Here is a 57,671-nt window from a genome sequence, read left to right as displayed (position 1 = left end):
TAGATTTCGCGGTCAGGTTTCAGCATATGAATGTCGCCCGATACGGTGACGCCCCGACTTTCGGCCAGAAAGGGAAAGCGAATCTGTGCTTCTCGGAAAGTGTCTAAAGCAAAATTCGTCAGCATGGTGACGTCATTGCCATGGCTGATCAGACCGCGCAGAATTTCGACGCTGTCCTCGTACGCATGGGGAACCATGCGGTTCCAGTTTTGCCGGAACGCACGAATATGATCGCGTTTCTCGGGATATGTATCGATCAGAAGTGATTCTGCTTCCTGCCAGCTTCTGCCGCGATCCTGTTCGATATTCCATGCGCTGGTGCAGATGTTTTCCAGAAACCACCGCCGTTCCGAAGCATCGGGAATGACATCGAGATAAGCAAGTTCAGGATCATAGTGGATCAGAACTCGGCCAATATCGAAGACGACATGCTTGACGGGACTGTTCAATGGTTTCTCCTCCCTCGTTTGAATGCTTCTGGTATGGCGGCGATGATCGCCTTTTTCATGACGGTGGGCAGCGCCTCATCGGAAAGGTCGTCTGGCTGTGACCACCATCCATCCGTAGACGCACTCTTGCTGACATTCTCGGAGCGATAGACCGACAATCTCAGTTCGAAATGTGTAAAAACATGCGTGATTGAACCGGAAGCGTTCCATTGTGCCGGGAACGGTGCTGCAGCGATTGTTGCATCTCCGTCGATACGCGCCGTCCAGTGGCTGCCTGGAACTTCGGTCATTCCGGCAAGCAGGCCTTCACCTTTCCGCTTGCGCAGGAGAATTGAACCATCCTCCGCAATGGCGATGAATGCCGCCCCGGTGCGAATTGGCTTTTCTGCTTTGGGGGCCTTTACCGGAAACTCCTCCGGATCGCGTGATTTGAGAGCCAAGCAATCATCGTTGAGCGGGCAGATCGCACAGGCTGGCCGTCGTGGCGTGCATATGGTTGCGCCCAGATCCATCATGGCCTGAGCAAAGTCTCCCGGTCTGTCGATGGGCGTCATTTGACCCATGAGTGCGCGGATTTCAGCTTTTGCAGCGGGCAGGGGCGTGTCGATTGTGTAGAGCCGCGAAATTACACGCTCCACATTGCCGTCGACCACGGCAGTCGCCTCGCCAAACGCGATTGCGGCGATTGCCGCCGAAGTGTAATCGCCGATGCCCGGCAGTTCCTTCAGTGCAATGGCATTGTCCGGAAACTTGCCGTTGTGCCGTAAGGCCACGGCGTCGGCACATTTTTTCAAGTTACGTGCACGCGAATAATAACCGAGCCCGGCCCATGCACGCAGAATATCGTCTTCACTCGCCTTTGCCATGGCCTGGACGGTGGGCCAGCGTTTTACGAATTTCATGAAGTAGGACTTGACCGCTTCCACCGTCGTCTGCTGAAGCATAATCTCGGAGAGCCAGACGCGATAGGGATCGGGCTTGACGCCGGAGGTCTGTTCGGACGGGCTCACGCGCCACGGCAGAATGCGATGGTGCCGGTCATACCAGCGCAAGAGCTTTGTGGATTGATCGGAATTGGTAGAATTCAGCATGAGAAGGACATCGGTTAACAGTTGGGCAGCATTCTGATTAATGCCTTATTTTTACAATTGATAGAAACAACGCTGTGCATAATAAATCCTAGCGCATAGAAGTCTCATTGTGGGCCTTCTGATGTGCTCGGTTGGAAAGAGAATAAGTGGACCATTCTATACCTGTCTATGTCATCAATCTTGCGCGGTCACGGGATCGCTGGGACAGGCTGAAGTCCAATGCGGATGCGCTTTCGATCGATCTGAGGCGCGTGGAAGCCGTTGAGGGAAAACTGCTGTCTCCGGAAGAACTGACGGATTTCGATGATGCAGGCTTTCGCCGTTGGCACGGTAAAACTGTACTGCCCGCGGAAATCGGTTGTTATTTCAGCCATATCCAAGTGCTGGAAATGATAGCCGCAGCACCTGAATCTTTTGCGGTCATTGTGGAAGATGACGTAGTTTTCACTCCTGCTTTTCAACCGTTCCTGACGTATTTGACAAAGGTGACGGGTTGGGATGCGGTTAAACTCGTGAATCACAGGACGTCTGCCTTTCGCCCGTTTCAAAAAGCCGACGATCAGTTTTCCATAGGTCGCTGTCTGCATGGCCCGCTGGGCAGTTCAGCAGCATATGTCGTAACCAGGGAAGGCGCGTCGAAAATGCTGAAGGCGCTCCGGCCCATGCGACTGCCTTATGATGTTGCATTGGAACGTGGGTGGGCTGGTGCATATCAGGTTTTTACGACCGACAAGCCGGTCGTCGAGTTTTCGGATATTGCGATTTCTACGATCGCTCAGGGGCGTTCTGCCTACGCCAAGAAGCGTTTACCCGTATACAAAAGGATAACTACCCTTCTGTTTCGAGCGACTGACTATGTCCGACGAATCGCCTACGCTCTTGATAAGAAACGCTTAAGAGAGGGCAGAGATTGAGTTATTTTAAAAAGTCTTTTCTCCTGCGGCGCCGGATAGATTCCTGGGTGCTCGGGATAGCGTCGGCCGCGATGCCCATTCGCATCGGTTTTGGACCGCTGATACTTTTCGTCTTTTCATGCATCGGCATTTATCTTGCCTGCGGACGTCACGCGACGACACGTATGTTCGCTAAAAAATTCTATCTTTTCATCGTCTTATATGCTGTATGGTCGTTGGGCTTGATCCTGTTTCGAGGCGAGCCCTTCCACGATAACCGGCAGATCGGCTATACTCTGCTAATTGCCATTTTCGCTTTTGCTGGTTCGGGGATGGTGCTCGTTCGCGATCCGTTGCGAGCTTATGTTCTCGGCGCGCGGGTTGGAACGTTGCTTGCCGTGGTCATCGCGCTTTATCTTGCTGTGACCAATGGCGGCCGTATTGGTGTCGGCGGCAATCAGGCAGTCTTTGCATTCGTTGCAGCAGTGGCGGCGATCTCGGCTGCAGTCCCCCTGCGCAATGCCTCCCGATATTTGCCGAACGGCCCACATTGGCTGGTGTTGGGGTTCACTGCGGTTTTAACTTCTGAAACACGAGCAGTCATTGTGGTCTTGCCGATATTTGCGGCCATAGAAATTCTTATTTTCCTAAGGCGTTTCAGCATCCGGCAACAGGGAGCGGCTTATGCGATACTGTTCGCAGCAATAGCGGCTCTCGTCGTTGTCGGACCGGTTGGCGATATTATCTCCAAACGGTTCGCGGGTATGGTGGAATATTATGACAGCGGCAACAGTTCCAACTGGAACGATAAAGTGTCTGCCGATATCCGTGAGGTCATGTGGACGAGCGCGTCCCATGTCATCAAAACTCACCCTTTCACAGGAGTCGGCTCCTATTCGAAGATGGATTTCGTGAAGGCTGAGGCTGGTGACAAGGCTCCAATGTTGGAAGGCTTCCGTCATGTCCATAACACGATTCTTGATGAGTTGCTGAACGACGGGATTGTCGGCCTTATCTTTATGGCGTGTGCATTTATCTCGATCTTTGTCTATCTGTGGCGTACAGCCGATAGCTGGGCGATGCGACGAGCATTGATTTACTTCGCGGCGGTGTGCGGCAGCTACGGAATGTTGCACAATCCGCTTTTGCACGAGGTGACCATCGCCTCGACTATGTTCTTCCTCGCAGCACTGAATGCGGCTGCATCGCGGCGAATGATGGCCGCGCGCCGCGCAGGTCTCACCTCGTATATTTTTGGAAAGAAATCAGCCGCATGAAAGCCATTGTAACGGGCGCAGCCGGGTTTATCGGGTTCCACACGGCGCAACGACTGCTAGATGAAGGCTGGCAGGTCATTGGCATAGACAATGTGAATGACTATTATTCGGTTGCCCTGAAAGAAACCCGGCTCTCCAAACTTCATATGAGGGAAGGCTTCCGGTTCGCAAAGGCGGATATTTCCGATGCAGAAGCGATCAATGCGGCGATCGGCGCTGATCGGGATGCAGATATCATCGTGCATCTGGCAGCACAGGCGGGTGTGCGATACTCCATTGAGAACCCCACCGTCTATATCTCCGCTAATGTGCAGGGACAGGTCACGGTCTTCGAAACCGCGCTGAGACTGGATAAGCGACCGCCTGTCGTTTATGCCAGCTCATCGTCGGTCTATGGCGCGAATGAAAAGGTGCCTTTCTCCGAAAGCGATCCTGTCGATCATCCCGTCTCGATCTATGCCGCGACAAAGCGTTCGGGCGAACTACTGGCCTACTCCTACCGTCACGTGCACAAGCTCCACTCTGCGGGCTTGCGCTTCTTTACCGTCTACGGTCCTTACGGGCGGCCTGACATGGCGCCATGGCTGTTCACGTCCGCGATCCTCAAGGGTGAGCCGATCCGGGTGTTCAATAATGGTGAGATGCAGCGGGACTTCACCTTCGTGGACGATATCGTCAGCGGTGTAGTCGGTGCGGTACGGCGCATACTCGACAAGCCGGAAGATACCGCACCTGTTTATAATCTTGGCAACAACCGGCCCGTAATGCTGAACGATTTCATTGCTGCAATCGAGAAAGCGACGGGCAAGGAGGCAATCCGTAAGCTGGAACCTATGCCAGCCGCCGACGTGCCGCGCACCTATGCCGACATCACGCTTGCTGCTGGCGATCTTGGCTTTAGCCCGAAAACGACACTCGATCAGGGGATTCCTTTGTTTGTCGAGTGGTTTCGCGGCTATAATGGAGCGCGATGAGCGAACCAACATCCAGACGCGGCTTCAGGCCGCTGGCAGACATGGCTTCGGGTCTGGTGGACCCGATGCTGCAAAAGCGTGCCGGTATCAATCTCGCCTTGCTTCAGTCGTGGGAAGATATTGTCGGGCCTGCCATCGGTGCAACGTCACGTCCGCTGCGCATTATCTGGCCGCGCCGTCTGCATGAGGACGATCCGTTTTCACCAGCAACGCTGATTATCGCCTGCGAAGGCTTCGCTGCCTTGCAAGTCCAGCATGAAACAGGGGAAATTATCAGTCGTATTAATGGCTTTCTCGGCTTCTCCGCAGTCGGGCGCATTCGCATCGAACAGAAGCCACCAGTCATTCCAGCCAAGCGTCGGATAAAGAGGCTGGCGCCGCTTGGGCCTGCCGAAGAACGCCGCATCGACAAGGCCACGGACGGTATCGAAGATGACGCGCTTCGCGCAGCACTGGCACGTCTTGGCAAGAACATTCTCGCAGAGAAGCGGACAATCGGTCGAAAAGACGGTAAGGACAGCTGAATTCGGCCTGCTGCCATAAAATTGATGCAAGCTTTCAGCAGTTTGAACTTGGCACCCCAATTGATTGTCGCAAATATGAAGACAAAAAACGCAAGGCGCTGACTTTCATGTGAACGCTGCGGGTCTAGCGAAGTGCGATCTGCCGCTTTAGATTGTATGTCGAAGTCAACTATTGAAACAGGACTGGATGATTCGGATGCCTGCAGCGTTTAATCGCAGACACGTTATTTCTCTTGCCGGAGCAGCGGCTGCCGGGCTGGCGTTTGCCGGTGGCGCGAATGCGCAGCAGCGCGATCCTGAAGGCACCGTTGATGCGGCCAAGATTGCCGAACCCGGCAAGCTCAAGGATATGGTCTATGGCAAGGCTGACGCGCCGGTCACCATCGTTGAATATGCATCGCTGACCTGCCCACATTGCGCAGATTTTACGATCAACACATTCCCGAAAATCAAGGAAAAATATATCGATACGGGCAAAGCACGGCTCATCTTCCGTGAGTTCCCGTTCGATCCGCGCGCGACTGCCGCTTTCATGCTGGCGCGCTGCGCACCGGAAGACCGTTATTTCCCGATGGTCGACGTTTTCTTCAAGCAGCAGCAGCAGTGGGCAACCGCCGAAGACGGTGAGGCAGCTCTCCTGCAAATTGCAAAACTTGCCGGTTTTACACAGGAGTCCTTCAAGGCTTGCTTGACGAACCAGCAAGTTCTCGATGATGTGAGAGCAACGATGGAGCGTGGGTCGAAGGATTTCGGTGTGAATGCAACGCCGACTTTCTTCATTAACGGACAAAAATACGCTGGAGCGCTTTCGGTTGACGAAATGTCGGCAATCATCGACAAGCTTCTCTGATCCGTTTTTCAGATCGAAAAGCGGGCGCTTCTCTGCGCCCGCTTTTTGCGTTTTTGAGATAGGGCATTTCCAGCAAAATTGCGAAGCGGTTTTGCGTGGGATAATGCGTACAAACAATGAGCAGGAGCGGTTCCAGTACCCAGTTTTAACAGGCACCGCTCTCGCTGCAGGAGGGGCATTCTGATGCGCTTCTCCAAGCTGCGCCTTGTTGGTTTCAAATCCTTCGTCGAGCCCATGGAGTTCGTCATCGAAGGCGGGCTGACCGGCGTTGTCGGCCCAAATGGCTGCGGCAAATCCAATCTGGTCGAAGCGTTGCGCTGGGTGATGGGTGAAAACTCATACAAGAACATGCGCGCCTCCGGCATGGACGATGTGATCTTTTCCGGCTCGGCCACGCGGCCCGCGCGCAATACTGCGGAAGTCACGCTTTTTCTCGACAATTCCGACCGCACTGCGCCTGCCGCTTACAATGATGCGGACGAATTGCAGGTCTCTCGCCGTATCGAACGGGAATCCGGGTCGGTCTATCGCATCAATGGCAAGGAAGCGCGTGCCAAGGATGTGCAGCTTCTCTTTGCGGACCAGTCCACCGGCGCACGTTCGCCCTCCATGGTCGGGCAGGGGCGCATTGGCGAGCTTATTCAGGCAAAGCCGCAAGCCCGTCGTGCGCTTCTGGAAGAAGCGGCTGGCATCTCCGGCCTGCATACGCGCCGTCATGAGGCCGAGCTGCGCTTGCGTGCTGCTGAAACCAATCTCGAGCGTTTGGACGATGTGGTTGGCGAGCTTGGAAGCCAGATCGAAAGTCTGAAACGTCAGGCGCGTCAGGCAAACCGCTTCAAGGCACTTTCCGCAGATATTCGCCGGGCGGAAGCCGCACTTCTGCATTTGCGCTGGTCGCAGGCAAAGATGCAGGAAGGCGAGGCGCAAAGCGCCCTGGCGCAGGCAACCTCGGCTGTCGGTGACATGGCGCAAGCCCAGATGAACGCGGCGAAAGTACAGGCGGTCGGCGCACACAAACTGCCCGAACTGCGTGAGGCTGAAGCGAAAGCCGCGGCTGCATTGCAGCGCCTTTCCATTGCCAGAACGCAGCTTGATGAGGAAGGCGAACGTCTTCGTGCCCGTCGGGCAGAGTTGATAAAGCGTCTTGAGCAGCTTTCCGCCGACATCGCGCGCGAAGAAGAAATGATGCGTGAGAACGCCGACATTCTGGCGCGTCTCGATGACGAAGAACAGGAACTGATCGCTTCCGCTGAAGAATCCGGCGAGCGCGATCAGGAACTGCATGCACTGTTTGAGGAAGCGGAAGTTCAATTGCAGGACAGCGAGAGCGCTTTGTCCCGCGTGACGGCCGAACGTGCCGAAGCTGCCGCAGAGCGTGTGCAGATCGAACGTGTATTGAAGGAAACACGTGATCGTCGTGACCGTCTTTCTGTCCAGATGGAAGCGATCGAGCGCGACATCGCTGCTGTCGCGGAACAGATCGGTGGCCTGTTCGATCCGGCGGAAAAGCGCATCGTAGTCGATCGCTGTGCGGAAGAACTGGCATCCGCTGAGGAACTGGTCGCAAGCGCGGAAGAGCTCGTTGCAAGCGCGCGCGAAGCGGAAGCCGCCAGCCGCCAACCTTTGAGCGAGGCGCGTACCGAACTGAATCGCATCGAAACGGAAGCGCAGACGTTGGCCCGCATTCTGAATGCTGGTGAAACAGGGCAATTCCCGCCAGTGGTGGAAGAACTGCGTGTTGAGAAAGGCTATGAAGTAGCACTTGGTGCGGCACTCGGTGAAGATCTTGACGCGGCCAGCGATGAACATGCACCGGTCTACTGGGCTTACAATCCCGCAGCCAATGCCGATCCCGCTCTGCCCGACGGCGTGACACCCTTGGATCGGCTGGTAGAAGGGCCGCAGCAATTACGCCGTAGGCTGGCACAGGTCGGCGTTGTCTCGGAAAGTGAAGGCAAGCGCCTGCAGGCCATGTTGCGGCCCGGCCAGCGGCTCGTCAGCAAGACCGGAGCGCTCTGGCGCTGGGATGGCTATACGGCAAGCGCTGATGCGCCGACCCCGACAGCTCAGCGACTGGCACAAAAAAACCGGTTGGTGGAACTCGAACAGGAAGCGATTGCCGCGCGCAAACGTGCCGAGCAGGCTGAGCAGGATGTGCAGCGAACCGAAGCAGGCGTCCGCAAGGCCGTCGAACAGGAACGTGTCGCGCGCGATCAATGGCGTGCCAACCAGCGCAAGCTTGATGAAGCGCGTGAGGCTCTCGCGGCTGCGGAGCGTGCAGCAGGCCAATTGGCAACACGCCGTGCCGGTCTGGAAGACAGCAAGGCGCATCTGGAAGAAAATCTCGAAGAAGCGCAGATCCGTGTCACGGAAGCCGAAGAGCGGCTTGGCGAAATGCCGGATATCGATGCGATTGGCGAACGCCTTGCCGCATTGAGCAGCGAAGTCATGTCGGACCGCACGGCTTTGGCAGAAGCGCGCGCCGCCTATGAGGGGCTGCGGCGCGAGGCTGATGCTCGCAAACGGCGGCTGGAAATGATTGCGCTGGAGCGTCGCAACTGGAAATCCCGCGCCGAAAATGCTGACCGACATATTGCTGCTTTGAATGATCGCCGTGCGGAAACGGCGGATGAGGCCGAGGCCCTTGCGGAAGCGCCTGACGAAATCGAGAACCGCCGCCGGGCACTGTTGAACGAGCTTTCGCAGGCCGATGCCCTTCGGAAACAGGCTGGCGATATTCTGGCCGAGGCTGAGGCTGCGCAGGCGGAACTCGATAAGACGGCGACCCTTGCCATCCAGCAACTGGCTGCAAGTCGCGAACAGCGTGCGCGTGCCGAAGAACGTCTTGCAGCGGCAGAAGAACGACGCAAGGATGCTGAAGCCCGGATCGCCGAAGCACTGAACTGCCCACCGCACGAGGCTATTCGCCAGACGGGTTTAAGGCCGGATGAGGCTTTGCCCGATCCCGATCAGCTTGAACGCCAGTTGGAGCGGTTGAAGATTGAGCGGGAGCGGCTCGGTGCAGTCAATCTGCGCGCCGATGAGGAACAGGAAGAACTGTCTGGCCGCCTCGATACCATCGTCTCCGAGCGCGAAGACGTGATCGAGGCGATCAAGAAATTGCGTCAGGCGATCCAGAGCCTCAACCGCGAGGGACGCGAACGCCTGCTGGCTGCGTTCGACGTGGTGAATGTGCAGTTCCAGCGCCTGTTCACGCATCTCTTTGGCGGCGGCACGGCTGAACTGCAACTGATCGAAAGCGACGATCCGCTGGAAGCCGGTCTGGAAATCCTAGCCCGTCCGCCCGGCAAGAAGCCGCAGACCATGACGCTGCTTTCCGGCGGCGAGCAGGCGCTGACGGCCATGGCGCTCATTTTTGCAGTGTTCCTCACCAATCCGGCACCGATTTGCGTGCTGGACGAAGTGGATGCACCGCTCGACGATCATAACGTCGAGCGCTACTGCAATCTGATGGATGAAATGGCGGCTTCGACCGAAACGCGCTTCGTGGTCATCACGCATAATCCGATCACTATGGCACGCATGAACCGTCTCTTCGGCGTGACGATGGGTGAACAGGGCGTGAGTCAGCTCGTTTCTGTGGACTTGCAGACGGCTGAACGGCTGCGCGAAACGGGATGACGATCATAAATCTTCAGAGCTAACAGCAGGGGCGACAATTTCGGTCGCGTAAATCACTGGATCGTGTAACGTCCTAGCGCCACTTATATCCACCGGGATGCCTGCCATTGCTGACGAAAACGTTTATCCGTCGCGACGGCACGGGCCGGAGGCATCATCAGCTCGGCAATCTGAGCCTGAATGTTGGGAAATGGCGCGCGCGCGAGGGCGATGTCGGTGCGGCGCAGAACGGCGTCGTTGCTTGGCGTTTCTGGAACAGCGCTTCGGGGAAGGTTACAAGGATGGCGGTGGCCTACCACTCTTGCCGACGCGGCTGATGGCAGGACTTGCAATCCTCCCGCCTATCTGCGCGATCTCTTCATCAGCCTCGCCAACGGTCATCTGGCCAAAGACATCGACGCCCTGATGCCATGGGCATATGCCGTCCACATCAATGCCTCTCAATGAGCTCATCCGGCACTATACGGCGAGCTCATTGCATCATTCACCGCATTTCAACGCAAAAGCGTGCCAACCAAGGACCAACGGTCGTTTGTTATGGGGGTTGCTGTGCCGTTTTGGAATTTGCCTGCCAACGGTCATATGAAGACCGATGACAGGCTGGCGATACAATCTATGCGCTGCTAAGGGCTACAGGGCAAAGTTAGCTGTTAATGATGAGAACTTACTTAGTCATTTCATCGACCGTCTTCACGAGCATGGGAAGGGCATCTTCAGGGGTAAGGTCGCCCCGCATAACCTTGGCAATGATGTCGCGTTCCGCACGCCAGATGCGCACCGACGATCCGGTCGGATAGCCCTCCCACGGGCGCGCCAGCTCGATTTGGGATGCCACTGTTTTGAAGCGCGGTTCCTTTTGGTAAAAAGGAGCAAGATAATCAGCGCCGTCAGCCAGTTTGTTCGTCGGCAGATACCCTGTCGTTTCTACCACGATACTCTGTCCTTTCGGGCCGGTAGCGAATTTCAGATATTCCCATGCAGCTTTCTGCACGGCTTCATCTTGTGAAAGAATGATGCCTGCGGCGCCACCCGTTGGGAGGCCGCCATTCTCCTTATCGTCAATCGGTACTCTTATCGTGTTTAGTTTGAAGCGGTCTCCTACAAGGCCGATAATCTGTGCAAGGCGGGCGGGTGTATCGATGAAATAGGCGGTTTGTCCGGCTGCGAATTGCTGGCGCGCCTGTTCAAATTCCAGCAAATTTTCGCCACCCTCAGTCACGATACGACGGAGAATTTTGAGGGCTGCCAGACCTTTTTCATTGTTGAATCCGGCTTTTCCCGTTTCAGGATCGACGAGCTGCGTTCCTTCCTGCCGCAAAATGGTCTGCCAGAGCCAATCGTCGGGCCAATCGTAAATTGTATAACCGATACCCGTCATCTTCGGGTCTGCGTCATGGATTTTCTTGGCGCGCGCCAGAAGGTCGTCCCAAGTCGCAGGTACCTCCTTGGGGTCCAAACCTGCTTTCTCGACGGCGCTTTCATTGACGTAAAGAATTGGAAGCGACGCGTTGAAAGCCATACCGTATTTGACACCATCTACAACGCCAATATCGAGCATGGACTGTGAATAATTCTGCGTTATCCAGTCTTTTGGTTCGGCATCCAGAAACGGCTTGAGGTTTACGATCTGGTTGCGCTTGGCCAAAGTGCGCGCAAGCTCGGGCAAAAGATGGTAGCCGGGAAAGTAGAGGTCTGGAAGCTGATTGGTGACGGCCAGCCGCTGCATCAGGAGATGGCCTTCGTCGTAGTCCTTGGCAGGAGCCCGGAATTTTATCTTGATATCCGGGTGTTCCTTCATGAAGGCTTGCGAAATTGGGTCATGGAACTTCGCAAAGCCGGATTGTGCGTAGAGCACGTCCAGTGTCACCTCGGCGGCGGGTGCCGTTCCCGCCATACAAAGCGTAAAGGTTCCGGCGGCGATGAATTTTACTATGTGTTTCATATGTTCCTCCCTGGATTCAGACGTTTATTTATTGAGGCTTCTTATTTGACACCGGTCATGGTGATGCCCTGAATGAAGCGCTTGCGCGCAATCAGGAAGCAGATCACGAGCGGGGCGGTGAGCATGGTGGCGGCCGCCGTCAGCGCTCCATAATTCGAGCCAGTTTCCGCGTCAGCGAAGAGCAGCATGCCAAGCGGCGGCGGTGCGAGCTGGTTGTCGGAAATGACGATGAGCGGCCAGTAAAGGTCGTTCCAATGCGCGACAATCGAGAACACCGCGAAAGCGGCGATTGCCGGCATGGCACTCGGCGTGACGATGCGCCAGATGATTTCAAGCTCGCCCATGCCGTCAAGTCGTGCGGCATTGATGATATCGTCAGGGAAACTCCTGAAAAACTGCCGGAACAGGAATATTGCGAAGGCTGACAGGAAAAACGGCAGCATCATCGAAAAATAGCTATTGAGCTGACCAGCCCAGGCCAGAGCGATATAGAGGGGAAGCGCTGGCACCTGGATGGGGATCGCCAGTGCCAGCAGGATCAGAACGAAGAAAAGGTTGCGGCCGGTAAATTTCAGCTTGGCCAGTGCGTAGGCACACGGGATCGCGACGATCAACTGGACCAGAAGGATACCGCTGCACACAATGACGCCGTTCAGTGCAAAGCGCAGCAAAGGTGCGCTTTCAAGCGCGAAGCTGTAATTTTCCACGCCATAAAACTGCGTTGGCCATAGCCGCAGCTGAGCGCTGAATATCTCATTTGGCGGTTTGATTGATGTGACCAGCATCCAGACGAAGGGCATGACGATGAAGATTGCACCCAAGATCAAGATGGCGTGGACCGCGATGAAGCAAAGTCCCCGTTTTAGCTCTGAGAGGCTGCGTGCAGGCGGGCTGGCGATTTGTGCCTGTTCGTCCGATAGCGGTGTCAATAGTGCACCCTCCTGTCGATGAAAAAGGTCTGGATGCCCGAAAAGATCAGGATGAATGCCAAAAACACCAGCGTCAGCGCTGCGGCATAGGCGGTCGAAAAATACTGGAAGCCTTCCAGATAGATCGCATAGAGAATCACATTGGTGGAATCTTGTGGGCCGCCCCGCGTGATCGCGACTACCGTGTCAAAGACCTTGAAGGCGGTGATGGATGTGGTGATGAGGACGAACATGGTCGTCGGCCCAAGCATCGGCCAGGTCACGGTCAGGAAGCGGTCGATCACGCCAGCTGCACCATCAATATCAGCGGCTTCATAGAGGTCTTTGGGGATCGCCGAGAGACCGGCCAAAAACAGCACCATGTTGAACCCGACAAGTTGCCAGATTCCAATGACCGCCAACGTCGGCAGCGCATAGGCAGGGTCGCTGAGGAAATTGACCGGCTGGAAGCCCAGGGCAACAATAATCGCGTTGATTGGTCCAAGGCTTGGATGAAGCAGGAATTTCCATACCGACGCCATGGCAATAAGCGTTGCCGTGACCGGCAGGAAGAAGATGACCTCATAGATTGCGCGGCTACGCGTTCGGCCATGGATGAGAAGGGCGAACAGGAGGCCGAGCCCCACTGATCCGGGAACCACGAAGGCCACGTAGATGAACGTGTTGAAGAGCGATCGACGGAAGGTTTCGTCGTGCAAGGCATTGGAAAAATTCTTGAGGCCGGCAAATGACAGCGTCAGGTCGCCAAGCTGATAATCGGTGAGACTGAGCACCACCAAGACAATCAGCGGCACGATATGGAGCAGCACGAGCAGTATGAATGCGGGTGCCGCCAGGCCAAGCCCTGTCAGCTTCTCAACGAATTCTCGCCGCCCGAGCCTTTGTCCAAGAGCCGGTTCAACGGGTTGAGCCATGTTTTGCCCTCCCGGAATCGTCGCCTGACAAGAGCACATGCGTTTTTTCCGCCCGCCGTCCGTCGGGGCCGAAAATATGGCAAAGCGTGGGGTCGAAGGTCAGTCGCACAGCATCGCCTTCGTGGATGTCTTCATGCGGCGAAGTCGTGCGCATGATGAAACTGGTCGCTTCCGTGCCGGTCAGGTCGAGGTGATGGAGAAATTCGGCGCCGAGATTTTCCGTGCGGCGCAGGCGTGCGTCGATGATTGGTTGACCTGTGGCCGTCTGCTTAAGCGAAAGAAGGTCGAGCGCCTCCGGCCTGATGCCGATGGTCACACTCTCGCCCTGCGGCAGGTTGACGGCGATGCCAAGTGGCCTGCCTTGTATTTCCACCCGACCAGCCGGTCCAATCGATGCGGGCATAGTATTGATTGTTGGGCTACCGATGAAGCGGGCCACTTCCAGATTGGTCGGATGCTCATAAAGTTCCGTCGGCGTCCCGAGCTGCTGCACCTTGCCGCCGTCCATCATTGCGACACGGTCCGACATGGTCATGGCTTCGATCTGGTCGTGCGTGACATAGATGAAGGTCGCGCCCATGCGCTTGTGCAGTTCGGTCAGTTCTGTGCGCATGTGGACGCGCAGTTTCGCGTCCAGATTGGATAGCGGTTCGTCCATCAAGAAGGCGCGCGGCTGGCGGACCATCGCCCGGCCGAGCGCCACACGCTGGCGCTGCCCGCCAGAAAGCTGCGCGGGTTTGCGGCCAAGCAGCGCCTCGATCTTCAATTGGCCGGCCACGGCTTCGACCTGTTGTGCAATCTCTTGTGTTAGCCTTTTGCGGCGTGGCGAGAGATGTTTGAACAGCGGGATGCGCTCCAACAGGCTGAGTTTTTCTACGGTGAGGGGAACAGCGATGTTGTCGAAAGCCGTCATATGCGGATAAAGCGCGTAACTTTGAAACACCATCGACAGCTTGCGCTCATGCGGGCGCAGGTGATTCACCGATGCGCCGTCCACGCTGATCGTACCTGCCGACTGGCTTTCCAGGCCGGCGATGATGCGCACGAGCGTCGACTTGCCGCAGCCCGAAGGTCCAACGAGGGTAAGAAATTCCCCGTCGCGGATCGAAATATTAATGTCGTCCAGTACCTTGAAGCTTCCGAACGATTTAGTGATGTTTTGTATATCGACCTGGGACAAAAGTTCTCCTCCAGCATTCGTCGCCCGCTCCAACTATCGCGGGGGGTAAACTTCGTGCACGACGTCGTCGATCCACATCATCGTCAGCTCCGGCAGATGGATGCGCTCGAATGTGAAACCCGCATCCGAGAATTCATAACGCACGGCGCCAAGCTGCTTTTCACCGCCCAGCGGCGGCTGCATGTCTGGACCGACTGCGAACGCGGCCGACGGACACCAGACAAACTGGACCCCGTCGAGAACAAAATCATGTGACAGATGAAGATGACCATTGGCGATAAGATCGACACCGAAGCGCTGCGTGAGGCGCTGCAGCCGGGTGCGCGGTTCCGGCCTTACTGACCAATAGCCGTTGTCGATATCGTCCCAGCCATTGATAAACAGAGGTTGGTGGGTAAACCATGCGATGCGGCGGCCGTCCGCGCTCTCCATTTGTCGTTCCAGCCAGTGAAACTGCGCTTCTTCCGCCGCAAGACCGGAACTCAGGATCATGGAATCGAACCCGAGAAGGCGCCATGCTCCCACATCCTTTGCCCAGAAATCTGCGCCATACTGTCGGTTCCAGCGTTCCAGACGATGTTCGTTGGTCGGCTGATGTGCGCTTTGCGGTTCGCCGACATCGTGGTTTCCAGGAACAACCAGCATCGGGGCGGGCAGGCCGACCATCACTTCGCGGCAGAAGGCAAAATCGTCCTCGACATCCGCGCCGTCGACGCTGATATCACCTGAATGGATGATCAGATTGGGATTTTCACTGGCGAGCCAGTTTTTCAAAGGCTGCCAATTTTCCACGAAATGCGCCCTATGGCGCCCAAGATGCGTGTCTGAAATCTGTATGACGCGGACCATTCTTTCATTCCCCTGATTGCAAACTGATCAGATCAATTCACCGCATCGAAAAAAGCTTACAACTGTTGGTGTGGACTTGCAAATGTAACGTTGCGGTCAGTCGGCCGGTCATGTTCACCGATGAGGATATTGGCAGCGGCTATCGCAGCCGGTAATTCTGCTGCTCCGTTGACAACGAAAGCAGCGCCGCTGGCCTTGAGAAGCGAAGCCCGGTCGGGACGCGGATCTGCTGGATCGACAAATCCGATTGCAGTCATGCCTGCTGCATTGGCGGCGAGGACGCCGTGCGAACTGTCGTCGATCATCACGCAATGCTCCGGCTTGACGTGGAATTGTTCAGCGCAATGCAAAAGAAGGTCTGGGGCAGGCTTGGGTCTTGCCACCATCTGGGCGCTGAACACTGCGGGATGGAAATGCTCCCACAAATCAAGCTTGCCCAAACTGCTTTTGAGGCGCTCGATGGAACTGTTCGAGGCAACGCATTTGGGCCGCCTCACGCTTTTGACCACCGCATCAATGCCCGGCATCGATGTGAGCGAACACCCAAATTCCTCATAAAGACGCGTGTGCCAGGCGGAGAAATGGGCATCTATGTCGACCATGCCCAGTTCTTCCGCACAGATCCGGCGGATAGACGGTTCTGAATGGCCGGTGAACCTGACATGCGCCTCCTCGTCCGTGATGGACATGCCGGCATTGCGCAGCATTTCGGCAAGTGTTCGGCTGGCAATCGGCTCGCTGTCAATCAGCACCCCGTCACAGTCAAAAATGATGAGAGCAATATTTTCAAGAGCATCCAAGCCTGCTGATGTTATGTCGGTCATGGCAATCATCCCTGCACGCAGGGCATTGGATGGACGGCAGGAAAGCCAGCCCGCATATCGTACGGGATAGGTCGGTGTCGTTTTGCCCTTTTGATTTCCGGCGGCATCGCTCTTTCCTCCCGGTAGTACTTCAACTTTGACGACATTCAGTCTAGGTAGGTTAAAACAGTTGTCAATAGATAATTACAGATGTAAATACATTAGATATTGAAACAGTGGAATCAGCGATTTGTGCCGTAAATTCGGAGGGTCGGTATCTTTCCGTGCAGGAGAAGCGCTTCTATACCAAAGCAGACAGGCAGAGGGTCCGCCTGGCGGGGCCCAGTTGGCAAATGAGGTTCTGATGATGAACGGAAAGCTGTTGTTGAACGGTCCAGCTGCGCTCGCCGAAGAACAGATGCAGATGCGCGTCGTCTGGCAATATTTCATGGAAGGTCGGACACAGGGGGAAATCGCGCAGGCCTTCTCCACCAATCGCCTGCGCATCAACAAGATTATCGCCGAGGCGCGCCGGTCGGGGCTGGTGACGATCACGTTGAACTCGCGATTGGTGTCATGCGTAGAATTGGAGCGACAGCTCGTCGCCGATTTTTCGTTGCGCCACGCCAGTATCGTACCGACGCCCGAAAATCCTGCGCTGGTGCCGGCGCTGGTGGGACAGGCGACCGCCGATTTTCTCGTAGACCAGCTGAACACCACTGATATATCGGGGATCGGTGTGGGGTGGGGCGCGACATTGCGCGAGATGGTGCGTCACATGCCTAAGCTGAAACGGCCCGATGTTTCCGTCAATTCCGTCCTCGGCGGTCTCACGCACGGCATCGAGATCAATACATTCGATATTGCGAGTGATCTGGCGCGCCAACTCAATGCGCAATGCGCTTATCTCGCCGCGCCGATTTACGCAGGTAGCCCCCAATCTCGCGACGCCATCGTCAGTCAGGACGTGTTCGAAAGCGCTTTTGAGCGGATCAGGAAGAACGACATTATCCTTGTCAGTATCGGCGACTTGACGATGCGTTCGCTGCTAATCCGCTACGGATTGCCGAGTGACGTTTCGTTGGATGAACTGATTGCAGCTGGTGCCTGCGGCGATATCGTCGCGCAGTTTATTGACCGGAATGGTAAGCCCATCGACCATCCGATCAACCGGCGCGCCATAGCGCCGTCATTCGAGACCCTAAAAAGCGTGCCGACTGTGGTGTTCGCGTCGGGCGGGCTTAACAAGGCAGAAGCGCTTGCTGCCGCGCTGCTCTCCGGCACCGGCAATGTACTCATTTGCGACGAGGAAACCGCGCGCCGTGCACGCCAGATTGCGCTTGATGCATTAGGTGTTTCAGGCGGGTAGCCAGATCATCTACGTTCCAAACTGCGCCGCTGGACGCTATCATCTTTAGCGATAAATAGCTCTCCTCATTGCGGGCCACTTTCCTCCAATCAGCGGAAACCTTCAATCCAGCTTGGAAATCGCCAAATGCGAGCGATTGTTGGACACTAAGGGGAAAAATAACTACCGCATCAAGCTCCAAAAGCCATGCTTTCGACCATGCACCTTTTTCAGATCCGCAACGTAGTCATCATGCGTTTTGAACTCTGCCAACTCTTCTATCTGATGTGCCAGAGACGCACATTCCATGAGATGTCGCGCGGCGTGCTTGTAACGACTGGAGCGAGCATAATTAAGCGTAAAGTCGATCATGGCACGCAGAAGGAGGGTCGCTGCCAGTGGATATTTCGCGCTTAGCACTTCTGCTGCAGGAGAGAGCAGTTCGTAACGATCGCCATCTAGTCCGGCGGCTCGGTGCCTTACCAATTTGGCCGCTTCGGCAGGAGAAGGATAGTTCAAAAAGAGTATCAATGCCTGCTGTACATCGGGATGGGTCTGAGCGTATGCAAATGCCTTTTCCTCAGCCTCCACATCGTCAAAATCCGGTAATCGGCGCACAAATTCCTTCAGCATGCCGTCATTGAGAGACTGTTCAAAGCACTGCCAGCGAAACTGTTGTGCTTCTTCACCACGACCGAGCATTTCAAGAGCGTCGGCTCGTGTCGCCTGCCAATCGTAGGGAACTTGATACCGCTCACCGATTTGTGCCTTGTCAAGGATTCTCAAAGCTTCCTCGGCTCGCCCTGCCGAAACCATCCTCCTGCCGATCTCTGTCGCTACTGTGGGGATAATATGCGTGTGCTCGGCATGCTGAGCGATATACAGGTCCACGTCACCTAACGCGTCAGCGATTTGCTGCAAGGACACTTTTGCTGTGAAGAATGCGCTACTCGCATAGACATCGTCCCGATAAACAGGCTCGTTTGAGCTCAAACCTATCAGTTGTCTGCTTTCGTTGGTTCGTTTCGTGTCGCGTGTCTTCGTTCCGCCTTCGAATAGCTGCTGCAATTGCCGCAGCCCTTCTTCGCCAAGGGCTGGTACCATGGATGGGATCAATCTGTCGAATTGACTGTAGCCATTGTTATTCTGGAGTGCTGCATAAATTCGCCCGACAAGGCTCTCCGTGGAAATCTTGACCTGTCCAGCTATCCGTCCTGCGTCATCAATTGCCTGATGAAAGCTTTCGGTGAGCGTTCCGCTACCGTCATGTGTGCGTTCGTAAATAGAATCTCCTAACAACAAAAACTGCCATATGAGTTCGAAAGCCTCATCGGGATTCGTCGGTGCTATTTTTTCGACGATTGTTTTACGCTGGGTTTCCAGATCGGATTTGACCGTCTTGACTTTCTGCCAGTCGATCCAACTCTTGGCACGAGCGATACTGCTGAGACGTTTGCGAACCTCCCTGGCCAATTCTTCCCCGCTAGAGTTACCAGCAAGTTCCATTCGAAGACGTCGTTTGTGGTTGGCATTTCCGGTACTGATTTCGATCAGCAGTTCAGCCAGTTTCTCTACGCCGAGCGCTTCGAGATTTTTTGCATTGAGCGTCGTTTTGGATGCCATGAAATAAGCCATTCGATTAATGCATAGCTGAAATCTGAATAGCGGACTGAACAGGTTTTCACCAGCATGATTAATCTCTTCTACGGACGGGTTTCCCTCGATTGAACTTTCAACGAACTCATTCTGGCACATCGCGATGCCGTTGGGAGCCGTCCACACCAACATGGAAGAAAAGTTGGTCATCGGGTTACATTTGTTTCACAAGATTCTCGCATCGTCTCAATGTGTATCGTTGGGGCGATTGTTGAAGGGTTGCTCCGACCATTGAGCACCGCGATCCAGCCTGAAGAAGAGGCGGAGCTAAAAGCCTGTCTCGTTCAGGTTTGTTTGAGATTTGCCGGTCAGTTTGCCAGATGAGCAGCCATGGCACCTATCGCTTAGTTTGCCACGAAGGGTCATGACAGGGGGAGCATGGCCCCGAACAAAAATGAAGATCACGCTTTGTGTCATTGCGATTCGTCGCTTTAACCCGACGGGAGGAAACTTTAAATGAAGCGCAGTTTTGCGGTCTTTATCGTTTGACGAACCGGTTGACTTCTGCAGCCTCGTCCATTTCCTTTCGTCGGAAATAGATGGCGCGCCCGCAGCGGATCGGACTGTGTCCCTGTACAATGATGATCTGCTCATCCTTGCGCATGCTTTGAGTGATTTCGTGTGGCATGATCAGCGGGCGACGTTGGAAATTGAGGTTTTCGGATTTTCGCGAGGCGGTGTTTTTCGTATCCCAGCCGGTATTTCGTGAACTGCTTTTTACCTCCACCGTCATTTCCCCGCATTGGGCCGAGACGTTTCGCGCGGTATCGAGTGCCTTGATCGCCGCATAGCTTGTAAAGGCGCATCCATCGAGCCATGACAATGCACCGTCTTTGCCAAAATGGCGTTCCAACTGGCCGACGGATTGGTACATCAGCATCATGCTGATCCCGTATTTGCGACCGCGATCACGCGCTTCTTCAAGAACGCGCATATAGCCAAGCAGGTCAACCTCATCGAGCATGAACAAGGCACGGCGCTGGAATGCACCATCCGCCTCAATCATTGCATTGATCAGCGAGCCGATGATTACACGCCCGATCCCCGGATAGGAACGCAGGATCGATGCAGGGATATTTAGAAACACATCCTTTTTGCCTGTCGCGATCTCTGCGGATTTGAAGCTATCGCCACAGACGAGGGCAGCGTAATTGTCGAGAGATAGCCATTGTGTATCCTTCGATGCAGTCGAATAGACACCTGAAAACGTCTGCTCGGTCATATTGACGAAGACGCCAAGTGTTTCACGAATGAAGGCAGATTCTGAATGCTCCTGAACCTCTCGCAGCATGGCGAGCACGGATGTCTCGGGTTCGGAAACGATCTGTCGCAGGCTGCGCAAATTGCGTCGGCCGGAAAACTCCGGCGACAGCGTGACATGTGCGAGAAGCCCAGTGAGAAGATTATGGGCCTGATCTTGAAAGTAAGAGCCGGTCGAGCTTTCGAAGCGCACACTTTCCGACAGCAACATATGAGCGATACCGACAATATCCTCTTCTTTGCTGGTTGATGTCTCAATTGCGTCAAGCACATTGAAACCTGTGACAGGGTTTGTCGGGTCAAGGATCATGGCTTCTCGCCGCAGTTTCTTCCGGCGATGTTCGATGACCATTGGTGCCACTTCGGTCGAGGGATCAAGACAGATGATCGGACCGGTGTAGCGCAGCGCTGTTGGCACGACATTACTCGTCGTCTTGTAGCCGCCTGATCCGGCAAAGAAGAGCATGTGGGTGGAATCGAAATCCTGCTTGTAGGTAAGAAGCGGTGCCTTGCCGCCGCGTCCCCATGTGGCTGGGTCGTTTGGATCGAATGGTAGTTTATGAACGAGCTCCTTGTCGACGCGATAACGTTCGCCAACGACGATTTCGCCATCTTCCGGGAATAGTCGTGCTGCAGCACGCATTGGCAGCCAGTCTGCATCGCCGAAGGTTGCACGCCGGGCGCGCATTACCTGTTCAGGCACGACACTGGAAATGCGTGCTGATACAGCAATGGCAATAAAGCCGATGACAGCGCTGACGACCGCGATCATATCAAGGTATGACAGCGTCTGGTCCCAACTCAATGCCCGGCCTTCCACGAAGGGGGAAAGACGGGTAATTTCGCGCAATGCGTAGAAGCCAGTTATGAGCAGGAAGCAGGCAAGGCTTGCCAGAGCGATCGGTTTCCGCCGATGTAATGGCAACATCCAGACAGTCAGGAGCCCGGCAAGCGGGCCGAATACAAGGGCTGGTACAGGAGACGCCCGTAAAATCCAGTATTGCGGTTTCCCTGATAAGCCAGCGGCCAATTCCGGCCAACGCCAGTTGGTAATATAGAATGCTAAACTGGAAACAGCGACTGGCACCAGGACGAGCAATTGGCTTGGATGCGGTTTTGCGCCAGTCGTCATTGCACAGCATCCGGCTTTTCTTGCCAATGAGGATCCGATGCTTTTGCGCGGAAAGCCATTTCACCGCGATTGCGCAAGCGCTGAAACTCATCCGTATCCGGTAAAAGTCGCGCCAGTTCCAGTAAGCCACCGAGCAGGAATGCCCGGTCTGCCGTCGACAGACCGGCACGAACGACAATTTCGCCGAGTAGGTATTTTTTGCGAAGGTCTTTCTTGCGTTTAACTGACACGAGTAACCTCCGTCGACGTGCCAGTCCCACCATTTGTCTTTCTATGCGACGCAACGGATGCGCCACCGATGTTCCTTTTTTTCCTTTCGCGAAATCGTGTCGTAATTTCACTAATGATTTGATCGATCTCCGTATCGGCGATGTCCATTTCCGCCAAACCGGATTTCGTGGCTGCACGCGCAAAGCGCTCGGCGGATTTTACCAGCAGTTCTTTTCTGCGTTCGTGCAGCTTCTCGATTTGCATGTCGATATCAAGAATAGAATTTTTGCCTGCCATCTATCGCGTTCCTTCCCATTTCACCGTTTTGCCTCTTGTTAATTTAACTATATATAAAAAGATAGTTAAATATGTTATAAAGCGCAAATCCATACCAATTGATGCGATAAACACCGGTTTTACTGTCTATAAAATTGATGTCGATCAAAGCTCGTGTGCCGAGATACGACGTTCTTTGAAGGTCTGGAGGAGTGTCATGGCGATCATGTTCGTCAGAGCGCAGGTGATCAGCAGAGGGGCGGGGCGCAGTATTGTCTCGGCTGCTGCCTATCGCCATCGTGCACGGATGATGGACGAGCAGGCGGGAACTTCATTTAGCTATCGTAGCGGGGCTGATGAACTCAAGCATGAGGAACTGGCGCTTCCCGATGAGATCCCTAACTGGCTGACGACAGCCATTGAAGGAAAGACGGTCGCCGCGGCAAGCGAAGTTTTATGGAATGCGGTCGACGCTTTTGAGAAGCGGGTGGATGCACAGCTTGCCCGTGAACTCGTTATTGCGCTGCCGGAGGAACTGACACGTGCAGAAAACATTGCGCTCGTCCGCGAATTTATCAGGGAAAATCTGACCGCAAAGGGCATGGTTGCCGACTGGGTCTATCACGACAGGGACAGCAATCCGCATATCCATCTGATGATGACGTTGAGACCGCTGACGGAACAAGGGTTTGGCAGCAAGATGGTGGCTGTATCTGGCCCCGACGGCAAGCCGTTGCGGGTGATCAAGCCCGATCGTCCGAATGGTGCTATCGTTTACTCGCGCTGGGCCGGTGACAAGGAGACGATGAAGGAGTGGAAGATTGCCTGGGCGGAAACGACCAATCGGCATTTGGCGCTTGCTGGCCATGACATTCGTCTTGACGGACGCTCATATGCCGAACAGGGGTTCGATGGAATCGCGCAAAAGCATCTTGGACCGGAGAAGGCTGCTTTGGCGCGCAAGAATATGGAGATGTATTTCGCGCCGGTCGAGCTTGTTCGCCGCCAGGAAATGGCAGATCGGCTTCTTGTGGAGCCTGAACTTCTGTTAAAGCAGCTTGAACGCGAACGTTCCACTTTCAACGAACGCGACATCGCCAGAACGTTACATCGTTATGTTGATGATCCAGCCGATTTTGCCAGTATCCGCACACGGGTGATGGCGTCCAATAATCTGGTGTTGTTAAGGCCTCAGCAAGTTGACCGGCAAACTGGTAAGGTGGCGGAACCGGCTGTCTTTACGTCGCAAGAGATCTTGCGCATAGAATTTGACATGGTTGGTTCGGCGGAGGTTTTGTCCAAGCGAACTGGATTCAGGATCACTGACAAACGAAGAGCGGCGGCGTTGGTGGCCATCGAAACGGCTGATCCTGAAAAGCCCTTCAGACTTGAGCAGGAGCAGATTGACGCTGTCCATCATGTCACCAGTGACAGCGCTATTGCCGCCATTGTTGGTCTTGCCGGAGCGGGCAAATCGACGCTTCTTTCCGCTGCACGTATTGCGTGGGAAAGCGGGCATCATCGCGTTTTGGGTGCAGCACTTGCTGGCAAGGCAGCCGAGGGATTGGAGGAAAGTTCGGGTATCAAATCGCGAACTCTTGCCGCATGGGAACTTGCCTGGGCGAACGAACGCGATCTGCTGAAACGCGGCGATGTTTTTGTCATAGAAGAGGCCGGAATGGTGCCGTCGCAGCAGATGGCCCGTGTGTTGGAGGCAGCAAAGGATGCCGGAGCAAAAGTCGTCCTTGTCGGTGACGCGATGCAGCTTCAACCAATTCAGGCCGGGGCAGCGTTCCGCGCTATTGTTGAGCGGATAGGTTCTGCAGAACTTGCTGGTGTTCGTCGCCAGCGCGAAGGATGGGCACGCGACGCCTCACATCTGTTTGCACGTGGTGAAGTCGAAAAAGGTCTTGATGCATATTTAAAGCATGGGCACCTTGTCGAGGCGCGAACCCACGACGAGATTATCGGCCGTCTGGTTTCGGATTGGGCAGATGCACGCCGCTCGTTTCTCCAGCAATCAAGGGGAGAGGAAAGTGCATTTTCATATTGTGACAAATTGCTCGTGCTTGCCCATACCAACAAGGATGTAAGGCTCCTCAACGAATCTCTTCGTGAAGAAATGAAGAAGGAAAGCGCGTTGACCGTGCCGCGGGAATTCCGAACTGATCGTGGTATGCGGGAATTTGCTGTTGGTGATCGCATCATTTTCCTTGAAAATTCCAGGTTTATTGAGACGCGAGCAACCGGGCTCGGCCCACAATATGTCAAGAATGGTCTGCTTGGTACCGTCGTTTCCACGGGCAACAGACATGATGTTCCGCTGCTTTCCGTCCGTCTCGACAACGGTCGCGACGTTATTATAAGCGAGGATAGCTATCGAAATATTGATTATGGCTATGCTGCAACCATCCATAAAGCGCAAGGAACGACTGTCGAGCGGACCTTCGTGCTTGCCACTGGCATGATGGATCAGCATCTGACCTATGTGGCGATGACGCGACATCGGGATAGGACAGATCTTTATGCAGCACGTGAGGATTTTGAGCCGAAAGCGGAATGGGGTGGGAAATCGCGTAATGACCATGCGGCTGGCGTTACTGGGGAGCTGGTTGAGGCCGGCATGGCAAAGTTCCGACCGCAGGACGATGATGTTGACGAAAGCCCTTATGCCGACGTGAAGACTGATGACGGAACTGTGCATCGGCTTTGGGGCGTCAGCTTGCCCAAGGCGTTGTCCGACGCAGGCGTATCGGAAGGCGATACTGTTCTTTTGAAAAAAGACGGTGTCGAAATCGTCAAGGTCACAATTCCTGTCCTCAACACGGAAACGGGAAAGAATACTTACGAGGAAAGGCAGGTGGAGCGAAACGTCTGGACGGCAAAGCAGATTGAAACCGCAGCCATGCGTCTTGAGCGCATTGAGCGCGAAAGCCATCGCCCGGAACTCTTTGGACAGTTGGTTGAACGTCTTGGCCGTTCAGGCGCAAAAACCACAACACTCGATTTCGAGAACGAGGCCGACTATCAGGCGCATGTTCGCGACTTTGCCCGCAGGCGCGGTATCAACACAATTTCCGGGATGGCTGCAGACATAGAAGATAAGGTGACGCGCCAGTGGTCATGGATTGTGGAAAAGCGTGAGCAGGTGGCAAAACTTTGGGAGCGAGCAAATGTCGCGCTTGGCTTTACGATCGAGCATGAGAAAAATGTCTCCTATAATGAAGAGCGATCTGAAAAGCGTGCGGCCGACAATCCCATCGAGCGGGTCTATCTTATTCCACCGACAACCCGATTTGTCCGTAGCATAGAGGAAGATGCCAGGCTTGCTCAACTCAGTTCGGATCGCTGGAAGAAGCGGGAGGTAGTCCTCCGGTCGTTTTTGGAAAAGATCTATCGTGATCCCGATAGCGCTTTGGCCACATTGAATGGACTTGCATCGGATGCCAGCGTCGAGCCGCGTCGGGTTGCCGAAAATCTGCAGCATCTTGGCCATCTGCGTGGATCGGGTCGCCTGATCGACGATCATATTGCCCGAAATGACCGCAAGGCTGCACTCAACGCACTGTCGCAACTCGCTCCCTTGGTGCGAGCCCATGCGACAGAATTCCGACGTCAGGCCGAGCGCTTCAAAAATCGCGAAGAAAAACGTCGTTCATATATGGCCTTATCAATCCCGGCACTCTCGAAGCCGGCAATGGCCCGCCTCACCGAGATTGAAAGCGTGCGAGAACACGGTGGACCGGATGCCTACAAGATTGCTTTTGCTTATGCCGTCGAGGATCGTTTGCTGGTTCAGGAGGTAAAGGCAGTCAATGAGGCGCTGACGGCTCGCTTCGGCCGGAGTGCTTTTACTAAAAACGTCGATGCCGTCGGCGAACGCAACATGATTGAACGCATGCCGGAGGATCTTGATTCCGATAGACGCGATAAACTGATCGATCTGTTTGGAGCCATACGCCGATTTTGCGACGAACAGAAACTTGCTGAACGGCAAGGCCGTTCGCAGGTGGTTGCCGCCGCTAGCGTGGAGCCGGGGAAGAAAACGAGAGCCTTGTTGCCCATGCTTGCTGCTGTGACGGAGTTCCGGATACCAGTTGAAGATGAGGCTCGGGCGAGGGCGCGCGATGTTGCCCACTATCGTCATGATCGAGCAGCCTTGGTGGAAATAGCCAAACGCATCTGGCGTGACCCGGCTGGCGCTGTCGACCAGATCGAGGCTCTTATCTTGAAGGGGTTTCCTGGCGAGCGGATTGCTAGAGCCATCGCGAATGAACCCTCAGCCTATGGTGCAATTCGTGGATCTGATCGTATCATGGATAGACTGTTGGCAATCGGTCGCGAGCGACGAAACGCCCATAAGGCCTTGAGTGATGCGCAAAGTCAGATCCGGTCACTTGGTTCGTCCTATAGGACAGCGCTTGAAAACCAGGTCAAATCAATCACCGAGGAACGTCGACGTATGGCTATCGTCATCCCGGGCATGTCGCCAGCCGCCGAAAATGCATTGCGTAAGCTTGCAGATGTCACGAAGACGAAGGGTGCCAAACCCAATGTTGCCGCCAACTCGCTTGATGCCGTCATCTGTCAAGAGTTTGAACGGGTTAGCCGGGCGCTTGACCTTAGATTTGGACGTGATGCGATTTTGCGTGGGGAGAAAACGGTCATCAACCATGTCTCGTTAGCACAGCGTCCAGATTTTGAGGCAATGCGGTTCAGGTTAAAAATTCTCCAGCAAACCGTTCGCAAGCAGGCGCGCGATAAGGTAATTGTTCAGCGCCGACAGCGCAGCGTCAATCAGGTACAGAGCATCGACCGATAAACTCGACTCAAATGAGCTGGAACAAGAATGCTTAAAAACCGTGATAGTTCCTTCAGTCATATGTTTATAATGGACGCATGCGCTCAAAACTGGAGGACTATGTCGCTTGTACCTGGTATTGTTGACGAATGGAGATAGACGAGGACAAAATCGATGACGTGGTTCTGGCCCTGTTGTGGCTGACGGTCCACAACGAGCGTTGCGCCTGGAAGGGTTTTGACTGGTCAACGACGGATCGGTTGCATGACAAAGGCCTGATCTGTGATCCGGTGAACAAGTCGAAGTCATTGATTTTGACGGATGAAGGTCTGCGCCGTTCAGAAGAACTGTTTCGCCAGCTTTTTACGCGGTAAACATTGGCTTTTTGCCATCGTATTCAACCGACATTCAGGATTTGCGTCGTATTCTTCAGCCCCATTTGCAGCTGGATCGTCAATGGCTTTGCTAAGCTAAGAGAAGTTGACGGCGGCTTGATCATGATGGGCGCTACCGCACCATTCAAGGGTTTGGTATGTCGCTTAGATCGTGTCCCGTCGAGTGGTTGTCTAATCGCATTCCAGTCGTCAAGGTGGTTTAGGCATTCAACGACCTTGCCAGGTTGCGTGTAAGCAACGCGGAGTAAATTGATTGGTGTATCGGCCCTCAGCGGCCATGTCCTTGGGAGCTATCCGGTGCTGGGAGCAGGGTTGTCTTCGCGGGCGACAAATGTCGCCGCACAATGGGCTTCGCAGGCAGGACCTTCCTATGTGTAGCGCGCAGTCTCAACGAGCTGCAGCCACTCGTAGCGGAATGATCCAGCCGACGTCCGCAGCAGGGACGCTCAGTGCCTCAAATCAGGTTTGACGCGCTGAGGGAAGATGGCTGGCGGTTGCTTATAAGGGGGCGCCAGCCGATGCGTTGAAGACTTCTCCTGTCCTGAGCATGCTGTGCATGATGACTGCAAGCTTGCGAGCGACGGCCACCGCAGCGCGCTTGAAGCCCAACCGCTCAAGCAACTTAAGCCCCCAGCTCTTGAGACTGCTCTCGGTCCTGGCACTGGCGCTCGTGAGAAGTACTGTCGCCGCTTCATAAAGCAGCCCCCCGCAGATGGTTGTCACCCCTTCGCGAGATACGGCCGTTATAGTCGACCTCACCTGACTGGTAGCGCCGCGTTGTTACGCTGGCGAAAAGTTGGCAACGGCTGTGGCGCATATCGAGGCGCTGGCGATCGAAATCGTCAAGCGCTCCGATCAGGCCAAAGGCTTTGTGGTTCTGCCCAGGCGGTGGATCGTTGAACGAACCTTTGCCTGGCTCAACCGTTGCCGTGGGCTGGGAAAAGATTGGGGGGCATCCAGTGCATCGTCAGAGGCCTGGATGTTCATCTCGTCAATCAGGCGAATGACGCGCCGTATCGCAAGGCTCGAATTTTGAGGCGGGCTCTAACGTTTTTTCGGTCGCATCTGGCTCATCCAACATTCAAGCAGATGTGCTTCTTTAAACAACGAGTGCGTAAGTGAGTGCCTGGGAAATGCCGGGAGATTCTGAAAAGGCCGTCTGACGGCTATGGGATATGCCTGAACTACACTGGACGACATAGACCAGAATCTGCCTGTCAAGTTAAATATATTCCTTCAAAAAGAGGAAAGACATCAGAAAATCTGCTCCGCATAATATTCAATTCATAAGATGTCGGAGGAAATTCAATGCATTCTTCGCAATCATTCGCTTACGATAGGATTTTTTCTCCTTTGCTCGGTGCTTCCCGATTGACAACTGTTGGAACCGGGAGCGCGATAGCTCATCATGGCGAGATATTGCAGGGAGTTTTCCCTGATGAAGCTGGACATCTCCATAGGGGATTGATCACATTACCATGTTCAGCGTTCGAATCCGTTATAACTTATTGGCCCGATGATAGTGGCGAGCTCCGCACTCGCCCCACAGGCATGAATAAAGCTGCTCGTGCGGCGCGACTGACATTCGAGTTATTGGGGCAGAAAAAATGCGGAGGGTGCCTTACGATTGAAACGAATGTTCCGGTCAGTCTAGGGTTTGGATCATCAACTGCAGATGTTGTTGCGACGATTCGAGCAGTTGCTGCTGCTATGGGCGTGGAACTGCGCCGAGCAGTTATATGCCGCCTGGCGGTTGCAGCCGAAACAGCCAGCGACTCTATCGTATTCGGCGAACAGGCTGTACTTTTCGCCCACAGGGAAGGCCGCGTGATAGAATACCTTCCCGGTGAGTTTCCATCTCTGATCATTGTGGGGTTCATATCGTCGAATGATAAGCCCGTCGACACGCTTACATATGTGCCGGCTCACTATGATAGATCTGAAATTGAAAGTTTTCGCGTCTTGCGTGGCCTTGCTAGGAAGGCAATTCTTGAACAGAATGTCGTTCTACTCGGCCACGTCGCAACAGCAAGTGCCCGAATAAATCAACGTTATCTTCCAAAGCGCCATTTCGAGGAACTCCTCCAAATAGCGGCCTATTGCGACGCTCTTGGTGTACAAGTCGCTCATAGCGGTAATCTAATGGGGCTCTTGCTCGATGCCAGCGATCCGAACGTAACGGAAAAGGTCGCTGCCGCGTTTAAAAAAGCTGCAGAGCAGGGGTTTATGAGTATTCATCAGTTTGCAGTGAACGTCGATGTGCAGCCGCTCCGGGTGGCGTTATGAACTCAACGTCTTTTCTTCACGGTTACGAGACGCCTCAAATAATCGAGCTGAGCCCGAATTTCTATGCGGCCCAGTTTCGCTTGATGAAGCTGTTACCGGCCCACTACATCTTGGATCGCGCAGAAGAAAACAAGCTAATAAAGGCTGGCGGAGATATCGTGGAGACAAGCTCGGGAACCTTCGCGCTCGCATTGGCTATGTTGTCCGCAGTTCGTGGTTATCATCTTACAATTGTCAGTGCTACAAGCCTTATGGATCGTGGTTTTAAAACCCGATTGGAACAACTCGGCACTGCAGTGAGGCTGGTTGAGGACCCGGAGCGAACAGGCAACCAGGATGGTCGTCTTTCAGAACTACACCGTGTGCTTAAAGACAAGCCGGATGCGTTCTGGCCAAAACAATACGACAATCCTGATAATCCTGCAGCCTATTCGCGTCTGGCGGAAGTCATTGCGGATCGTCTGGGGCAAGTTGATTGTCTGGTCGGTTGTGTTGGGTCTGGGGGATCGCTCTGTGGCGCAACACGATATCTTCGTCGAGTTTATCCTCAATTGCGTGCGATAGCGGTTGATACGAACAATAGCGTTTTGTTTGGGCAGAAAGCTGGCCCGCGTCTATTGAGGGGGCTCGGAAACAGTATTGTGCCGGAGAACCTCGATCACTGTTTGATTGATGAGGTTCATTGGGTGGGGGCTCTACAAGCTTTTGCTGAAACTCGGCGATTGTATCGTAAATGTGCCCTCTATGTTGGTCCTACCAGCGGTGCTGCCGCTCTTGTGGGAAGTTGGCACGCAAAAAAAACTCCCAATAAGAAAATTGTCGCCATCATGGCTGATGAGGGCTATCGCTACCAGCCGACAGTCTATGCCGATAAATGGCTGAAAGACCTGCCGGGATGGCCCACGGTTGTAAAGCTAGAGCCTACGCAGCTTACGGAAGTTAAGTCAGATGGCGAGGAAGCCTGGACTTACATGAACTGGGCGCGACGAAAAATGCATAGCTGAAACTTCCTCCCTTTTCAAAGGCGCGAACGGAAACGACACTAATCGAGAGGCGACGCGCCAGTTCGGCTTGTGTCCGATTTAATAAGCCTCTCGCGGCGCGGCATTGTGCATTTGTGATGAACACTGTTGGTGCTGATTCTATTGATTGAACGCGATTGATGCTCGTCGATGAGCGATGTAGTTGGCAAAAAAAGAGAGACAACGGATGGCGGTTATATTAGAGTGAACATAAGGCAGTGACGCGCTGCCTTGGGGCGTGCAAACCTCTGTTAGCGGTTGGTGTTGGCCGTTACAACACCACACTCCTTGACCTTCTGGTCGGGGAGCCTGTGGCGTATGCAACAGGCCTCCGGCTAAAGGCCATAGGGCCGCCTAACACGGTTTGCAACTCCCCGATCACCAAGGGGTCAATGAGCATTGAGCGGGGGCGTACCGCAAATGCTTCAATTGGAAATCGTGACAATGGCTAATATCGAACATGAAATCGAATATAGCTTCGCCCTTTATACGTACACCTACGGTGATGATCCTAGTCAATCTGCGGGACAGTTCTACAGTTCGCAGGCAGAAGCGCGAGAGGATCTGGTAACCTTCCGCGCGTCGTTGATCAGAGACGATGATCGAGATCAACTGTTGCCGGATATGAAGATCATTGAGCTACGTACGTGCCCAATAAACCAAAGGGCACTCGTAGAACTTTTCAATGGAATGAATGGAGATTTGGGTGGCTTCATTCGGTCTCGCAGGATTGTAGAAGTTATCACCGAGCCGCAACTTGAACATGAGTAAACGATTTCGTTACGCAGCTTACGAATGGATACGGTCTCGAATTCTGACCAGTAGTTTTTTATTTTGAAGTGACTCAACCGTGAAGCGCCTTAAGCAGTAGAAGTTTGGCGCTTCGGTCAAGTCATACATTGCAATAGCAGGTCGTCTCAGGCAGCTGCACCCAGTAAGGGTTTACCATGGGTGAGGCCATTCACCTTATCAACGATCCCACGCGCGTCGATACCAAAATGGCTGTAAAGGTCGCCAATCGTTCCTGTCTGACCGAAATGCTCGACCCCGAGCGGAATCGTCTTATGACCGGTAACCGAACCGAGCCAGGACAGGGTCGCGGGATGCCCATCGATGACGGTAACGAATTTGCAGTGCGGGGGGACATCGTTCATCAGTTTTTCGACGTGGCACTCGGCTTGCGTGAGACCCCGGGCACGTGCGCGTTGTGCGGCGGTCCAGCCCGCATGAAGCCGGTCGGCAGATGTAACTGCCAACACGCCGATATCGCGCCGCCCTTCACCGATGATGCCAGCGGCCTTGATAGCCTCGGACGCGATCACACCCTGGTAGGCGATGACCACCTCGCAATTCGGTCCAGGTTCACGCAGCCAATAGGCTCCGTCAACCGCGCCTTGTCGGAATCGATCATTGAGCCGCTTGGTCGGCTGCTCGATCGGATTGGTTGAAAGGCGCAGATAGACCGACCCACCGGTTTCGTCTCTAAGCCAGGTCCTTTCATCGGGATCGCCGCTTCCGTCCCGCTGCACATAGTCGAATGCCCAGTTCATAATAACAGCAAGTTCGTCGGCGAATGCTGGCTCGAAAGCAGCAAGCCCATCCTGCGACATCCCGATGAGCGGAGATCCAATCGATTGGTGTGCGCCACCTTCAGGCGCCAATGTCACACCGGAAGGCGTTCCCACGATGATGAATCGTGCATCCTGATAGCAGGCGTAATTCAAGGCATCCAAGCCGCGCCCTACGAATGGGTCGTAGACAGTTCCGATCGGTAGAAGGCGCTTGCCGAAAAGAGAGTGTGAAAGGCCAGCCGCGCCCAACAGCAGGAAGAGATTCATTTCCGCAATGCCGAGTTCAATATGCTGGCCAGCCGGGGTGAATTCCCATTTTGCGGTTGAAGGTATCTTATGATCGATGAAAGTGTCGGGGCGTTTTTCGCGGGCAAACAGTTTGCGCCGGTTGACCCATGGCCCAAGATTGGTCGTTCCTGTAACATCGGGCGACATCGTTACAATGCGCGCGGCTAGTTCCGAGTCTGTTTTCGACAATTCGTCCAGGATTTTACCAAAAGCCATCTGTGTCGAGATTTCTCGCTCGGCGCTTGTCGGGATCGCTGGTACCACAATGGGAGCGTCGTGGTGACGTCGTCGGCCATTGGCAAAAAATGGCACTGTGTCGAGAAGCGTCTGCAACTGCTGCGGATCCTCGACCGTTGCCCATCGATCCCATTCCTGCCCTTCAGGAACGCCCATATGCGTTTGCCATTCAGCCATCTGGGCCTTTGTCATAAGGCCGCCGTGATTGTCCTTATGTCCGGCGATCGGGGTGCCCCATCCTTTAATAGTATATGCTAGAAAGCACACCGGTCGGTCATGATCGATCTCGGCAAATGTCCCGGCCATGGTGCTCACGCAATTGCCGCCGAGATTTTCCATAAGTTCGGCGAGTTCGACGTCGTTACGCTTTTCGATCAGAGCGGTGACATCGCCCTGATCGCCGAGATCGTTCATGAGACGCTTGCGCCAGACGGCTCCGCCCATGAAGGTCAGCGCCGAATAAAGCTGATTTGGACAATTGTCGATCCATTCCCGGAGCCGCTCCCCACCGGGTTCCTCGAAGGCCGCGCGTTGCAATGCGCCATATTTGATCCTGATAACGTCCCAGCCGAAAGCGTTGAAAATGTCTTCGATCCGTCGAAACAAGCCTTCCTGAACGATGCCGTCGAGTGATTGCCGGTTGTAGTCGATGATCCACCAAGTGTTGCGCAAGCCGTGTTTCCAACCCTCCTGCAGGCATTCATAGACATTGCCTTCATCGAGTTCGGCATCCCCGACCAATGCGATCATCCGGCCAAGGCATAAGTCTTTGCTCCAATTCTTCGATGTAATGTAGTCCTGAATCATGGAAGCAAAGGACGTGATCGCGACACCGAGGCCGACAGAGCCAGTCGAGAAATCAACGTCATCGATGTCTTTGGTGCGGCTGGGATAGCTTTGTGCCCCATGGAAACCCCGAAAGTTTTCCATTTTCTCTCGCGTCTGGTTGCCCATCAGATACTGGATGGCATGAAAAACAGGTGAGGCGTGGGGTTTGACGGCAACGCGGTCCTGCGGCCGCAGTGCGGAGAAATAAAGCGCCGTCATAATTGATACCAGAGAAGCGGACGACGCCTGATGCCCGCCAACCTTTATCCCGTCCTCCTTTGGACGGATGTGGTTGGCATGATGAATCATCCAGTGTGACAGCCATAGAAGCCGTTGTTCGATCGTCTTGAGATGTTCATGCTGCATATTGGGCCTCTCGCGTTGTAGTCGCATATGATTGGCTCGCAGAATTCGGGCCGCGTCAATATGCTGTTAAAGTAATTGAGCGTTCGGAGATTGATGGCGGCGCGACGCTTTGATGTCGTAGCTCCTTTTTTCACGAGGGCCGGCGGACGAACCAGACGCCAATGTTCTTGATCATTGGAATGATCAGAATGGCCAGCGTGAACAGGATCAGGCAGATGCTGATCGGGCTTTCGGTGAAAATCATAGGGCTACCGTCGCCGAGAATAAGGCTCTGACGCAGATTTTCCTCAAGTAGGGAGCCGAGCAGAAAGGCTAGCAGGAGAGGGGCCATGTCGAAGCCGGCCTTACGCAACCCGTAGGCTACAAATCCGCATCCGATCACGACACCGACGTCGAACATGCTGTTCTTCAGGCTAAACGCGCCTATGACACAAAACAGAACGATCAGCGGTGCCAGAACGGCCTGAGGAACCTTCAGCAAAAGGACAAAAACGCGGATCATAGGAACGTTGAGAACGACGAGCATGGCGTTGCCGATCAACATGCTGGCGACGATCCCCCAGAAGAGTTGCGGATGTTCCGAGATAATCTGGGGTCCTGGAACGACATTTTGCATCAGAAGCGCTCCCATGATGATGCCGATCACCGCATTTGCCGGGATACCGAGGCAAAGCATGGGAATAAAGCTCGCCTGTGCCGCAGCGTTGTTGGCACTTTCAGGTCCCGCGACACCTTCGATCGCCCCTTTGCCGAACCGCTCAGGTGAGCGAGAGAGTTTCTTCTCCATGAGGTAACTCGCAAAGCCGGCGACGAGCGCACCGCCGCCCGGCAAAAGCCCCAGGAAAAAGCCGAGAACCGTACCACGCGCAATCGGCCCGCCCGAGGCTTTCCAGTCTTTCCGGTTAGGCAGAAGGTCGCGCAACCGATAAGAAGGCATTCTCGTGGTTTCGTGCGCTTCTTTCTGTTGGATCAGCATCAGGACCTCGCTCATGCCAAACAGGCCCATGGCCAGTATGGCGATGTTGAAGCCATCGCGCAGGTAGCTGACTTCAAAAGTGAAACGTTCCGCTCCGGAAATCAGATCGACGCCAACGGTTGAGAGAAGCAGACCGAGCGCCACCATAGTCCACGCGCGGATACGCGGCCCCTCGCCAACGTTTGCCGCTAGCACAAGGCCCAACAGGACGATCGATGACTTCTCGACCGGCCCGAAAGCAAGTGCAACCTTGGTAAAGGCAGGCCCAACAATCGCAATCGCGAGAGTCGCGGAAATGCCTGCGATAAAGCTTCCAAATGCGCTGATGCCGAGAGCGGCGCCGGCCCGGCCCTGTTTGGCCATGGGATAGCCGTCGAAGCACGTCATCACGCTTGAGGCTTCTCCGGGGACCCGCATCAGAACGGAGGTTATCGAACCACCATATTGCGATCCATAGTAGATGCCGGCGAGCAGGATAATAGCGCTTGTTTGATCCAGCACCATGGTAATGGGCAACAATAAGCTAACCGTCGCGGAAGGCCCTAGACCAGGTAGGACGCCGACCGCGGTCCCTAGGACGGCGCCAAGAAGCGCTACCGCGATATTGGTTGGTTCTAGAGCAATGCCGAGGCCCATCATGAGTTGGGAAAGGGAATCGATCATTTATAGCCTCCAAATGCCGTGCGGTAGGGGGACCGAGAGAAGAATTTCAAACAGGATCCAAGTTGCCACGGCGACAGCGGCCGAAAACAAACCCGCAATCTGCCATTTCATCTGCTCGATGAACATCAGAACCCCTAAGAGGAATAAGAATGCCGCGGCTACAAACCCGAGGACTTCCAGTAAGACGCAGAAAAGCGCGAGCGCTACGCAATAGGCGATGACGCGTGGGATCTCGATTGGATCTTCGCCGGACACGGCCTGGATAGTGCAAAGCAAGCTCGTTGCAATCAGCAGCAGGGCGGCCAGAAAAGGAAAAAGACCTGCTGCAGGTTCACCATTATCCCAAAGGTGCATGCGCAGTCCACTTACCGCGGATCCGAGCCCAATTGCAGAAAGTGCGTAGGGAACGAAACGAGCCGGGTTCATAGGTGCTCCTCCATCGTTTCGATTTGATTTCCGATGCTGGTGTATCCTTCCTTGACCATGCTCGTGAATTCTTCACTCATCTGAAACATCGGATAGCCATTGATGAGCTTCAAAAAGTCCGCATACATCGGGCTAGACACCATCTCCCCGATTGCCTTTTCCCACCAGGAGACGATCTCGGAAGGCATCTCGGCGGGACCGAACAGGCCGTATGAAGCGGGAATGGCGATCGGATAACCCCGCTCTGCAAAACTGACGATGCCTTTCGGGCTCGCTTGCGGGTTCGGACTGGTTTCGGCCAGCAAACGTACCGATCCAGCTGCTAGATGGGGCCCGAAATCTGACGATACAACCATATCGATGTGCCCGCCAAGGAGTGCGGTTACAGCATCGGCGCCTCCGCGAAAGGGAACAAATGTCGCTTTCGCTTTCTCCTTGCGGAATGCTGCATCGGTCGCGATATGGGCAAGTCCTCGCGGTGCGGCGGTCGCCCACTTCAACTTCGACGGGTTGTTGCGGCAATAGTCCAGCAATTGATCCCAGGTCTGATGCGGACTGTCTTTTCGCACAAAACAGGGAACGGAAATGCCCGCATAGCTCGCAATATAGGTAAAGTCCTTTGTCGTGTCGTACGGCACCTTCTGAAGGTGAGGTGCAACCAGTGCCGGGCTGACTGAATATAACGACAGAACCGAGCCATCCGGTGATGCTCTTCGCACCTGGTCAGTTGCGATTGTTCCGCCAGCACCGGGCCGAAAGTCCGGTGTCGCAATGAGACCGCGCTCCTGCTTCACATAATTGGTTACGACACGAGATGCGATATCACCTGCGCCGCCGGCTGCGAAACCGACGATCAGCATCGGATTGTCGGCGGGATAGGGTTTGGTAGCCGACCATGCCAAACGATGACCGGCTCCGATAAAGAAGGCTGTTGCAGCCAGAAACTCCCGTCGTCTCATTTTCCTTCCCCTTCAGCTTGTTAGTGGAATTACGGGCGTATCGGTCTTTCCTCGCTAGATGTCGCAATGTCTGAGGGCGTCTTCGATATTGTTGAAGTGCAGGACGGGCTTGTCCGAAATGGATTTGTCGATGTCCTTCAGACCAGATGCCGTGACAACCGCGACAACGCTTTCATCTCCTCGGATTATGTTTTGACGTCGTGCTGTCGCGATAGCAGCGAGCGGCATCACGGAGGAAAGCTCCAAAAATACGCCTTCGGTCGCGGCAATTCGCTCTTGAAAGGCAACTAGACCATCATTTGCGACGCGAATGGCGGCACCTTCGGAAGCGCGCAGCGCCTTGAGGGCCTGATATGTGCTTCTTGTCGCTCCTATCGAAACGGCGAGCGCGTTGAACGAAGCAGCCATGTCGGGTATTCGGTCGCTTCCAGTTTCAAGCGCTGTAACGAGCGAGCCATGCGCTTCTGCTGCAAGTAGGCGCGGTATGCGGGTGATCAATCCGTCTGTCATCAACTCATGAAACCCGAGCCAGGCACCCGCGATCGCGTCGCCATAGCAGACCGGAAACGCGCACCAGTCCGGTACTTTTCCATTGAACTGCTCGATAATTTCATAGGAGAGAGTTTTGTACCCCTCTATGCCGATCGGATGGCTGCCGATAACAGGATGTCTGTAAGGCGACGTAGCAAACCAGCCATAGCGTTCGACACCTTCCGCTAGAAATGGCCAGCGGTCCTGCTTGTTCTCGAAGGGTACGATTCTAGCGCCGTACTTCTGAATCTGTGACAACATTGGGCCAGCTAAGCCAGCAATTGTTGCAACGAAGCATTCAAGTCCCGCACGCGCTGCATAGGCGGCGAGCGATGCACCTGCGTTGCCACTTGAACTCGTAGCGACGACGGTCGCACCTGCCTCTACCGCGGCCGTTACAACAACGGTTGAGAACCGATCCTTGTGTGACCAGGTTGGATTGTACCCTTCGTTCTTGATGAAAAGGTTGGGCACTCCGATCGCCGCACCGATCCGTTCCGATCGAAGGAGTGGTGTCAGGCCTTCGCCTAGCGAGACAGCAGAGCTCTCATCAAAAGGCAGCCTTTCAGCATAGCGCCAGAGCGAAGGCCACCGGTCTGTTCCTTTAACGGTCAAGGTTGCAGAAGTGGGGGCACGATACACCACTCTCAGATTCGAAGGCGCGGTTTCCAGACATGACGGGCAACCACGTGAATCGATAGGCAGGTCAATCGGAAATTCGTTGCCACATCGATAGCAGGAATATGCTGTGATCCTGTTCATCATCACAGCACCATCAGATTGTCGCCATTGTTGGTCAGCAATTCCGCGCCGCCCGAACGAACGACGAGCATATCCTCGACCTGAAGGCCTATATGTCCCAGTTCGTAATAGGGCGTCTCGATGCAAAGAACCATTCCCTCCTCAAGGATATCGGAGCTGTCTGCAGCGAAAAGCGGAAGATCATATCCATCCAGACCAATGCCGTGGCCAACGTGACTACGTTGGTAATGAGGGATACCCTCTGCACGTACCGTATCGACAACGATTTCAAAGATCTTCGATACGGATACGCCCGGGCGGATTTGCTCAATACCTCGCTGAACGCCTCTGTTCAGCGCATTGTACTTGGTCCGAATTTCCTGCGATGGCTCTCCAAAGCTGACATTTCGCGCAATATCCGCACGATAGTGCCTGAAGTGGCCGCCGACATCGAAACGGATCATATCGCCAGCCATGAGTGCACGATCTGAAGGCTGGACATTCATCAATGCGCTACGCTCGCCAAAACCGATACAGCCCAAAACCGGAAAGCCATCTTCCTCGACCGTGTGGCCGTGAAATACTCTGGCGAGATCATGTTCTGTCGCGCCAACGGTCGCAACTTTAAGCGCAGAAGCAATGGATCTCTCGGTAATCGCGCCGACGGTCGTGAGTCTTTCAATCTCTTCAGAAGTCTTAACAGCACGAACCCATCGGAACAGCGCAGCGGCCTTACTCCAGTTGACGTCGGGGAGCTCGCTACGCAGCTTCTCTATATCGCCAGGCAATAATCCGCCTTCATCAAGGCCAATGCGGGCCTTTAACAGCCCTTGCAAGCGGATTTCTGTTATAAGGGCATCAATTGCATTGCTGTCATCGGGCAGATTGAAGAGTTCTTTCTGTCTAAAACTTACCGCGTCGAGTTCCGTCGAAGAGGCAGTATCGACAGTGAAGGAGCCAAATCTACGGACTTTTGTATCAATGTTTTGATCGGCAAGGAGATCGAGTGTGGAAGTCCCGGTGATGACAACCACAGGTTGAATGTCCGTTCTCGCCTGACGTAACACGAAGGCCTGCGGTCCGCGCCTGATCCATTGTGGCAGACACCAGAAACCACTTGTGTAAAGAACATTTTCTGGTGACGTAGCCACTATTGCGGCTAGATCATGTTTGATCATTGCTGTTTGAAGACGTTCTTCGTGTAGTAACATTGGTTATCCTTTCCTCCTCAAAATTTACGTTTCTTCAAAACCCAATCCTTTCGAGATACGATCCGCAGCCGTAACTATTTTATTCGCTACGTCGCTGATTTTGACCTTTGGGTAGACCGCGCGTGGAAACGCGATACTTATTGCGGCTGTTATCGAGCCCGCCGCGTCATAAATAGGAGCTCCAACCGAAATGACTCCCTCTAGATTTTCCGACATGGCCGTCGCATACCCGAGCGAGCGTCCAAGACGCAGTTGCTCGACCAATTTGTCTACGTCCACGACTGTTCGTTCTGTAAGGCGCCGTAGCGGTTCATGGCCAAGCAGATCTGCAATCAACCTATCGCTCATACCGAATAGCAAAGCCTTGCCGAGAGCGGTTGAGTGAAGCGCCATCGATTCACCTGGATGGGCGCGAATGACGACAGGACTGTCGGATTGTACGGCGAGTACATAAACGCCAGCAGATCCGCGTCTAACGCCAAGGAAGCCGTTGAAACATCCGCCAGCCGCCAGCTGTTTGAGTTCTATTTCCGCAAGTTTCAGAAGTCTGCTGCGTTGAAAAACATGCTGCGCAAGCCCCAGCACAGCGTAACCAATTTGATAGCGGCGATTGCTCTCTTGTTCCACGTGACCTTGCGCGGCCAACGTATTCAGCAGCCTTTGAGCAACTGAGGGTGTCAATTCGAGCCGCCGTGCAATTTCCCGCACACCTAAGGGTTCACGTGCGTCTTTGAGCAAATTGAGGATCAGAAGGCCTTTTTCAAGCGAGAGATTGCTGCTCATATTTTGTTCCGATTATAAGAACATTGTTCCATATAATGTACATTAAAGTCCTTACGTCGCTTACGTGTCAAGCGGAATGTTCATTATAGTGTGTCGTCATATAGTGTACGTCGCTGCAACCGTCGTCAGATGGATATACGCTCGGTTGTTGGTCTCAATGTTCAGAGAATTCGGCGAGAACGCCGCCTGTCGCAGGAAGAATTGAGCTTCCGTGCGGCGAAGACACGTGCCTATATTAGTGGGCTGGAAGCGGGGAAGCGCAATCCGACCATTTTAACGCTCGTGATGCTGGCCGATGCCCTCGCGGTCGAGCCGGACGATCTACTGCGCCGGCAACAGAAGATTGATAAATAAGGAAAAAGCGGCCCAATCAGCTTTATTTTTATGGCGTTAGGAAGGGGCGCTCAATGAGGCGTTCCGCTTTAATTTGCAGGGCGAGAGACAATGCCTCAATGGTCTCCAAGGTGGGAGAGCATTCTTCTCGTTCGAGTTTACCGATGAAGTTTCGATCAAGCCCAGCGAACTCGGCCAAGCGTTCTTGAGTAAGGCCGGATTCTTGACGACAAAGCCGCAAATTTCTCGCAAAGATAGCTGTGAGTCTCATGCAATCTAGCAATCCAAATTTTCACGATCAAAACCACCTATTATAATAATCAAACGCATGTGGTCGGTCTTGCGGCACCTTAGCTTAGAGCGATATTTCTTTGAACGAATTTAGCTGGTAGTGGGTTTGTAGTTCAAAAGGATTTCTGCAGTCTTTTTCCTGGAAGATATGAAAGAATATTCAACGATCTCTAGGTCACGGGCTTCTGTTTAGCTCGACAGTTAGAGGTAAAACAGTTGCAAAAAGATGGTGTATTCAAGAAATCCAATCGGAAACTGCTGACCTCACAGGAGAGAATTGTGTTGTATTGGACCGCAGAGGGAAAAACACGATGGGAAATCTCTGTTATTCTGGGGGTTGCCGAAACCACAGTCGTAACTCATCTGCGAAATTCACGTATTAAGCTGGGTGCGACGAATAAAACGCATGCGGTTGTTGAAGCAATTCGTCACTCCGAAATATCAATATTCAACAAGTCGCATGGGTTTACGCCGCAGGGCAGTGGACCATTTCCATTAGCGGCAAAACACGGAGCCAATACGAACGGTGGATCGAGCGCACCGCTTTTTGATGCCGCCCGTTTTCATAGGCTCAGCGAGTCGATTGCGAACGCGCAGTCTCCTAAACAATTTTTTGGGGCGATTGACAAAAGTTGTGCCGTCTTAGGTTTTGATGCTGTCATTCTTTCCTGTCACAAATCAACCAAGGAATCGCTGTTGCTCGACCCAACATACTGTACCATTCCGTTGGATGTCATGCGTGAGTATAAGCGTCTGAACTGGATTGAGAGTGATGTCCTGCTTGCACAATTAATTGGTGGTAATCGCGCTTTCGTCTGGGATAGCACCTACGACCGCTACAGGGATATTCGAAGCCAGAGCTTTCTTAATTTTCTAAGGCGATTCCGTTTGATGACTGGAGTCTTGGTGCCTCTTGAAGATGAAGAAGGTTTCAGAAGTTTTGTGGCGTTTCACGCCTACCTCGAGCGCGACTTCGATTTAAATACCGTTAAGGTAGTGCGCGAATTCGGAATGAAGGCGAAAAAGAAGGCTGCAGAACTCGGATTATAGTCGGCTTTGAAGCGCGATCCAGAATATGGAAAGGGTTTGCAATGCACGAATTGAGTATTGAGGGTTTCGTTCGTTCGGTAGATGCTGTTGGTGCGTCTAGGGTAATAGCAGACAAGATTAAACCATTTTGTCTTTCGGTATCGACTGAACGACACTCGACTTCATTTGTGTTTCCAAATGGAAAGGCCGTAATGAAGCATGAGAAAAACGGAATTTCTATTTTCATTTCGGCTAATGGTGTTGTTGAGTTTTATGGAATTCGATCAATTATCTGTTGTTATTTATTATTATTCATTAAAGGAAATAGTATATACTGGTTTCCATCTAGAAAAAATATTTAGAAGAGGATGAAACTCCGTTATATGCAGGTTGACATCAATTTGAAGCTAGGTGTCGATAACAGTAAACAAAGCGTGTGTCAGTGGCGATCACAAATCAATCGTCGCCAAATTCACCGAACCGACCAAAATATTCAGCAGTTGTGTAAATGGAAGCTGTCGTGAATGCTGGTCAGTTCGACTTCTGTGCCGCTTTGTCTATATTTATTTTTATCAGTAAAGATGATGTTGTTCCTAACCAACTGACCGAATTTGCGCAAAAATCTCAGGCGCAAACTCGAACTGTCGCGCTGTGCCTCTGCCCATGGAATTTTTGCCCATTGTTTCGGTCAGAATGCCACGTTGTACAAGAGTGTCCATCGTTTCAATGACGCCACCGCGGGTCATTCCTGTAAAAACCATAACATTTGCAAGGGTTAAAGGCTCATGAGCCTGATGCATCATATAGAGGATGTTTACCATTCCAATCTGTTTGATGCGGGATTGAGGTGATTCATCCGCGAGCGGCTTTTCGAGAATTTCACGAACCGCGAAGACCGCCAGCGCCTGACTTTGCCATCGATCACTTAAAAAGCTTGCCATTTTTTTAACTATGCATTATTTGATCAGTATGAGTGCTGATGACATTACTTCATCATAACGTCGAAAGACGGTCGATAACGGAGTTATGAGCATGAGAAGCCTTCTCTTAAAACTTGCGATAGGGGTTATGGGTTGCAGTTCACTATACCTCATTCAAACTCCCGACGCTCGCGCCGAAAGCTGGGGATGCCACGTTATCCTGTGTTTATCCAATCCTGGCGGCCCAATGCAATATTCCGAATGTCGACCGCCTATCCAGAAACTCTGGAGTTGGCTGGCAAGAGGCCATGCATTTCCCACTTGCAATGGTGTTGGTTTCAAAAGTTCGCGGCCGCGCTATGAGTCGTATTATTGTCAATCCGGATATCGTCTATTTGCCGGACAAAGTGCAGGCGGACGTGCGGCGACATGTATCTCAACATCTCTTCAGGCTGTGGATGGCGCCTTTTGCCGGAACGAAAGAAGCGTCGCCTCCATTGAAAAGACGGTCATCTCGCCGCGAATGCAGCGAAACAATAGCCGCAATCAATGCTTGGCATATGTAACCACCCGGCCATTCGTTCGCGAAAAACCGAGTTATATCGATGTGACCATCGATCACTTGGGTAAGCACAGAGTGTGGTACTAAGCCATGCCTGTTTCGTTTCTCGTTCTCGCTCAAACTTGCGCAGCTTTTGTTTCGCCCGAAACGCTCGCCGGTGTCGTCAGCCTGGAAAGTGGTTTTGCCCCTTTTAATATTCGCATCAACAGCGATTTGCCGCTCAAGCAGCAACCAGCGACAAAAGCCGAAGCGATTGAGGTTGCAACTTCACTTGTCACCGAGCAGCAGGACATTCAGCTTGGTTTGGGTGGTATCAGCCTTGAGGACTTGAGAAAATCAAATCTATCGATCGCTGACGCATTCGATCCCTGTTTGAATCTCAAAACAACTGCTCATCTTCTCGATGGGTATTATCGCCATGCAGTCGAGGAAAATTTCGATCCGGTAAGGGCTGAAAAACAGATGCTGAGATCCTGGTATGGGCGCGGTGACGCCTCGATCGGTGAAATGGTCCGATATGACGAACAGGTCTTCCAGAAAATCAAACAACTGCGGCCAACCATGGCCAAGCTCGTCATCGAAAATGCCGTGGAGCAAAGGGGCATTATACATGATTCATCTGTTGCCGCTGTGACAAGCAGAAGCAAGCAGAGCGCGGCTAATAATGCCCTGGAGGAAGCAGCTTCCGTCCCACCTGTGTCCTCGTGGGATGTCTTCAGGAACTCACGCAATTTATCGGTTCTCGTGTTTCAGAACAAACAAAAGGAGCAAAGCGAATGAATTTCTGTTGCCGCCTCCGTCCAATTGTCGCCTCTTGCATTATGGCCGCGGCCATTGTGCCGATAGTGAGCCAGCCTGCATTTGCACAAGCCGCTGGCATCGAGACCATTCTCCAAAACATCGTTGATCTTCTCACCGGCAACATATTCAGACTGCTTGCGACCATTGCGGTAATCGTGATCGCCATCGCATGGATGTTTGGTTACATGGATTTGCGTCGGGCAGGGTACTGGATCATCGGGATCGGCGTCATTGCTGGTTCATCCGAGCTTGTTGGCACCATCGTCGGAAGCTGAGCGATGACAAGTGTTGGGCCAATCTTCGAGGAAGACACATTGTTTCTCGCCTGCACCCGACCCGCTATGGTTGCTGGCGTGACGATGGAGGCCATGGGCATCAACGTTATGGCAACGACGATATTCTATCTCCTTGCTGGCTCGATTTCCTATGCTCTTGTCGGCATCGTTTTCCATTTCGTTTTTCGAGCTCTCATCAAACACGACCATAACATGTTTCGCATTGTGCTCGCATGGGTGGATACGCGTGGTCGATCTCGCAATAGCGGATATTGGGGTGGGTCAACGCTATCTCCGCTTTGCCTGATACGTCGATATGATGAAAGGGATCTCAACCTTGCCTGACATCATGAAGCTAAAGGTCCGGGAACTTCGACCGGAAATCTACATTCCTTACGTCCGTCATGTCGATGAGACGACGATTGCTCTTAACGCCGGAACGCTGATGGTGATGATCGCACTGGAAGGAGTGTCATTCGAAACGGCGGATGTGCTCGATTTGAATGGATTACACCGTGACCTCAATACCCTTTATCGCAACATCGCCGATGAGCGGCTTGCCTTATGGACGCATGTTATCAGGCGGCGGAACGACAGTTATCCGGACGGGGAATTTTCGGCAGCGTTTTCGAACGCCCTTAACGAAAAATATCGCCTCAAGATGGCTGGCGAAAACCTCTTTTGTAACGACCTTTATCTCACGCTGCTCTGGTCTCCGGCCCGTTACGGTGCAGATAAAACGACACGATTTTTTTCAAAGCTAAGGCGAGTGCAAAATGTCGAACTTGATGAGGAGGCATTTAAAGATCTCCAGGACAAGGTAATTGATGTAACCGCAGGCCTGGAGCGATTTCACCCGCGCGTGCTTTCGGTTTATGAGCGAGACGGGCTTGTGTATTCACAACTGAGCGAAGTTTTGCACCAACTGGTTGGTGGTAGGCGCGAGCCCGTTCCGTTGACGGAAGGACCAGTTTCTTCCGCTATTTACTCTGACCGCGTTATCATCGGGCGAGAAACTGTCGAGATCCGGCACGAGGCTGAAAGCCGCTATGCCGGTATACTGAGTTTCAAAGAATATCCAGCTCGCACCAGAATAGGCATGCTCGATGGAGTGCTCTCGAGTCCATTTGAATTTATCCTGACGCAATCCTTTGCATTCACCTCCAAATCAGACGCTCGATCGATCCTGGGCCGTAAGCAAAATCAGATGCTTAGCAGTGGTGACAAAGCAGCATCCCAGATTGGTGATCTCGACCAAGCGATGGATGACCTTGAATCAAACCGATTTGTTCTGGGCGAGCATCATCTTTCGGTTGCCGTCGTTGCTTCCTCCGTCAAAGATCTCGCCGACAACCTCGCCAAGGCGCGGGCAAGTCTTACGAGTGGTGGGGCCGTCGTTGCACGCGAAGATCTTGGATTGGAGGCCGCCTGGTGGGCACAGCTTCCTGGGAATTTCCGCTACCGTGCACGGTCCGGGGCGATTACATCGCGTAATTTTGCAGCGCTTTCACCCTATCATTCGTATCCGACCGGTCAGAAGGACAATAACGAATGGGGGCCAGCTGTCGCGCTATTGAAGACGGCTTCCGGGTCGCCGTTTTATTTTAATTTTCATTACGGCGATCTCGGCAACACCTTCATGTGTGGACCATCGGGAACCGGTAAGACGGTCATCATCAACTTCATGCTTTCTCAACTCGAAAAACACGATCCTCATGTTGTGTTCTTCGACAAGGATCGTGGAGCCGACCTTTATGTGCGGGCCGCCGGCGGAACATATCTTCCGCTTAAAAATGGTAGTCCGACCGGATGCGCTCCTTTAAAGGCGCTCGAGCTCACACCTGAAAATAAAGTGTTCCTTGCTGTGTGGGTTGGCAAACTTGTTCGCTCCAATGTTCGAGATTTGACCGTAACCGAACTGCGTGACATCGCTGCTGCGATCGATGGCCTATCAGATCTGCCTAGAGAGCGCCGAACGATTGGTGCACTACGCACATTCTTGAACAATACCGATCCTGAAGGGATCGCTGCCAGGCTTCGTCGTTGGGAACGCGAAGGGCCGCTTGGCTGGGTTTTCGACAATGACGATGACGATATTGGCCTCAACGAATTTGCCCCGATGAGGGCAGGAAGGGGCGGGAAGTTCGTCGGCTACGACATGACGGAGTTTCTCGACCATGAAGAAATCCGCACACCCCTTATGGCCTATCTGTTTCATCGTGTCGAACAGCTGATTGACGGAAGGCGCATACTCATCGTTATCGATGAGTTCTGGAAAGCGCTGCAGGACGATGGCTTTCGCGATCTGGCGCAAAACAAGCTCAAAACCATCCGCAAGCAAAATGGTCTGATGCTGTTTGCTACACAAAGCCCACGCGATGCGATTATCTCTCCAATTGCTCATACGATAATCGAGCAATGTCCGACGCAGATTTTCCTCCCGAATTCGCGCGGTAATCACGCTGACTATGTCGATGGGTTCAAGCTTACCGAACGTGAATACGAACTGATTGCGCGCGAACTATCAGTCGAAAGCCGGCAATTCTTGTTGAAGCAGGGGCACAACAGCGTCGTTGCAGAGCTCGACCTGCACGGCCTTGATGATGAACTGGCTGTTCTTTCCGGTCGTACCGGAAATGTCGAGCTTGTCGATACGATCCGCGCTGAAATCGGAAACGATCCTGCGGACTGGCTTCCAGTTTTCCAGAAAAGAAGGAGTGCAAGTTGATGGCTTCCTATAGACGTTTTTGCGCAATGATGGTTGCAGTGCTGACCTTGTCGACAGGAGCTGCGATGGGGCAGGGCATCCCTGTCATTGATCAAACGGCGATCGCCAAACATCTGGAAAGTATCGCGCAGTTGAAATCGCAGCTCGATGCTCTTCATCAGCAGATTGAGAAGGCCGAAGAGCTTTATACCTCTTTCAACAAGCTGACAGAAATGGCGGATGTCGCACAGGTTCTCAATGATCCAGCAATCCGAAAAGCCCTTCCGCCGGAATTTGCTGCCGTAGAAGGATTATACGAAGGCAATGGCAGCGGGGCGTTGAACGATGCTGCAACAAAATTCCTCGACAAAAATACGACCTACAAAACCTCTGCCGACGATTTTTACGCAAAAGAACTGTCCCGTGTGCAGAACAAAAATGCCGGCCAGATGGGGATCGGCCAGAAAATTTACGACGCAGCAACAAAACGCATCGAAGGAATTGATGAACTGCGTCAGAAAATTTCCACGGCAAGTGAAGCCAAGGAAATTGCCGATTTGCAAGCAAGGCTCCTGGCCGAGCAAGCCTTTGTGCAAACCGATGTGCTGCGAATGGAAGGCTTGCGCATGGTTCAGCAGGCGCAAACGCAGGTTGATGATCAGCGCAAGGCAGAAGATTGGCGCCGTCGCATGGATGCAATGAAGGGGGGGCTGAAATGAAAAATGTCCTGATCCTGACAGCGTTCGTCCTCCTGTCCGCATGCGCAGAGAAAGCAGAAGCGACCTACACGGTCGAAGACTTGCTGGCCGATCACAGAATGCTGTCACGCATTCTCGACAAGTGTCGCAACAATCCAGGTAAGTTGCGCAATACGGTCAATTGCATGAATGCCGAAGCGGCCAATAGCAAGTTGCGTTTCCAGAATATGCGCAAGGCGCTTGGAGGCTAGCACCGTGTATCACGTTTTCGAGTTTATTGATGGACAATTCAAGCGGCCGTTGGAGATGTTCATATCCGATGGGACGTCGAATATTGCCGAATGGCTTTCAGGCCCGCTTACCGTTGCCGTGACCCTTTACGTTATCCTGTTTGGTTATCTTATCTTGCGCGGTTCGGTGCATGAACCCATCCTGGATTTTGCTTTTCGCGCAATCAAGCTTGCGATCATCGTGACGCTGGTCAAGAACGCCAGCGAATACCAGACCTATGTCACCAATATTTTTTTCGAACAGCTGCCGCGCGAGATTTCGCAAGCGCTTAATTCCGGCGCCGCGCCGAGCGCATCGACTTTCGATAGTCTGCTGGATAAAGGACAGAACTCAGCGACCGACATCTGGTCACGATCCTCCTGGCCCATCGATATTGTAACTGGTGTTGGCGGATTATTGGTGATTGGCGTCAGCTTTCTTGTCGCGGGAATAGGCTATGTCGTTTCACTTTATGCGCGATTGGCACTAGCCATCGTGCTGGCGATCGGCCCAATCTTCATCGCATTTGCCATGTTCCAGTCGACGCGACGCTTCACAGAGGCTTGGATCGGACAAGTGGCAAATTTTGTCATTCTTCAGGTTCTTGTCGTCGCTGTTGGAGCACTGCTGATTGCATGTCTCGACACCACTTTTACTGCAATCGAGGGCTATTCCGATGTCTTGATGCGCCCCATCGCGCTTTGTGCCATCGGCATTGCCGCTCTTTATGTCTTTTATCAGCTTCCAGGCATCGCTTCGGCTCTAGCGTCCGGCGGAGCGTCTCTGGCTTACGGCTATACAGCTTCACGCGATGCGCATGAAGGATTGCTTGCCAAGGCAACATCGCGCGGCGTCGGGTTCATGGCTCGCGGCACCCGCATGATGAGAAGAGCATTCTGAGCGAAGGAGATCTGCGTATGACCTCGTCTGCGGCGATAAAAAACAGGTATTTATCAGTGATCAAGCCGACCTTGGTTCTCGGGATCGCGGTCGCACTTGCCAGTTGTTCGTCGCTGACAAATTCCTTGCCAAAATGTGATGGAAATGCGCGAAGACCACTGAATCGCGCAATGTGGCAATGGGAAAAATCGAGTGCACTGCCGAAGTCCAAAGCCGAATCCATCACGCGCTTTGTTGATGAACGCAAACCATCCAGGGCTTTTGATCATTTCGATATTGGTGCTTCTTTTGGCGATTGCGAGGATTGATGGTCACGACAGACAATCTCAAAAGCTATTTCGAGAAAGCGCGTCGCTTTGATCAAGACCGCATGATTCAGGTCGAGCGATCAAATCGCTTGGCGTGGTCGATCGCAATTGCGTCCGGTATTGTTGCCGGCATATCAATCCTCGCCGTTGCGAGCCTTGCGCCGCTGAAAACTGTCGAACCTTTCGTGGTTCGTGTCGACAATTCTACCGGGATCGTTGATGTCGTTTCAGCGCTATCGGCGACCGCTGGCACTTACGACGAAGCCGTGACCAAATATTTTGCGGCAAAATATGTTCGTGGACGCGAAGGCTATGTCTGGAGCGAAGCCCAGGAGAATTTTCGAACAATTGCGCTTCTCTCTACGCAAGCCGAACAGGCGCGGTTCGCAGCTACTTATCGTGGCAGCAATCCGCAATCACCACAAAATTTCTATGGCCGTTCTGCCACGGTGCGGATTAACATAGTCTCCATCGCGCTCATTAATCAGAACGTGGCATCGGTACGCTATATGCGTAGCGTAACCCGCGGTGAAGAAGTGCGGACAACACATTTTGTTGCGACCCTCACCTATTCCTACGCCAACGCACCCATGTCATCGACAGACCGACTGGTGAACCCGCTTGGTTTCGCTGTTAGCGAATATCGGGCAGATCCGGAGGCAATCGATTGATGCGCTTTCCAATCATTGTCACATATTTTCTGGCGTCATCTGTGCCCAATGTCCTCGCGCTGGAGATACCGACAACAGCATCGCAGGACAGTCGGGTCCGCTTTGTCAGTTATCAGCCTTACAATATCACAAGGATCATCGGGTCCTTGCGCTCCTCGGTTCAAGTCGAGTTTGCTCGGGAAGAGGAAATTGCACATGTGGCGCTTGGCAACAGCGTTGCCTGGGAAGTCGCACCAGCCGGTAACATCTTGTTTTTAAAACCACGAGAAAACCAACCGGTTACCAATATCTCTGTTGTAACGACACGCAGGGACGGGTCTACGCGCAGTTACCAGATGGAACTTAAGGTGCGGGAGGGTTCGGTAGAAGTCGGAGAGAATACTTACTTTTATGTGAAATTCAGATATCCGCAGGAGGAAGCCGAACAGCGCCGCCAGCAAGCTGCGGCCCAGGCGCGCACAGTCCAAGCAAAGGATGCTGACGATGTGCTGTCGCTTCACGAGGCATATGGTCCGCGCAACTGGCGGTACTCTGCACAAGGGGCAGAGGCACTGGAGCCACAAAGCGTCTACGACAACGGTAAAATCACAACATTCTCCTTTGCGGGCAATCAGGAAATGCCTGCGATCTATATGGAAAACTCCGACGGGTCGGAGACCCTCGTGCCCAAAACTGTCGATGGCAATCTGGTCATGGTCCATGCGTTAAGCCGGAAATTCATTCTGCGACGAGGCAAAGATGTGCTGTGCGTATTCAACGAAGCCTATGACCGGATTGGCATCAACCCTGCCACAAACACGACGTCTCCTTCAGTTGAGCGCATCGTGAAACCGGATCTGGTGGGACAGGGGAAGAAGTGATTAAGATGGCCGAGATCGAGGAACATCAGATCCCAGGCGAACGCGCCGAAACGGTTACAGCTACACGCATCGACAATAATCCAGTCCTCAAGCGTGGTGCTGTTGCACTCGCCATTGTGTTGTTTATTGGCTTTGCTCTGTGGTCGACATCTGGAAGCAAAACAAAGGACAACAATATCCAGACCGAGCGCGTCGTGATCCGCCAAACGACACCCTTTGAGGCGGCAAGAGAAAAGACAGAGCCGGTTGAAGAAAAGCCGGTGGTAAAACTGCCAACACCGGTCCTTGAAGACCCCATGCCCGAAGTGGACGAATTGCTTGATGCCGCCCGTCGTGCGCCCGTTATGGCTTATAGCGGCGGACAGAAAAATTCGGCCTCACGAGGCGAGGGCGGGAACGGCAGTAATGCGGTGCCAGATGGGAATTTTGTGCCAATCGATGGCAATTTTATTGGCCAGAACCAGCAGAATGCCGACGAACAGCGGTTCGAAAATCTGCTGCGACCGACCCGACTTGAGGGATCGCGCGCCGGTATGCTTGGAAATCGCGATTTCATCATCGCCATGGGTAGTTCGATCCCTTGTGTGCTCGAAACCGCACTTGCCTCTGATCAGCTGGGGTTTGCAAGCTGCGTGATCAACCGCGATGTTTTATCCGATAATGGCCGCGTGGTGCTGATGGAAAGGGGAACCCAGCTTGTCGGGGAATATCGTGGCGGCCTCCAACGGGGTCAAAAACGTCTGTTTGTGCTTTGGAACAGGGCGAAAACGCCTCAAGGTGTGATCGTCATGCTTGCCTCGCCAGCAACCGATGCGCTTGGCCGCGCTGGCGTTGATGGGCAGGTCGATACGCATTGGTGGGAGCGTTTTGGCAGTGCGCTTCTCCTTTCCGTCGTCGGCGATGCGACAAGTTACGCAAGCAGTCGTCTGCAAGACGGCAATTTTGATGCACAAAATACCGCAGATGCCGGCAAACAGGCTGCTGCCATTGCAGTGGAGCAATCTATTAATATTGCCCCGACACTCAACAAGCATCAGGGGGAATTGGTCTCCATCTTTGTCGCTCGCGATCTCGATTTTACAGGCGTTTACCAGCTTCGTGTAACCGAACCTAGAAATCGTATTCTCGATCGGGCAGCTTTGGGTGATTTCCACCCGCCATCGACGCTTGTGACAAAATAGGTGGACAAATGGCTGAAGCCCAGGACAGCACTGTCGTTCGTGAACTTCTAAAGCCTCTCGCGGTCTTCCTGGATGATTGCTCGTTATATGAGATCATTGTCAATCACCCCGGTCAGGTGCTGACGGAAGGGCCGGGTGGTTGGCAGATACACGATCTTCCTGGGCTTTCCTTTGAAAAACTCATGCGCCTTGCCCGGGCGGTGGCGAGCTTTTCCCATCAAACCATCAATGAAACGCGACCGATACTTTCGGCAACACTTCCAGTTGGCGAGCGAATTCAAATTGTCATTCCGCCTGCCACCACGAAAGGAACGGTCAGCATCACAATCCGCAAACCATCATCGCTCGATTTTACGCTTGATGATCTGGATGCCAATGGCTTTTTCTCTCATACGCAAACAAGCTTTCGTGCCCTTTCAAAAGAGCAAGAACGTTTACAAGAACTCTACAAAAAAGGGCAATTCAAGGAGTTTCTTCGTCAAGCTGTTATCGCGCGGAAAAATATCATTATCTCTGGTGCGACAGGGTCCGCAAAAACTACTCTTTCAAAAGCTCTTATCAAACATATTCCGCAACACGAGCGTGTCATTTCGATTGAAGACAGCCCGGAACTTATAATTTCCCAACCAAATCAGGTGCGTCTGTTTTATTCAAAGGGCTCGCAAGGCTTATCGAATGCAGGTCCGAAGGAATTACTCGAATCGTGTCTGCGAATGCGTCCCGATCGTATATTGCTGCAAGAACTCAGGGATGGAAGCGCGTTTTATTATATTCGCAATATAAACTCGGGCCATCCAGGATCCATCACAACAGTTCATGCAGATTCTGCCAGACTTGCCTTCGAGCAACTGACGTTACTAGTCAAGGAATCGGAAGGGGGAAGCGCACTCGAACGCGCTGACATCCGACGTATGCTGGAGATTTCGGTTGACGTTGTTGTACAATGTAAACGCACCGATGGAACGTTCCGCGCTGCTGAAATTTACTTCTGCGGCTGTGCGAACGATTGAGCATAATTGGAGCCATAATAATGATTTTTTCTGCTTTCTCGTCGTCCCAATTTGAACCTTTACCGCGCTGATCTCGCGTTTAATCGATTCTATTGTCGCGGTGGGGTTTTTTTGGTTGGCAGCAACCTTTCCGATCGCATAAGCAACGAGGAGCTGGTTCCGGGAGTGCTTGTAATCGTTGCGAGCCTTTCATGAACCTATCCTGCAGTAAGGAGGAGGCCATGATGGCGAAGTGGGTGTACACGTTCGGCGACGGCAAGGCAGAAGGCGCGGCAAGCGACCGCAATCTTCTCGGTGGTAAGGGAGCGAACCTGGCTGAAATGAGCAGCCTTGGTCTTCCGGTACCTCCAGGCTTTACCATCACGACCGAAGTCTGCACCTATTATTACGATCACGACCGGTCTTATCCATCCGAGCTCAATGATCAGGTTCAGGCGGCTCTGGCCCATATCGCAAAAGTGACGGGGCGCAATTTCGGCGATGCCGAAAAGCCACTTTTGGTGTCGGTGCGTTCCGGCGCCCGTGCTTCCATGCCGGGCATGATGGATACGGTGCTCAATCTCGGTCTCAATGACGAGACGGTGCAGGCTATCGCCCGCGAGGCGGGTGACGAGCGTTTTGCCTATGACAGCTACCGTCGCTTCATCCAGATGTATTCAGATGTCGTGCTGGGTGTCGATCATGGCTTCTTTGAAGAAATTCTCGAAGACAAGAAGGCCGATCTGGGCGTTGAGGTCGATACGGCACTGACGGCCGAAGACTGGAAGGGCGTCATCGCCTCCTACAAGGCCAAGGTCGAGGAAGAACTCGGCCAGCCTTTCCCGCAAGACCCGCGCGAACAGCTCTGGGGCGCCATAGGTGCTGTCTTTTCAAGCTGGATGAATGCGCGCGCCATCACCTATCGGCGGCTGCATAATATCCCGGCGGCCTGGGGCACGGCGGTTAATGTGCAGGCCATGGTGTTTGGCAATATGGGCGAGACCTCTGCGACTGGCGTTGCGTTTACACGCAATCCTTCGACAGGCGAGAAGAAGCTTTACGGCGAGTTTCTCGTCAATGCGCAGGGTGAAGATGTCGTTGCCGGTATCCGCACGCCGCAGAACATCACCGAGGAAGCGCGCATTGCGGCCGGTTCCGACAAGCCGTCGCTTGAAAAGGTAATGCCGGAAGCTTTCGCTGAATTCCTCAAGGTCGCTGACCGGTTGGAACAGCATTATCGCGACATGCAGGACCTCGAATTCACTATCGAACGCGGCAAATTGTGGATGCTCCAAACCCGTTCGGGCAAGCGCACGGCAAAGGCGGCGTTGAAGATGGCCGTCGAAATGGCAGGTGAAGGCCTCATTTCCGAGGAGGAAGCGGTTCTGCGCGTCGATCCGGCAGCGCTTGATCAGCTTTTGCATCCGACCATCGACCCGCGTGCGGAGCGCCAGATCATTGGTCAGGGCCTCCCGGCGTCGCCGGGCGCTGCAACGGGCGAAATCGTCTTCTCTTCGGAAGAAGCCGAACAGGCAAAGTCGGAAGGCCGCAAGGTCATTCTCGTTCGCATTGAGACCAGCCCGGAAGATATTCACGGCATGCATGCAGCGGAAGGCATTCTGACAACGCGCGGCGGCATGACCAGCCACGCAGCCGTTGTCGCACGCGGCATGGGCAAGCCATGCGTTTCCGGTGCGGGGTCGCTTCGCGTCGACTATCGCAATGGCGTCATGCTCGCGGCAGGCCAGACCTTCAAGAAGGGCGATGTCGTCACCGTCGATGGTGGCACGGGGCAGGTCCTGAAAGGCGCTGTGGCCATGCTGCAGCCCGAGCTTTCTGGCGATTTCGGCAGGCTGATGGAATGGGCCGACCGGACCCGCCGGATGAAGGTTCGCGCCAATGCAGAAACCCCGGCAGATGCCCGCACGGCGCGTTCGTTTGGTGCGGAAGGCATAGGCCTCTGCCGGACTGAACACATGTTCTTCGACGGAAGCCGCATCGTCGCCATGCGCGAAATGATCCTTTCTGACAATGAAGAAGGCCGCCGCACGGCTCTCGCAAAGCTTTTGCCGATGCAGAGGTCTGATTTCGTCGAGCTTTTCGAGATCATGAAGGGGCTCCCGGTCACGATCCGTCTGCTTGATCCGCCATTGCATGAGTTCCTGCCGCATACGGACGAGGAAGTCGCGGAGGTTGCCCGGTCGATGGGTGTCGATGCGGCAAAGCTGCGCGAACGCGCGGATGCCCTGCATGAATTCAACCCGATGCTGGGCCATCGCGGCTGCCGTCTGGCTGTATCCTATCCGGAAATCGCGGAAATGCAGGCCCGGGCGATTTTCGAAGCCGCCGTTGAGGCAGGCAAGAAAACCGGCGAACATGTGGTGCCGGAAGTGATGGTGCCGCTGGTCGGTTTGAAAGCCGAACTGGATTTCGTCAAGGCGCGCATCGATGCCGTTGCCAGGGAAGTCATGGGTGAGGCGAGCGTCAAGATCGACTATATGGTCGGCACGATGATCGAACTGCCGCGTGCAGCCTTGCGCGCTGCCGAAATCGCCGAAACGGCTGAGTTCTTCTCGTTTGGCACCAACGACTTGACGCAAACGACATTCGGCATTTCACGCGACGATGCGTCCTCGTTCCTGACCTCCTATCAGCAGCGTGGCGTGATCGAACAGGACCCGTTTGTGTCGCTTGATCTCGAGGGCGTTGGTGAACTGGTGGAAATCGCCGCCGAACGCGGGCGAAAGACCCGTGAAAAGCTGAAACTCGGCATCTGTGGCGAGCATGGCGGTGATCCGGCTTCGATCGCATTCTGCGAAAAGACAGGCCTCGACTATGTTTCCTGTTCGCCGTTCCGCGTGCCGATTGCCCGCCTTGCCGCAGCACAGTCGGCCATACGCAAGGTTTGACAGCACGCCACAATTTGGCTTAGCTGCCGGAATAATCTCCGGTGGTTAAGCCATTTTCAGAAGATATTGTCATGCTTCGTTGTATTGCTGCGGCAGGAGCCGTCATTCTAGCCATGGCTGGCATTGCCAGTGCCTATGATATCTCGCCGCAAGAGCGGGCGGAGAACAAGGCCAAGCATGACACGATCAGGATCGTTGAGCCGCAATTGCATATCGCACGCGGCGGCACTGCATCACCACAGGTGGCGTTGACGCTTGATGCCTGCATGGGCAAGACCGATCATCGCATTCTGGACATGCTGGTGCAGAACCGTATTCCAGCGACGATCTTCGTGACGGGACGATGGATAAAGCAGAACCAGGCGGCCATGGCGGTTTTGAAGGCCAATTCCGATCTGTTTGATATCGAGAACCATGGCGCAATGCATGTTCCGGCCATTACCAACGAGCCGAAAATGTATGGCATCAAGACAGCAGGATCACTTGAGGCGGTTCATCTGGAAATCGATGCCGGTGCGACGGCGATCACCGATGCCGGAGTGTCGAAGCCTATCTGGTATCGCGATGCGACAGCCCGTTATTCGACCGATGCCATCAAGCTTGCCACCAGCATGGGCTACAAGATAGGCGGCTATTCGTTGAATGGTGATCAGGGAGCCTCGTTGCTGGCACCGACTGTCGAGCGCCGCATCGCTGCCGCGCGTGACGGCGACGTCATCATCTCGCATATCAACCAACCGACGCGGTCGGCGGGTGAGGGGGTGGCCAAAGGAGTTTTGGCCTTGAAAGCGAAGGGGATGAAATTCGTGCGTCTCAAGGATGTCGAGACGACGATGACACTCAACCCGGTTGCTCCGCACAATCTTCATGCGGGCGTTCCAAAGCCTGTAGCGCCGAAATAATCCCGTTCAGGCGCCGTTGACTTTTTCCTTCGGGGAAAGACTTTTCATGACGGCGGCGTAGTTGCGGCCAAGGCTTTCAAAAACGGCATTTTCGCCCGTTGGCGGTTCAACGGACAACGTCGTGCCGTCATTGCGCAATGTGACGAAGATAACCTGATCTTCCGGTTGCCCGGCAATGGCAATTGCACCGATGCGTTGTGCTTCGCTGGTGTCGAGAGCAGGCATATTGAACAGAACTTCACCGCCGACCCGTTCGGCAGCCTTGGCAAGTGCGGAATCAAAACCTTCGATCAGTACGTCAATGGCTCCGAGCGCGAACTCCAGTTCGACAGCCTCAAGCGTCATCGTGTCGTCTGCGGTTGTGCCGTCCGATGACTGGTTGCCATTTTGAAGGGCGCGATCCATTCCGTCCTCTCCGACGATTGCAATATAAGCCCCCATATGTGCAATCATGCCTTCTGTTAGCGGTTGCTGCAATGCCTTTTTATTTGATTTACCTAGCTTTTTCTCACTTATTCTTAAAGCTGGTGATCTTTGCAGGCTAAGAACGCATCCCGAAAAGTGTGAAACGGTTTTCGGATCTGATGCGCGTTGAACAAACAACTGGAGCGCCAATCTGCCGTAATCAAATTGAATTGCGCTCCTGGAGGGTGCTGCCCCTAATGCGATTTGCCTAATCTATCAAGCACGCTAAACGTGCATTAGAGAGGTGGTTCGGTTTGTCTGAACAGTTTCGGGCGTTTCGTTAAGTGGATTTCCGCCGCGATTATGCCGCCACCATC

The 57,671-nt window shown here is 53.7% G+C and carries 52 protein-coding genes and 3 pseudogenes (1 of these 55 running past the window's edge); 31 read left to right on the top strand and 24 right to left on the bottom strand.

Translation table 11 applies throughout. The features are described 5' to 3' along the window. A protein-coding gene (locus FIB18_RS06810; RefSeq protein ID WP_109986198.1) for an HAD-IA family hydrolase crosses the window boundary here: on the bottom strand, positions 1-449 show its 5' portion. 166 nt of this gene lie to the left of the window's left edge; only the first 449 of its 615 coding nucleotides appear in the window; the start codon lies at positions 447-449; its stop codon lies off the left edge, out of view. Next, positions 446-1,540, bottom strand: coding sequence for an A/G-specific adenine glycosylase (gene mutY / locus FIB18_RS06805; protein ID WP_140019996.1), 1,095 nt, complete (start codon positions 1,538-1,540; stop codon positions 446-448). The genes FIB18_RS06810 and mutY overlap by 4 nt, the downstream gene beginning before the upstream one ends. A 146-nt stretch (positions 1,541-1,686) precedes the next feature. Between mutY and FIB18_RS06800 the strand changes: the two genes are divergently transcribed. The 7 genes and pseudogenes from FIB18_RS06800 to FIB18_RS24965 all read left to right on the top strand — a co-directional run. After that, the gene (locus tag FIB18_RS06800) at positions 1,687-2,454 is read left to right on the top strand and encodes a glycosyltransferase family 25 protein (protein WP_140019995.1); all 768 of its coding nucleotides are present in this window, start codon (positions 1,687-1,689) and stop codon (positions 2,452-2,454) included. A 71-nt stretch (positions 2,455-2,525) separates the two neighbouring features. Then, on the top strand, positions 2,526-3,710 hold the full coding sequence (locus FIB18_RS06795; protein ID WP_235894851.1) for an O-antigen ligase family protein: 1,185 nt from the start codon (positions 2,526-2,528) through the stop codon (positions 3,708-3,710). Then, positions 3,707-4,684 carry an SDR family NAD(P)-dependent oxidoreductase gene (locus tag FIB18_RS06790; protein ID WP_140019993.1) on the top strand — a complete coding sequence of 326 codons (978 nt, stop codon included), beginning with the start codon at positions 3,707-3,709 and terminating at the stop codon, positions 4,682-4,684. The genes FIB18_RS06795 and FIB18_RS06790 overlap by 4 nt, the downstream gene beginning before the upstream one ends. Further along, positions 4,681-5,208, top strand: a complete 528-nt coding sequence (locus FIB18_RS06785) for a DUF721 domain-containing protein (protein ID WP_140019992.1) — start codon at positions 4,681-4,683, stop codon at positions 5,206-5,208. The genes FIB18_RS06790 and FIB18_RS06785 overlap by 4 nt, the downstream gene beginning before the upstream one ends. Before the next feature lie 196 nt (positions 5,209-5,404). Continuing rightward, on the top strand, positions 5,405-6,058 hold the full coding sequence (locus FIB18_RS06780) for a DsbA family protein (RefSeq protein ID WP_040130231.1): 654 nt from the start codon (positions 5,405-5,407) through the stop codon (positions 6,056-6,058). 183 nt (positions 6,059-6,241) lie between these two features. Further along, complete coding sequence (smc, locus tag FIB18_RS06775; protein ID WP_140019991.1) at positions 6,242-9,700, top strand: chromosome segregation protein SMC; 3,459 nt, start codon at positions 6,242-6,244, stop codon at positions 9,698-9,700. Between the two features lie 333 nt (positions 9,701-10,033). After that, positions 10,034-10,147: pseudogene (locus FIB18_RS24965) on the top strand (transposase domain-containing protein); the annotation flags it as partial. A gap of 217 nt (positions 10,148-10,364) precedes the next feature. Here the strand turns inward: FIB18_RS24965 and FIB18_RS06765 are convergent. The 6 genes from FIB18_RS06765 to FIB18_RS06740 all read right to left on the bottom strand — a co-directional run bounded on the left by FIB18_RS06765 (position 10,365) and on the right by FIB18_RS06740 (position 16,338). Further along, positions 10,365-11,642 carry an ABC transporter substrate-binding protein gene (locus tag FIB18_RS06765; RefSeq protein WP_140019990.1) on the bottom strand — a complete coding sequence of 426 codons (1,278 nt, stop codon included), beginning with the start codon at positions 11,640-11,642 and terminating at the stop codon, positions 10,365-10,367. 41 nt (positions 11,643-11,683) lie between these two features. Beyond that, positions 11,684-12,487, bottom strand: coding sequence for a carbohydrate ABC transporter permease (locus tag FIB18_RS06760; protein ID WP_167522170.1), 804 nt, complete (start codon positions 12,485-12,487; stop codon positions 11,684-11,686). Between the two features lie 80 nt (positions 12,488-12,567). Continuing rightward, positions 12,568-13,485 (bottom strand): carbohydrate ABC transporter permease, encoded by a 918-nt coding sequence (locus FIB18_RS06755; RefSeq protein WP_140019988.1) that lies wholly within the window; start codon positions 13,483-13,485, stop codon positions 12,568-12,570. After that, positions 13,469-14,665 (bottom strand): ABC transporter ATP-binding protein, encoded by a 1,197-nt coding sequence (locus tag FIB18_RS06750; RefSeq protein ID WP_140019987.1) that lies wholly within the window; start codon positions 14,663-14,665, stop codon positions 13,469-13,471. The genes FIB18_RS06755 and FIB18_RS06750 overlap by 17 nt, the downstream gene beginning before the upstream one ends. Before the next feature lie 33 nt (positions 14,666-14,698). Continuing rightward, the gene (locus FIB18_RS06745; protein ID WP_140019986.1) at positions 14,699-15,514 is read right to left on the bottom strand and encodes a metallophosphoesterase family protein; all 816 of its coding nucleotides are present in this window, start codon (positions 15,512-15,514) and stop codon (positions 14,699-14,701) included. Positions 15,515-15,570: 56 nt separating this feature from the next. Next, complete coding sequence (locus FIB18_RS06740; protein ID WP_140019985.1) at positions 15,571-16,338, bottom strand: HAD family hydrolase; 768 nt, start codon at positions 16,336-16,338, stop codon at positions 15,571-15,573. A 346-nt stretch (positions 16,339-16,684) separates the two neighbouring features. On the opposite strand from FIB18_RS06740, the gene FIB18_RS06735 reads away from it, so the two are divergent. Then, positions 16,685-17,686, top strand: a complete 1,002-nt coding sequence (locus FIB18_RS06735) for a sugar-binding transcriptional regulator (RefSeq protein ID WP_140020353.1) — start codon at positions 16,685-16,687, stop codon at positions 17,684-17,686. A 162-nt stretch (positions 17,687-17,848) separates the two neighbouring features. On the opposite strand, the gene FIB18_RS06730 is transcribed toward FIB18_RS06735, so the two are convergent. The 4 genes from FIB18_RS06730 to FIB18_RS06715 all read right to left on the bottom strand — a co-directional run bounded on the left by FIB18_RS06730 (position 17,849) and on the right by FIB18_RS06715 (position 22,220). Next, complete coding sequence (locus FIB18_RS06730; RefSeq protein WP_140020352.1) at positions 17,849-19,288, bottom strand: DUF6880 family protein; 1,440 nt, start codon at positions 19,286-19,288, stop codon at positions 17,849-17,851. Between the two features lie 511 nt (positions 19,289-19,799). After that, positions 19,800-21,713, bottom strand: a complete 1,914-nt coding sequence (gene traG, locus FIB18_RS06725; RefSeq protein WP_140019984.1) for a Ti-type conjugative transfer system protein TraG — start codon at positions 21,711-21,713, stop codon at positions 19,800-19,802. Beyond that, entirely contained in the window at positions 21,710-21,943 is a 234-nt protein-coding gene (locus tag FIB18_RS06720) for a conjugal transfer protein TraD (protein WP_140019983.1), read from the bottom strand. Before FIB18_RS06720 ends, traG begins: the two co-directional genes overlap by 4 nt. After that, complete coding sequence (locus FIB18_RS06715; RefSeq protein ID WP_140019982.1) at positions 21,933-22,220, bottom strand: TraC family protein; 288 nt, start codon at positions 22,218-22,220, stop codon at positions 21,933-21,935. Before FIB18_RS06715 ends, FIB18_RS06720 begins: the two co-directional genes overlap by 11 nt. 196 nt (positions 22,221-22,416) lie before the next feature. Between FIB18_RS06715 and traA the strand changes: the two genes are divergently transcribed. Both traA and FIB18_RS06705 read left to right on the top strand, forming a co-directional pair. Beyond that, entirely contained in the window at positions 22,417-27,021 is a 4,605-nt protein-coding gene (gene traA, locus FIB18_RS06710) for a Ti-type conjugative transfer relaxase TraA (protein ID WP_140019981.1), read from the top strand. 128 nt (positions 27,022-27,149) lie between these two features. Then, positions 27,150-27,374 carry a DUF6429 family protein gene (locus FIB18_RS06705; protein ID WP_109986214.1) on the top strand — a complete coding sequence of 75 codons (225 nt, stop codon included), beginning with the start codon at positions 27,150-27,152 and terminating at the stop codon, positions 27,372-27,374. Positions 27,375-27,893: 519 nt separating this feature from the next. Here FIB18_RS06705 and FIB18_RS06700 read toward each other — a convergent pair. Next, a pseudogene (locus FIB18_RS06700) lies at positions 27,894-28,179 on the bottom strand (transposase); the annotation flags it as partial. On the opposite strand from FIB18_RS06700, the pseudogene FIB18_RS06695 reads away from it, so the two are divergent. From FIB18_RS06695 to FIB18_RS06685, 3 genes and pseudogenes are all read left to right on the top strand, one after another. Next, positions 28,177-28,431, top strand: a pseudogene (locus tag FIB18_RS06695) (transposase); the annotation flags it as partial. The pseudogenes FIB18_RS06700 and FIB18_RS06695 sit on opposite strands and share 3 nt — an antisense overlap. 272 nt (positions 28,432-28,703) lie before the next feature. Beyond that, a complete protein-coding gene (locus FIB18_RS06690; RefSeq protein ID WP_140019980.1) occupies positions 28,704-29,681 on the top strand; it encodes a GHMP family kinase ATP-binding protein in 978 nt (325 codons plus the stop codon). Next, positions 29,678-30,685 carry a PLP-dependent cysteine synthase family protein gene (locus tag FIB18_RS06685; RefSeq protein WP_140019979.1) on the top strand — a complete coding sequence of 336 codons (1,008 nt, stop codon included), beginning with the start codon at positions 29,678-29,680 and terminating at the stop codon, positions 30,683-30,685. The genes FIB18_RS06690 and FIB18_RS06685 overlap by 4 nt, the downstream gene beginning before the upstream one ends. Here FIB18_RS06685 and FIB18_RS25400 read toward each other — a convergent pair. Continuing rightward, a complete protein-coding gene (locus FIB18_RS25400; RefSeq protein WP_328596151.1) occupies positions 30,621-30,809 on the bottom strand; it encodes a helix-turn-helix transcriptional regulator in 189 nt (62 codons plus the stop codon). The genes FIB18_RS06685 and FIB18_RS25400 overlap by 65 nt on opposite strands. A gap of 338 nt (positions 30,810-31,147) precedes the next feature. Here FIB18_RS25400 and FIB18_RS06675 point away from each other — a divergent pair, with 338 nt between their 5' ends. After that, complete coding sequence (locus tag FIB18_RS06675) at positions 31,148-31,474, top strand: hypothetical protein (protein ID WP_235894850.1); 327 nt, start codon at positions 31,148-31,150, stop codon at positions 31,472-31,474. Between the two features lie 146 nt (positions 31,475-31,620). On the opposite strand, the gene FIB18_RS06670 is transcribed toward FIB18_RS06675, so the two are convergent. From FIB18_RS06670 to FIB18_RS06640, 7 genes are all read right to left on the bottom strand, one after another. Continuing rightward, the gene (locus FIB18_RS06670) at positions 31,621-33,993 is read right to left on the bottom strand and encodes a transketolase (protein WP_140019977.1); all 2,373 of its coding nucleotides are present in this window, start codon (positions 33,991-33,993) and stop codon (positions 31,621-31,623) included. 130 nt (positions 33,994-34,123) lie between these two features. After that, the gene (locus FIB18_RS06665; RefSeq protein ID WP_140019976.1) at positions 34,124-35,632 is read right to left on the bottom strand and encodes a tripartite tricarboxylate transporter permease; all 1,509 of its coding nucleotides are present in this window, start codon (positions 35,630-35,632) and stop codon (positions 34,124-34,126) included. Beyond that, positions 35,633-36,058, bottom strand: coding sequence for a tripartite tricarboxylate transporter TctB family protein (locus tag FIB18_RS06660; RefSeq protein WP_140019975.1), 426 nt, complete (start codon positions 36,056-36,058; stop codon positions 35,633-35,635). Continuing rightward, a complete protein-coding gene (locus FIB18_RS06655; RefSeq protein WP_140019974.1) occupies positions 36,055-37,017 on the bottom strand; it encodes a tripartite tricarboxylate transporter substrate binding protein in 963 nt (320 codons plus the stop codon). Before FIB18_RS06655 ends, FIB18_RS06660 begins: the two co-directional genes overlap by 4 nt. A 54-nt stretch (positions 37,018-37,071) precedes the next feature. After that, entirely contained in the window at positions 37,072-38,313 is a 1,242-nt protein-coding gene (locus FIB18_RS06650) for a pyridoxal-phosphate dependent enzyme (protein WP_235894849.1), read from the bottom strand. Further along, positions 38,313-39,500: a M24 family metallopeptidase gene (locus tag FIB18_RS06645; RefSeq protein WP_140019973.1), complete on the bottom strand. Its 1,188-nt coding sequence runs from the start codon at positions 39,498-39,500 to the stop codon at positions 38,313-38,315. The genes FIB18_RS06650 and FIB18_RS06645 overlap by 1 nt, the downstream gene beginning before the upstream one ends. A gap of 24 nt (positions 39,501-39,524) precedes the next feature. After that, positions 39,525-40,283, bottom strand: a complete 759-nt coding sequence (locus tag FIB18_RS06640; protein WP_140019972.1) for an IclR family transcriptional regulator — start codon at positions 40,281-40,283, stop codon at positions 39,525-39,527. A gap of 129 nt (positions 40,284-40,412) precedes the next feature. Here FIB18_RS06640 and FIB18_RS06635 point away from each other — a divergent pair, with 129 nt between their 5' ends. Next, positions 40,413-40,637 carry a helix-turn-helix domain-containing protein gene (locus FIB18_RS06635; RefSeq protein WP_140019971.1) on the top strand — a complete coding sequence of 75 codons (225 nt, stop codon included), beginning with the start codon at positions 40,413-40,415 and terminating at the stop codon, positions 40,635-40,637. 28 nt (positions 40,638-40,665) lie between these two features. On the opposite strand, the gene FIB18_RS06630 is transcribed toward FIB18_RS06635, so the two are convergent. Continuing rightward, positions 40,666-40,887, bottom strand: a complete 222-nt coding sequence (locus FIB18_RS06630; protein WP_140019970.1) for a helix-turn-helix domain-containing protein — start codon at positions 40,885-40,887, stop codon at positions 40,666-40,668. 236 nt (positions 40,888-41,123) lie between these two features. Here FIB18_RS06630 and FIB18_RS06625 point away from each other — a divergent pair, with 236 nt between their 5' ends. Then, entirely contained in the window at positions 41,124-41,957 is an 834-nt protein-coding gene (locus FIB18_RS06625; protein ID WP_140019969.1) for a LuxR C-terminal-related transcriptional regulator, read from the top strand. 572 nt (positions 41,958-42,529) lie between these two features. On the opposite strand, the gene FIB18_RS06615 is transcribed toward FIB18_RS06625, so the two are convergent. Continuing rightward, the gene (locus tag FIB18_RS06615; protein ID WP_140019967.1) at positions 42,530-42,877 is read right to left on the bottom strand and encodes a transcriptional regulator; all 348 of its coding nucleotides are present in this window, start codon (positions 42,875-42,877) and stop codon (positions 42,530-42,532) included. A gap of 91 nt (positions 42,878-42,968) precedes the next feature. On the opposite strand from FIB18_RS06615, the gene FIB18_RS25155 reads away from it, so the two are divergent. The 15 genes from FIB18_RS25155 (at position 42,969) to FIB18_RS06540 (ending at position 56,889) form a co-directional block, all read left to right on the top strand. Beyond that, on the top strand, positions 42,969-43,505 hold the full coding sequence (locus FIB18_RS25155; RefSeq protein ID WP_140019966.1) for a hypothetical protein: 537 nt from the start codon (positions 42,969-42,971) through the stop codon (positions 43,503-43,505). Between the two features lie 3 nt (positions 43,506-43,508). Then, positions 43,509-44,198 (top strand): lysozyme family protein, encoded by a 690-nt coding sequence (locus FIB18_RS06605; protein ID WP_140019965.1) that lies wholly within the window; start codon positions 43,509-43,511, stop codon positions 44,196-44,198. Continuing rightward, positions 44,195-44,494: a TrbC/VirB2 family protein gene (locus FIB18_RS06600; protein WP_140019964.1), complete on the top strand. Its 300-nt coding sequence runs from the start codon at positions 44,195-44,197 to the stop codon at positions 44,492-44,494. The genes FIB18_RS06605 and FIB18_RS06600 overlap by 4 nt, the downstream gene beginning before the upstream one ends. A 3-nt stretch (positions 44,495-44,497) precedes the next feature. Further along, positions 44,498-44,839, top strand: coding sequence for a type IV secretion system protein VirB3 (locus tag FIB18_RS06595; RefSeq protein ID WP_140019963.1), 342 nt, complete (start codon positions 44,498-44,500; stop codon positions 44,837-44,839). Continuing rightward, on the top strand, positions 44,814-47,222 hold the full coding sequence (locus FIB18_RS06590) for a VirB4 family type IV secretion/conjugal transfer ATPase (RefSeq protein ID WP_174977401.1): 2,409 nt from the start codon (positions 44,814-44,816) through the stop codon (positions 47,220-47,222). Before FIB18_RS06595 ends, FIB18_RS06590 begins: the two co-directional genes overlap by 26 nt. Beyond that, the gene (gene virB5 / locus FIB18_RS06585) at positions 47,222-47,920 is read left to right on the top strand and encodes a P-type DNA transfer protein VirB5 (protein ID WP_140020349.1); all 699 of its coding nucleotides are present in this window, start codon (positions 47,222-47,224) and stop codon (positions 47,918-47,920) included. The genes FIB18_RS06590 and virB5 overlap by 1 nt, the downstream gene beginning before the upstream one ends. Then, positions 47,917-48,150, top strand: coding sequence for an EexN family lipoprotein (locus FIB18_RS06580; RefSeq protein ID WP_140019962.1), 234 nt, complete (start codon positions 47,917-47,919; stop codon positions 48,148-48,150). Before virB5 ends, FIB18_RS06580 begins: the two co-directional genes overlap by 4 nt. Before the next feature lie 4 nt (positions 48,151-48,154). Then, positions 48,155-49,069, top strand: a complete 915-nt coding sequence (locus FIB18_RS06575; protein WP_140019961.1) for a type IV secretion system protein — start codon at positions 48,155-48,157, stop codon at positions 49,067-49,069. Between the two features lie 17 nt (positions 49,070-49,086). Further along, a complete protein-coding gene (locus FIB18_RS06570) occupies positions 49,087-49,377 on the top strand; it encodes a hypothetical protein (RefSeq protein ID WP_210296047.1) in 291 nt (96 codons plus the stop codon). After that, positions 49,377-50,048 (top strand): virB8 family protein, encoded by a 672-nt coding sequence (locus FIB18_RS06565; protein WP_140019960.1) that lies wholly within the window; start codon positions 49,377-49,379, stop codon positions 50,046-50,048. Before FIB18_RS06570 ends, FIB18_RS06565 begins: the two co-directional genes overlap by 1 nt. Further along, positions 50,048-50,908, top strand: a complete 861-nt coding sequence (gene virB9 / locus FIB18_RS06560; protein ID WP_140020347.1) for a P-type conjugative transfer protein VirB9 — start codon at positions 50,048-50,050, stop codon at positions 50,906-50,908. The genes FIB18_RS06565 and virB9 overlap by 1 nt, the downstream gene beginning before the upstream one ends. Positions 50,909-50,913: 5 nt before the next feature. After that, entirely contained in the window at positions 50,914-52,089 is a 1,176-nt protein-coding gene (gene virB10 / locus FIB18_RS06555; RefSeq protein ID WP_140019959.1) for a type IV secretion system protein VirB10, read from the top strand. Positions 52,090-52,097: 8 nt separating this feature from the next. Further along, positions 52,098-53,099: a P-type DNA transfer ATPase VirB11 gene (virB11, locus tag FIB18_RS06550; RefSeq protein ID WP_140019958.1), complete on the top strand. Its 1,002-nt coding sequence runs from the start codon at positions 52,098-52,100 to the stop codon at positions 53,097-53,099. A gap of 224 nt (positions 53,100-53,323) precedes the next feature. Beyond that, entirely contained in the window at positions 53,324-55,987 is a 2,664-nt protein-coding gene (ppdK, locus tag FIB18_RS06545; protein ID WP_140020346.1) for a pyruvate, phosphate dikinase, read from the top strand. Between the two features lie 71 nt (positions 55,988-56,058). After that, positions 56,059-56,889, top strand: a complete 831-nt coding sequence (locus FIB18_RS06540; RefSeq protein WP_140019957.1) for a polysaccharide deacetylase family protein — start codon at positions 56,059-56,061, stop codon at positions 56,887-56,889. 6 nt (positions 56,890-56,895) lie between these two features. On the opposite strand, the gene FIB18_RS06535 is transcribed toward FIB18_RS06540, so the two are convergent. Beyond that, positions 56,896-57,294, bottom strand: coding sequence for a hypothetical protein (locus tag FIB18_RS06535; RefSeq protein ID WP_114048364.1), 399 nt, complete (start codon positions 57,292-57,294; stop codon positions 56,896-56,898). Between the last annotated feature and the right edge of the window lie 377 nt (positions 57,295-57,671).

This window comes from Brucella pecoris, assembly GCF_006376675.1.
Taxonomy (GTDB): domain Bacteria; phylum Pseudomonadota; class Alphaproteobacteria; order Rhizobiales; family Rhizobiaceae; genus Brucella; species Brucella pecoris.
This window is presented reverse-complemented; position numbering and strand designations above follow the sequence as displayed.

What these genes read in the sequence shown, in the direction of transcription:
- FIB18_RS06565 (WP_140019960.1), top strand. Translation starts at nt 49,377, where the DNA reads ATGGTCACGACAGACAATCTCAAAAGCTATTTCGAGAAAGCGCGTCGC.
- FIB18_RS06655 (WP_140019974.1), bottom strand. Translation starts at nt 37,017, where the DNA reads ATGAGACGACGGGAGTTTCTGGCTGCAACAGCCTTCTTTATCGGAGCC.
- FIB18_RS06780 (WP_040130231.1), top strand. Translation starts at nt 5,405, where the DNA reads ATGCCTGCAGCGTTTAATCGCAGACACGTTATTTCTCTTGCCGGAGCA.
- virB5 (WP_140020349.1), top strand. Translation starts at nt 47,222, where the DNA reads ATGGCTTCCTATAGACGTTTTTGCGCAATGATGGTTGCAGTGCTGACC.
- FIB18_RS06740 (WP_140019985.1), bottom strand. Translation starts at nt 16,338, where the DNA reads ATGACCGACATAACATCAGCAGGCTTGGATGCTCTTGAAAATATTGCT.
- FIB18_RS06640 (WP_140019972.1), bottom strand. Translation starts at nt 40,283, where the DNA reads ATGAGCAGCAATCTCTCGCTTGAAAAAGGCCTTCTGATCCTCAATTTG.
- FIB18_RS06570 (WP_210296047.1), top strand. Translation starts at nt 49,087, where the DNA reads ATGACCTCGTCTGCGGCGATAAAAAACAGGTATTTATCAGTGATCAAG.
- FIB18_RS06795 (WP_235894851.1), top strand. Translation starts at nt 2,526, where the DNA reads ATGCCCATTCGCATCGGTTTTGGACCGCTGATACTTTTCGTCTTTTCA.
- FIB18_RS06630 (WP_140019970.1), bottom strand. Translation starts at nt 40,887, where the DNA reads ATGAGACTCACAGCTATCTTTGCGAGAAATTTGCGGCTTTGTCGTCAA.
- FIB18_RS25155 (WP_140019966.1), top strand. Translation starts at nt 42,969, where the DNA reads ATGAGAAGCCTTCTCTTAAAACTTGCGATAGGGGTTATGGGTTGCAGT.
- FIB18_RS06650 (WP_235894849.1), bottom strand. Translation starts at nt 38,313, where the DNA reads ATGATGAACAGGATCACAGCATATTCCTGCTATCGATGTGGCAACGAA.
- mutY (WP_140019996.1), bottom strand. Translation starts at nt 1,540, where the DNA reads ATGCTGAATTCTACCAATTCCGATCAATCCACAAAGCTCTTGCGCTGG.
- FIB18_RS06615 (WP_140019967.1), bottom strand. Translation starts at nt 42,877, where the DNA reads ATGGCAAGCTTTTTAAGTGATCGATGGCAAAGTCAGGCGCTGGCGGTC.
- traA (WP_140019981.1), top strand. Translation starts at nt 22,417, where the DNA reads ATGGCGATCATGTTCGTCAGAGCGCAGGTGATCAGCAGAGGGGCGGGG.
- virB10 (WP_140019959.1), top strand. Translation starts at nt 50,914, where the DNA reads ATGGCCGAGATCGAGGAACATCAGATCCCAGGCGAACGCGCCGAAACG.
- FIB18_RS06675 (WP_235894850.1), top strand. Translation starts at nt 31,148, where the DNA reads ATGGCTAATATCGAACATGAAATCGAATATAGCTTCGCCCTTTATACG.
- FIB18_RS06715 (WP_140019982.1), bottom strand. Translation starts at nt 22,220, where the DNA reads ATGGCAGGCAAAAATTCTATTCTTGATATCGACATGCAAATCGAGAAG.
- FIB18_RS06765 (WP_140019990.1), bottom strand. Translation starts at nt 11,642, where the DNA reads ATGAAACACATAGTAAAATTCATCGCCGCCGGAACCTTTACGCTTTGT.
- FIB18_RS06660 (WP_140019975.1), bottom strand. Translation starts at nt 36,058, where the DNA reads ATGAACCCGGCTCGTTTCGTTCCCTACGCACTTTCTGCAATTGGGCTC.
- FIB18_RS06540 (WP_140019957.1), top strand. Translation starts at nt 56,059, where the DNA reads ATGCTTCGTTGTATTGCTGCGGCAGGAGCCGTCATTCTAGCCATGGCT.
- FIB18_RS06645 (WP_140019973.1), bottom strand. Translation starts at nt 39,500, where the DNA reads ATGTTACTACACGAAGAACGTCTTCAAACAGCAATGATCAAACATGAT.
- FIB18_RS06580 (WP_140019962.1), top strand. Translation starts at nt 47,917, where the DNA reads ATGAAAAATGTCCTGATCCTGACAGCGTTCGTCCTCCTGTCCGCATGC.
- FIB18_RS06600 (WP_140019964.1), top strand. Translation starts at nt 44,195, where the DNA reads ATGAATTTCTGTTGCCGCCTCCGTCCAATTGTCGCCTCTTGCATTATG.
- ppdK (WP_140020346.1), top strand. Translation starts at nt 53,324, where the DNA reads ATGGCGAAGTGGGTGTACACGTTCGGCGACGGCAAGGCAGAAGGCGCG.
- FIB18_RS06535 (WP_114048364.1), bottom strand. Translation starts at nt 57,294, where the DNA reads ATGGATCGCGCCCTTCAAAATGGCAACCAGTCATCGGACGGCACAACC.
- FIB18_RS06735 (WP_140020353.1), top strand. Translation starts at nt 16,685, where the DNA reads ATGAACGGAAAGCTGTTGTTGAACGGTCCAGCTGCGCTCGCCGAAGAA.
- FIB18_RS06595 (WP_140019963.1), top strand. Translation starts at nt 44,498, where the DNA reads ATGACAAGTGTTGGGCCAATCTTCGAGGAAGACACATTGTTTCTCGCC.
- FIB18_RS06665 (WP_140019976.1), bottom strand. Translation starts at nt 35,632, where the DNA reads ATGATCGATTCCCTTTCCCAACTCATGATGGGCCTCGGCATTGCTCTA.
- FIB18_RS06685 (WP_140019979.1), top strand. Translation starts at nt 29,678, where the DNA reads ATGAACTCAACGTCTTTTCTTCACGGTTACGAGACGCCTCAAATAATC.
- FIB18_RS06730 (WP_140020352.1), bottom strand. Translation starts at nt 19,288, where the DNA reads ATGGCATCCAAAACGACGCTCAATGCAAAAAATCTCGAAGCGCTCGGC.
- FIB18_RS06790 (WP_140019993.1), top strand. Translation starts at nt 3,707, where the DNA reads ATGAAAGCCATTGTAACGGGCGCAGCCGGGTTTATCGGGTTCCACACG.
- FIB18_RS06590 (WP_174977401.1), top strand. Translation starts at nt 44,814, where the DNA reads ATGAAAGGGATCTCAACCTTGCCTGACATCATGAAGCTAAAGGTCCGG.
- FIB18_RS06690 (WP_140019980.1), top strand. Translation starts at nt 28,704, where the DNA reads ATGCATTCTTCGCAATCATTCGCTTACGATAGGATTTTTTCTCCTTTG.
- FIB18_RS06670 (WP_140019977.1), bottom strand. Translation starts at nt 33,993, where the DNA reads ATGCAGCATGAACATCTCAAGACGATCGAACAACGGCTTCTATGGCTG.
- virB9 (WP_140020347.1), top strand. Translation starts at nt 50,048, where the DNA reads ATGCGCTTTCCAATCATTGTCACATATTTTCTGGCGTCATCTGTGCCC.
- FIB18_RS06635 (WP_140019971.1), top strand. Translation starts at nt 40,413, where the DNA reads ATGGATATACGCTCGGTTGTTGGTCTCAATGTTCAGAGAATTCGGCGA.
- FIB18_RS06745 (WP_140019986.1), bottom strand. Translation starts at nt 15,514, where the DNA reads ATGGTCCGCGTCATACAGATTTCAGACACGCATCTTGGGCGCCATAGG.
- FIB18_RS06705 (WP_109986214.1), top strand. Translation starts at nt 27,150, where the DNA reads ATGGAGATAGACGAGGACAAAATCGATGACGTGGTTCTGGCCCTGTTG.
- FIB18_RS06785 (WP_140019992.1), top strand. Translation starts at nt 4,681, where the DNA reads ATGAGCGAACCAACATCCAGACGCGGCTTCAGGCCGCTGGCAGACATG.
- traG (WP_140019984.1), bottom strand. Translation starts at nt 21,713, where the DNA reads ATGACGACTGGCGCAAAACCGCATCCAAGCCAATTGCTCGTCCTGGTG.
- FIB18_RS06755 (WP_140019988.1), bottom strand. Translation starts at nt 13,485, where the DNA reads ATGGCTCAACCCGTTGAACCGGCTCTTGGACAAAGGCTCGGGCGGCGA.
- FIB18_RS06605 (WP_140019965.1), top strand. Translation starts at nt 43,509, where the DNA reads ATGCCTGTTTCGTTTCTCGTTCTCGCTCAAACTTGCGCAGCTTTTGTT.
- virB11 (WP_140019958.1), top strand. Translation starts at nt 52,098, where the DNA reads ATGGCTGAAGCCCAGGACAGCACTGTCGTTCGTGAACTTCTAAAGCCT.
- smc (WP_140019991.1), top strand. Translation starts at nt 6,242, where the DNA reads ATGCGCTTCTCCAAGCTGCGCCTTGTTGGTTTCAAATCCTTCGTCGAG.